This window comes from Mesomycoplasma molare, from assembly GCF_024918955.1.
In the GTDB taxonomy this organism is placed as follows: domain Bacteria; phylum Bacillota_I; class Bacilli_A; order Mycoplasmatales; family Metamycoplasmataceae; genus Mesomycoplasma_A; species Mesomycoplasma_A molare.
The window spans coordinates 230,687-288,357 of sequence record NZ_CP103423.1; the positions used below are offsets into that span (position 1 = coordinate 230,687).

Consider the following 57,671-nt stretch of genomic DNA (forward strand, 5'->3'; position numbering starts at 1 on the left):
AATAAACGATTGCGATATTTGCAACAACCTTACAACAATAGAGTATGCAAAAGAAAATAATAAATTAGATGTTGCTTATTCTACAATTTCTTCAAATTATTCTGAAAACAATAAAAAAGAAGAAGTTTTAAATTCCGTAGAGTGCGAAGAATGTATTAAAATGAATTCAGAAGATAATGAAGAAGAATGTGTTGGATGTAAAGATAAATTTTATTATCAAGAAAATAAAGTTTCAGGTGAACAAACAACAAATCTTCATCCAAATTGTGTAGAATGTCAAAAAATAGAAGAAGAAATTTTAAAATGAAACTTAGAACTAGCTAAAGAAACAAATAGCGATGTTGCATTTAGCCTTTCTTCTTTATCTTCAGCTCATTATTATGAAAATGATGGTGAAAGTAGTGATTTAACAAATAAAGAAGATTCATTAAAAGAAAAAGAAACAAAATCCTATTCATCATCTACTAATAATACTAATTATGAAGGTCAAAACTTTGTTATAGATTCTTTAAATGAAAATACAAATGTTATTTCAGGTAAAGTTTTATCTTATAATTCAAATAAACCAATTAAATCTAGTGAATATATTTTAGTGAAAAAAGATACTAAAGAAGTAATGGATGTTGAAATTATTGATATTTCTGAAATTGAAGGAGAAAATTCTAATATTGTATTTTCATCAGCTTCACAAGATTCAAAAAATATTAAAGAAAGTCTTCTTACAAGAACAAATTTAGTTTTATGAATTATATTTTGATTCTCAATCGTATTTATAATAATTACATTATTAATATTTCTTGGTTTTATAAAGTAGATATTAATATTTAAAAACGTATCTATTAAAAAGGTACGTTTTTTATTAATAATATGTTTATATTAATAATATTAATATTTATTTTAATATTAATTTTAACAATTTTAATTGGAACCAAAGAAATTATTAATTTAATAAGGGAATTTAAAATAAAAAAATCAAAATTTAGAGAACTAGCAGATTCTAACAAGAATAGAGTAATTATTGAATTAAAAAATGCAGTTGATGAACTATCGAAAACTAAAACTGGAGCAATTATAACAATAGAAAATCACGATAATATAGAAAATCTTAGAACAGATGGGATAAAAATAGATTCTAATATTTCTTCTTCTTTGATTCTATCCATTTTTAATAAACATTCTCCATTACACGATGGAGCAGTAATAATAAGAGGAAATAAAATAATTTACGCTTCGACTTATTATAAAATAACTTCTAAATCCATAAATAATAAATTTGGATCAAGACATAGAGCTGCAATGGGGATAAGTGAACAGTCAGATTCTACTACTATTGTAGTATCTGAAGAAACTGGTGGTATAATCATCGCGAAAAATGGAAAATTCGAATATGTATTAATTGATGATTTTAGAAAAGTATTAGAAACAAAATTAAAAAATTAGGAGGTTAAAATGTCTATAAAATCAGCTATAGAAAAAAAAGACATTAATTGAATTAGAAATTATTCTAAAAACACTCCTATTGTTCAAATGGCGGAAGAAGTAGAAAAACTAGAAAAATTTGATAGAGTCATTTTTTTTAGATTGTTAAATACAGAAATATCTGAAGAAATTTTTTCGCATTTAAGCATTGATATTCAGGAAGATCTAATCCATAATTTTTCTCAAGAAATGGTTAGTGAAATTGTTGATGAACTTTATACTGACGAAATAGCTGATTTAATTGAAGAAGTACCTCAAAATTTGTCACAAAAAATTTTAAAAAACATTGATCCAGAAACTAGAAAAGCACTAAATAGAATCTTAAGATATACAGAAGAGCAAATTGGTTCGGTTATGTCTGTTGATATAATTTCACTAAAAGAAAATTGAACCGCTCAACAAGCTATAGAATATATTAGGAATAAAAAGAATGATGTTGAATTAACACATTATTACTACATAGTCAATAAAAATCAAAAATTGGTTGGTGCTTTGACTTTAGAAGATATTGTCTTTTCAAAGTCTTCTTATCAACTTAAAGATATAATGTTTGCAGTGCCTTACGTTTATACAACAGATTCTAAAGAAAATGTTGCTAATATATTTGCTGAACACGATATGTCTGTAATACCGGTTATGAATTCTTCAAACAAGTTAGTAGGAATGGTTACTTCTGATGATATTATTGATATTTTTCAAGAAGAAGCTACAGAAGATATTTATAGAATGGCTGGTATTAGTTCTAAAAACATCGAAGAAGAGTATTTGAAAACAAAAATACTTACAATAGTGAAATCCAGAATATTTTGACTAATAATCTTGATGCTAGGTTCTACATTATCACAAATTGTTATTCAACTATTTACAGATTCTTTAGAAAAAAATATTACTTTAAAATCTTTAGGTCTTGGAATATTTGTTTCGACAATAGTATCTATAATTCCTGTTATTTCAGGCTCTGCAGGAAATGCAGGTTCTCAATCAGCGACAACTATAACTAGATCGCTTTCTTTAGGGGAAATAGAAAAAAAAGGATTTTTAAGAAAAGTATTCTTTAAAGAACTTAATGTAGGGATAATTATAGGAATAATTTTGATGTTAATTAATTTTGCAAGATTAATTATTTATTTTATGGCCACAAGGGATATTTTTAGCACCGAATTATTATCTATATCCAATAACCAAACTACAAAATTACCTAAATATGCTTATATATTAATAATATCTGCAGCTGCCTCTTTATCAATGTTTTTAGTGATAGTTTTTTCTAAAATTTTAGGCTCTGTCATTCCTCTTTTAGCAGCTAGAATGGGAAAAGATCCAGCTGTTATGTCGGCTCCGATATTAGCTACTTTGACAGATGCAACTTCAACTTTTATATTTTTCGGAATAACAATATTGATATTTTTATTAATTTAAAAAAGGGGGATATATGGATGGAATAACATTAAGCGTCATAGCCGGAATATTATTAACTTTAATTATAGCTGTAATTATATTCCAAGTTATAGCAGAGAAGAAAAAAAGAAATAAAATAAAAAAAGAAAAAGAAAAATTGGTTCAATTAGAGAGAGAATTATTAATAACAATAGTTTATAAAATGAATGCAATTATTGAAATAAATCAAAAAAATTTAGACTCATTTATTGTATCAATAGGTAAAATAAAAATGAAAGATTTAAAAAATTTTGCCCATGATCAACTAGAACTAATAATTAGAGAAGACTCCTATAAAAAAGTATTTATTGATAATCCTTTTGATAAAAATGAGTCTGTACATTTTAATATTAATAAGCTTTTAGAAGCTCCATCTAATTTATGAAATAAAAGAAACATAGAACAATTAGAATATTTTAAAAATTTAGAAAATATTTATTTAGAATCTAATAAAGAAAAATATTTACTAAATAAGGAACAATTTAAAAAAGAAGTGTTAAATGAAAAATAAAAATTTACCAAATTATTTAACAATTATAAGAATAATTTTATTAGTACCTTTTCTGATTTTATTAACTATTTTTTTTAATTTATCTAACGGAGATTTTAGTGTAAAAAATAAAAATTATTTTTTACTATTAATAGCAACATTCATTTTTTTAGTTGCTATGATTACGGATTTTTTAGATGGTTATTTAGCAAGGAAATATAATAATGTAACTAATTTTGGAAAATTATTTGATCCCATTGCTGATAAAGTAATTACATCAACTGCTATAATTTTTTTAACTTTATTTAATTTTACATCTGTATGAGTGGTGGTAATCTTTATAGTAAGAGATGTTGTTGTTGATGGATGCAGAAATTTAGCTGCAAAAAATAATCTTAAAATTCACGCTTCAATATGAGGAAAGCTAAAAACTCTTACACAAAGTTTTGCTATACCAATTTTGTTTTTTTTAGGTCCTATTTTTTATAATTCACAAAATTGAAATTGAATATTTTGGTTATTAAATACGCCTCTATTAATTTCTCTGTTTTTATCAATATATTCTGGTTTTTTATACTTTTGAGATATAAAAAAACTAATAAAATTAAAGTAATTTTTTATTCGTAATTTTTACGAATTTTTTTATTTTATTATAATTAATTATTATATAATTTAAATATAAAATTAATATATATTGCTAAGGAGAAAAAAATGACACCACATATTAATGCTAAACCAGGTAGTATAGCTAAAACAGTTTTAATGCCAGGTGATCCTTTAAGAGCAAAATTTATTGCAGAAACATTTTTAACAAATGTAGAGTTGGTAAATACTGTAAGAAATATGTTTATGTACACAGGGTTATATAAGGGAAAACCAATTACAATTGCAGCTTCAGGAATGGGAGTTCCTTCTATAGGTATTTATTCATATGAATTATACAAATTTTATGATGTAGAAAGAATAGTAAGAATAGGATCTGCAGGTTCTTACAAAGAAGACTTAAAATTATACGATGTTTTATTAGTTGATAGTGCATATTCTGATTCCCACTCTTATTCACAGTTAGTTTTAGGAGAAAATACACACGTTTTAGAACCATCTAAAAAATTAAATGCACAATTATTAGAAAATGCATTAAAACTAGGAATTGATTTACATTTAGGAAGAGTTCATTCATCTGATGTTTTTTATGCTTCAAGACCTTTAAGTAAAACTATTGAAATTACACAAGCAGATGCAGTCGAAATGGAATCATTCGCTTTATTTGCAAATGCTAAAAAGCTAAACAAGGAAGCAGCTTGCTTATTGACAATATCAGATAATTTAATAACAAAAGAAGAAACATCATCTGAAGAAAGAGAAACCAAATTCTTAAAAATGATGGAAATTGCTTTAGAACTAGCATAATAAATATTTGACTAACTTATAAAGTTGGTCTTTTTTAAAATAAAAAAAGGAAAAATATGAGAATAGTAGATTTAATTATAAAAAAAAGAGAAGGAATCGAGCTTTCTGATAAAGAAATCGAATTCATTATTTCTAATTATGTATCTGGTGAAATTAAAGATTATCAAATGGCATCTTTCTTAACTACTGTAGTTTTTAAAGGTATGACACCAAAAGAAATTGGTAAATTTACTTTTGAAATGATGAAATCAGGAAAAATAATAGATTTATCAGCGATAAATGGGATAAAAGTTGATAAACACTCTACAGGAGGAGTAGGAGATAAAACTACATTAGTAGTGGGACCTATAATTGCTTCACTAGGTGTCCCTGTTGCTAAAATGTCAGGAAGAGGGTTAGGACATACAGGAGGGACTATAGATAAATTAGAATCTATACCAGGTTTTAGTGTTGAATTAACAGATGAGCAATTCATTAGTCAAGTAAATAAAATTAAAATTGCTGTGATTGGGCAAAGTGATAATTTAGTTCCAGCAGATAAAAAATTATATGCTTTAAGAGATGTAACTGGAAATGTTTCTTCTATTCCTTTAATTGCTTCATCGATCATGTCTAAAAAATTAGCGACAGGTTCAGATGCTATTTTACTAGATGTAAAAGTTGGTAATGGAGCTTTTATGACTACTATAGAAGAAGCAAAAAAACTTTCAGAACAAATGATTACTATTGGAAAACAATTAAATAAAGATGTTAGAGTAGAAATGACCAATATGTCAAGACCTATGGGTAAAGCTATAGGTAATAAAAACGAAGTTTTAGAAGCTATAGAAACTTTAAAAGGTAACGGTTCAAAAGATTTTATTGAATTGTGTTATTCAGCAAGTGCTACTATTTTAAAACAAGCTAAAGTTACTGATGATGAAAAAGAAGCTTACAAAATGATTGATGAAGTTATCAAAAACGGAAAAGCACTAGAAAAATTCTACGAGTTTATTAAATATCAAGGCGGAGATGTTGAAAAACTAAAAGCAAAAGATTTTTGAAATCCTTCATTTAAATTAGAAGTATTTGCTAAAAAAGATGGTGTTATGGAAATAACATCAGCTTTAGATTTTGGTATAGTAGCATCTAAATTAGGTGCAGGAAGAATTTCTAAAGAAGATTCAATAGATTTTGAAGCAGGTATTCAAATTAATAAAAAAACAAATGATAAAGTTAAAAAAGGTGATTTACTATTCACTTTATTCTCATCTAAAGCTATTTCAAATGAATTAGTAGAAGAGTTAGAAAAAGCTTATACAATAAACGAAAAAGAAGTAGAAAACAAAATAATATTAGGAAAAATGGAGTAAAAAAATGAATTGAGCAAAATTAATAGATCATACTTATTTAAAACCAGAAGGTACATCAAAAGAAATTAATAAATTAATTCAAGAAGCTAAAGAATACGGTTTTAAGACAGTATGCGTTAACTCATCTTGAGTTAAATACGTTAAAGAAAGACTAGAAGGTAGCGAAGTAGGAATCACTTCAGTAATTGGATTTCCTTTAGGGGCGATGATAACACAAGCAAAGGCACAAGAAGCTAAATTAGCAATAAGTCATGGCGCAGATGAAATAGATATGGTTCTTAATATTGGTAAACTAAAAGAACAAGAATATGATTTTGTTTTAAATGATATAAAAGCAGTTAAAAAAGAAATTGGATCAAAAATTTTAAAAGTTATCGTTGAAACCGCTTTATTGACAAATGAAGAAATTAAAAAAGCTACAGAAATAGTTCTAAAATCAGGAGCTGAATTTGTTAAAACTTCAACAGGTTTTTCATATAGAGGAGCTTCACAAGAAGATATTAAAATAATGAAGGAAGTTGTTGGTGATAAAATTGAAATTAAAGCAGCTGGTGGTGTAAAGAGCTTAGAAGATTTAAAAATAATGTACGAACTCGGAGCAACAAGATTTGGTACTTCTTCTGGTGTACAAATAATGCAAGGAAATAAGTTAGATAAAAATTCTGGATATTAATATAGTAAAAAAGGGGAACATATAGATGGTAAACGTATTAAATCATCCTTTAATAACAACAAAATTAACAATAATGCGTGATGAAAATACTTCTCATCACTTATTTAGAGAATTATTAAAAGAAATTTCTGCACTTATGGTTTATGAAATTTTGAGAGATTATAAAACTATAGAATATAGCGTTAAAACTCCAACAGGTTCAATTGCTATAGGTGAAAAAATGGACAAGGAAATTGTTATAGTTCCTATTCTTAGAGCTGGTTTAGGAATGGTAGAAGGAATATTGTCATTAATACCTACTTCTAGAGTTGGTCATATTGGAGTTTATAGAGATGAAAAAACATTTAAAGCACATGAATATTTTTACAAGATTCCAAATGTTTCAAAAGAATCTTTAATATTGTTAGTGGATCCTATGTTAGCAACAGGTACTTCGGCTAAAGATTCCATTGAAAGACTAAAAAAAGATGGATTTACAAATATAAATTTGGTTTGTTTAGTAGGTGTTGAAAAAGGTATTCAAACAATAAGAAATGAACACCCAGATGTTAAAATTTTCTTAGCTGCTAAAGATCTATATTTAAATGAGAAAAAATATATAGTACCAGGTTTAGGAGACGCTGGAGATAGGATTTTTGGAACAAAATAACTATGAAAAAATTCGCTTCAATTGATATAGGCGGAACTAATGTTCGTTTTGCTTTAGTTGAAAATTCAAAAATAAAAAAGAAAATAAGGTTTAAAACTGAACAAATTAACTGAACTAAAACTTTAAATAAAATAGTTTCACTTATAAATAAATACGAAATTACTCATGTTGCTTTATGTATTCCTGGTCCTGCAAATTATGAAGAAGGTAAAATATTAAGTAGCCCAAATTTAAAAGGTTGAAAAAATAAAGATATTAAAACTTTTTTATTAGATAAAACAAATATAGAAAAAATAGTGTTTGAAAATGATGCTAATGTAATGGCGTTAGCAAATCATCATTACTATAAACAAACCCCAAAAGATGTTACACAATTTTTTACCATTTCCACAGGATTTGGAGCAGGACTAATTATCAATAATAAAGTATTTACAGGTTCTAATCATTTAGGGCAAGAAATAGCTCGAATTCCTTTAGGTGAAAAAATGGACGATAATTTTCATCTTTCTAAATTTTCGGCAGAATTATTTGTTTCAGGAACAGGAATAGCTTTAAGAGCTTCCAAAATAAAAAAAGTAAATATGGATTCAAAATTTATCTTTGAAAATTTTGAAAGTGATCCAGAATTAAAAAAAATAATAAATGAATCTATTTTGGTGCTAGCTAAAACTATCGCAACATCGATAGGAATGCTTAATCCTAATTTAATGGTATTTGGTGGTTCAGTTTCTAATAATAACAGCTTTTTTGTAAAAGAAGCAATAAAATTAGCTAAGGAATTCTGTGATTATAATCAATATAAACAAGTTAAATTTAGATTTGACCGACTTAAAGATAATTCAGCTTTAATAGGATTAAATTATTTAATTAACAATGAAAATAAATAATTCATATAAAAATAACACTGTATATAATTTAGTACTAAGTGCTATTTTTTCATCTCTTTCTTTAATTGCTCTATTTATAAGTCAATACTTAATTTGACCTGGTGAATTTGGTTTAAAAATAGACTTATCTCTTATTTTTATTTTTCCAGTTTTTTTTGTTATAAATTTTAAATACGGTTTTATAACAATATTTTTACGATTTATTCTAGGACCTTTTTTGCAAGGTAATATTGATTTAACAAACTATTTAGGTCATTTTATTTTATTTTTGTCTAATTTAATTTATATACTATCTTTCTTTTTATTTTGTAAAGTTTTTAAAAATAAAAAACTAACCCCTTTTGTTTTAACAATAATAGTTACAACTACAATTTTAAGTTTACTAAATTTTTCTTTATTTATTCCTTTATATTTTTATTTATTTAAAGTTATTTCTCACTTTTCTATCCAGGAATTAATAGAAAAATTTTATGGAAACAATATTTGAAAATATTTAATATTTGTTTTAATTACATTCGGGACATTTAATTTAACAAATTATTCATTGTCTTCCGTTTTCATAATTTTGCTTTTATTCATTTTAAAAAAAGTAAAGTCAAAAAATACCAAATAAAAATTAGCACTTTTTATGTTAGAGTGCTAATTTTTATTATATAATTTAAAATAATATATAATTTTGAAATATTAAAAGGGAGGGAAAGTGAAAAATAAAAAAATTAAAAGTGCACCTTTTATTAATTTAGAATTTCAAGTTGTTTTGCCTAAACAAATACCTGATGAAATAAAAATAAATAGTAAACAACTAGAAATAATTAAACAACAATACGAAAGTGAAGGTAAATTTAAGAAATTTAACTTAATTTTTACATATTTTCAAAATGGTATCCAAAATGAAGATAGTATTAAAAAATCTAATTTTTATCAAAAATATGCTACTTTAGTTGAAGTTGTTAGCTATAAAGAAGGAAGATCTCCTAAACTTATATTTACTGCTGGAAAAGTTGTTAAATTAATTGATTTTAATAAAGAAAAAAATGTAGAATCATTAAATTTTTCAGGATATAGTGAAATTTTTTATGAAGCAGTAGAAGAAATTAATAAAGTAAGCGAAGAAACGATAATTGAAATTTTTAAAAAATTAGAAGGATTAATTAAAAAACACAGTTTTTTAGAAGAATTAAATAATATTATTGATTTTGTTTCTAAACAAATAAAAACAGATGATAAACCTTGAGAATTGGTGAGTATTTTTGCAGAACATTTAAATATTCCTTATAGTGAAAGAGTAAAACTTTTAGCTATGGAAGATTCTGGAGATAGATTAAATTACCTAGTGCAATATTTAATGGTTTTAGTAAACGAGAAAAAACTAGTTGAAAATATTGAAATTGAAATGAAAAAAACTCTTGATAAACAACAAAAAGAGTTTCTTTTAAGAGAAAGAATAAGAGCCATTAGACAACAATTAGGCGAAGAAGATGAACAAGAAACCAAAAACGAAAAAGAATTGTACAAAAACGATGATGAAAATAAGTTTCCTGTTGAAGTAAGACAAATTATTAAAAATGAAACAAGAAAATTAAAAGGAATGATGTCTAGCTCTCCTGAAGCTAATGTTTCAAAAAATTATTTAGATTTAATTTATAACCTTCCTTGAAGAAAAGTTATGATAGATGATTTAAATATTCAAAAAGCAGAAAAAGAATTGTCTAAAAAACATTATGGTCTAAAAGATGTTAAAGAGAGAATCTTAGAATTTTTAGCCGTTTTAACAAATATAAAAGAAAAAAACAAAGAAAAAAATACAGTTTTAGTAAAAGAATTACCTACAGAAAATGAAGCTTTAGATTTAGGTTTATTTAGCAAAGATAAAAATAGAGAAATTAATAATATGCCTATATTAACACTTGTAGGGCCTCCTGGAACAGGTAAAACTACAATAGCTCAATCAATAGCGGATGCTTTAGGTAGAAAAATGATTAAAATTTCATTAGGTGGAGTTAGAGATGAGTCAGAAATAAGAGGTCATAGAAGAACTTATGTTGGAGCTATGCCTGGTAAAATTATTAATGCAATTAAAAAAGCAGGAATCTCTAATCCGGTTATTTTACTAGATGAAATTGATAAAATGTCTTCAGACTTTAGAGGAGATCCTGCCTCAGCTTTATTAGAAGTATTGGATCCTGAACAAAACAAATTTTTTCAAGACCATTACTTAGAAACTGAATATGATTTATCAAAAGTAATTTTTATAGCTACAGCAAATTATTTTGACGGAATTCCTGAAGCTTTAGCTGATAGAATGGAAATTATTGAACTTTCTTCATATACACTATTAGAAAAAAAAGAAATAGTAAAAAGCCATTTACTAGAAAAAGTTTTATCAGAAAATAAATTAGACTCTAAATACTTCAACATCGATGATGAAACTATAGAATTTATCATTCAAAATTACACAAGAGAAGCGGGAGTACGTGATTTAAAAAGAAACTTCGATAAAATAACTAGAAAAATAATAGTTAAATTATTAAAAGGTAAAATAGCAAAAGATCAAGACTTTGTTGTAACAAAAGAATTTGTAAGAAAAATGCTAGGTGTAGAAAAATTTACTGATGATATTAATGAAAAACAACCACAAATAGGTGCAGTAAATGGTCTAGCTTATACTTCTTATGGAGGATCTACTTTATCTATAGAAGTTAATACAGCTCCTTCTACAAAAGCAGAAATTAAATTAACTGGGCAATTAAAAGATGTAATGAGAGAATCAGCTGAAATAGCAATAAGTTACGTTAGATCTAATGCAGCGCAATTTGGAATTGATTTTGATTTTGAAACAAATCAAATTCATATTCATGTTCCAGAGGGAGCGGTGCCAAAAGATGGACCTTCTGCGGGTGTTACTTTTACCACCGCCATTATTTCTGCATTATTAAAAAAACCTGTTTCATCTAAAATTGGTATGACAGGAGAAATAACTTTAAGAGGAAAAGTATTAGCTATTGGTGGATTAAAAGAAAAATCTCTAGCAGCTTATAAATTCGGAATAAAAACAATATTCATCCCTAAAGAAAACGAAAAGAATTTACAAGATATAGCACAAGAAGTAAAAGATAATATAGAATTTAAACCCGTATCAAATTACATAGAAATTTTTGATTATATATTTAAAAAATAAAAATAAGGCTATCTATAAAAGATGGCTTTTATTTTTGAACAAAAAATTTATTTTTCTATAAAAAAGTTATTTTTTTTGATTTTTTTAAAAAAAATGTAAAATTTTATTAATTATGAAAAAACTAGATAAAATTACACCTTGAAAAGAAGATTTTGCTCAGTGATATGTAGATGTCATTAAAAATGGTCAATTAATTGAATATGGACCAGTTAAAGGTACAATTATATTTAAACCTAATTCATATGCTATTTGAGAAAATATTCAAACCGAGTTAAATAGAAAATTTAAACAAAAAGGAATACAAAATGTTTATTTACCTATGTTAATTCCTGATTTTTTTATTAATACAGAAAAAGAACATGTAGCAGGTTTCGCTCCTGAATTAGTTACCGTAACACATATAGGTGATAAAAAGTTACATAACAATCTTTATATTAGACCTACAAGTGAAGTTCTGTTTGCTGATTTATTTAAAAAGAACATTGAATCTTATAAAGATTTACCTTTAATTTATAATCAATGAACTTCAGTTATGAGATGAGAAAAAACCACTAATCCTTTTTTAAGAAACAGTGAATTCTTATGACAAGAAGGACACACTATTCATTCTGAAGCAACAGAAGCTAGAAAATTAACAAGAGATATGATTAAACTTTACGAAAAGTTTTTACGTAAATATTTAGCTATACCGACTATAATCGGAAAAAAAACTCCTAGAGAAAAATTCGCAGGAGCTTGTTCTACCTACACAATCGAGGCTATGATGAAAGACGGAAAAGCTCTTCAATCTGGTACTTCTCATTATTTAGCGCAAAACTTTTCAAGAGCATTTAAAATTACCTTTACAAATAAGAAAAATGAGGATGAATTTGCGTACCAAACTTCCTGAGGTTTATCAACTAGACTGTTAGGAGCTTTAATAATGACGCACGGAGATGATTCAGGTATTGTTATTCCACCAAAAATTGCTCCTATTCAAGTTGATATTTTAGAATTATTTCCTTCTAAAAATCCTAAAGTATCTAAAACAGTAGATCATTTAGAAAAATGATTATTAAAAAAACTAAGAGTAAGAGTAGATAGAAGTGATAATTTACCAGGATACAAAGCAGCAAATTCAGAAATTCAAGGTGTACCTATAAGAGTTGAAGTCGGACCTAAAGATGTTGAAGAAGGTGTTGTTACAGTAGTTAGAAGAGATACTTTCGAAAAAGAAAAAGTTAAAATTGAAATTGTTCGTGAGTGAATTGAAGAAAAATTAATTCAAATACAAGAACAAATGTATCAAAGAGCAAAAGAAAGACTCGAAGCTAATACTGTTATTGTTTCTAATTATGAAGATTTCAAAAAAGAAATCGCCAATAATAAATTTGTTATTATTCCTTTTAATGGAGATGAAAAAGAAGAGGAAAGAATACAAAAGGAAACAGGAGCTACAGCAAGATGTATTCCTTTTAAATACTTAAAACCAACCGATGAAGGAACATGTATATTTTCAAGAAAACCTTCTAAAAGATACGTTCTTTTTGCTAAGGCTTATTAATATAAATTAAGTTGCTTTAAGCAACTTTTTGTTTTTATTTAGGCTAATCTACTGAAAGATTTAATTTTTTGCACAAATTATCCTGAGTATACTAATAATGTTCAATGTTATAATTTATAAAAATAACTACTTTAATAAATAAAGCTATTTAATTAGGAGGATTATAGAATGTCGTACAAAAATAGTACAGAAAAAACAAGAGTACAAATACCTGCCATGATTCATTTATTAAGATTAGGGTATGCATATTTACCAATTTCAACAAACTCTTTAGATAAAAGAAACTTCGATAAAGAAACAAACATTGAAATTAACATTTTTAAAAGTCAATTTAAAAAATTAAATCCTAATTTTGATCAAGATATTGATAAAGTACTAAGAGAAATAAAATGAAGCCTAAATAATGATGATTTAGGAAAAGACTTTTATAATAACCTTGTATCTCAAAATGTTAAATTGATTGATTTTGAAAATATCAGTAATAACGTTTTTCATTTCTCTGCTGAACTAGAATTTTCTAATGGTGATGAGTCGTTTAGACCGGATATTACTATTTTTATTAATGGTTTACCGTTAGCGATTATTGAGGTTAAAATTCCTAATAATAAAGATGGACAACTAGCTGAAGAAAAAAGAATGAATGATATAAGACTTTCTAATAAAAAATTTAAAAGATTTTTTAACTTAATTCAATTAATGATGTTTTCAAATAATATGGATTACTCTGTTAAGGGTGATAAGTTAAGTGGATCATTTTATTCAACAGGATCAAATAACAAAGTTGTTTTCAATAGATTTAAAGAAGAACCTGTAAAGAATAATCCCAATTATTATTATGAAAATTTTGTATATGAAAATGTTGAGAAAGATATAGAAAAAAAGATTTTATCAGATTTTAATTCAGAAGATATTTTAGATTCAAATGAATATAAAACAAATAAAGATTATTTAACTTATACTAACAAATTTTTAACATCGTTATGTAGCAGGGAAAGAATTCTATTTTTAATTAAATACGGAATAGTATATCTTAATTCAGAAAGGGAAGAATACGGAAAAAGAGTAACGATTAATGAAAAACATATTGCAAGATATCAGCAAATATTCGCTTGTTTAGCTGTTAAGGAAAAACTCGAACAAGGAGTTAAATCCGGAATAATATGACATACTCAAGGAAGTGGAAAAACTGCTTTATCATATTATTTTGTCAAGTTTTTAACAAACTATTTTTCTAAAAAGAATAAGGTAGCAAAATTTTACTTTATTGTAGATAGAATCGATCTTTTAGAACAAGCAAAACAAGAATTTGAAACAAGAGGTCTAATTGTTAAAACTGCAGAAAATAAGAAAGAATTATTAGAACAATTTAATAGTTATAACGCTAACGAAGGTAATAGCGGTAAATTAGAAATTGTGGTTGTAAACATTCAAAGATTTAGTGAAAATGATAAACAAGATTTAGAAATATTGCCTTATTCTACAAATTTACAAAGAATTTTAATAATTGATGAAGCTCATAGAAGTTACAATATACAAGGAAGCTTCCTTGCTAACTTAATCAATATGGATAAAAACTCTATAAAACTTGCATTAACCGGTACTCCACTTTTGAAAGAAGAATGAACATCAATGCAAATATTTGGCGATTATATACATACTTATTATTATGATAAATCAATTAATGATGGTTATACTTTACAAATAATTAGAGAAGATATAGACACATATTATAAGAAAAATCTGCAAAATATAAGTAGTAATAACTTTTTGCATGCACAAAAAAATGAAGTAAAAAAGAGTTTTATAAAGGAAAATGATAACTATATAGAAGAACTTTTGAAATATATAATTGTAGATTTTTATAAATTTAGAAAATATTATAACGACACAACATTAGGAGCTATGATAATTTGTGATTCAAGTGTTCAAGCAAAGAAAATGAATGAAAAATTCGATGAAATTCAAAAGCAAATAAGTAAAGAAATAAAAGATGAAATTAATTTTAAAAAAGGATTAATTTTACATGATGTAGAAGATAAAGAAACTAGAAAAATGTTAGTTAATGATTTTAAAAAGAATTTTAAAATTGATATATTAATAGTTTTTAATATGTTGTTAACAGGTTTTGATGCTCCCAGATTAAAAAGATTGTATTTTGGAAGAAAATTAAAAGCACATAGTTTATTGCAAGCAATAACAAGAGTTAATAGACCATATAGAGAAATGAAATATGGTTATATTATAGATTTTGTTAATATAAAAGAAAATTTTGATGAAACAAATATGAAATATTTAAATGAGTTAAAAAGATTTAATACTGGAATAGCAGAAGAACATGGAGGTCAATTTAAAAATATCTTTTTAAATAGAGAAGAAATTGAAGAAAAAGTTAAAAGAGCACATAATATATTATTTAATTCCTACGCAGATAATTTAGAGCAATTTGAAAAATTTTTAGAAACAAGAAGTGATAAAAAAGAATTGTTTGAAATAAGAGAAATTTTACAAGATGTTCGCGGATATTATAATCTAGCTAAAAGTTTTGATAGCGAATTATTTAAAGAAGAGTTTAAAGAAATTAAAATAGAAGATATTTCTCAGTTAATATCTATGCTATCTAGAAGAATTTCTTTTATAAATTTTCAAGAAGAGCAAAATAAAAATCAAGAGATAAAACTTATAACAAATGAAATTTTATCTAATTTGAAATTTAATTTTATATTATCATCTAGAGAAGAACTTAAAATAGTTTCTAACAGAATTGATGAAAAAATTAAAGAAATAGAACGTATGTTTGCAAAACAGATTGATAAAAATGATCCAAAATTTATGAATATTCAAGAATTAATATTTAGTAAATTAAATGAATGTAATTATAAAGAAATTAAAAGTTCAAAAGAGTATGATGAAATATTAAAAGAGATAGATTTATATAAAAATAAATTAGAAAAAATACAAATAGAAGATGAAAATTTAGCAAAACATTATCGTAACAACTCTAAAATGCTATTTATGCATAAATGAATAAGAAATATAAATTCAAGTATAACAACAAATGATGTGTTGATATCAAAAATAGATGAAGAAATTAAAAATTCTTTACTTATATTAGAAAAAGAAATAGAAGAAAAAATAAATAAAAATGCTGATAATCTTAAAAAAGAAGATTTTTTTAAAAAATTTATAGAATTTGTAATAAGTAGAAACAAAATAAATGTATCAACAAAATATAAAGAAAGTTTTATAAAAGAATTAATAAATCAATATAAAGAACTTTAAGAAAGGAAGAATATTATGAATGTAATGGTAAAAGATAAAACGATAAAGTTAATTGATGAACTAAAAGCGGTTTGTCAAGTTTTTGGATTAGGGAATGATGGTAATGAATATAAGATCATTACACAAATATTTTTGTATAAATTTATAAATGACAAATTTGGATATGAAATAAAAAAAGTAAGTGAAAATATACGAAATGCCAAGAGATGGGATGAGATATATTTTAATATGAATAAAACCGATAGAGAAGAATTATTATTACAACTTGAACCTGAAATACCTAAACTTGAACCAGAACATCTCATTTCTACATTGTGAAATCAACAAGATAAAGATGATTTTTCAACTATATTTGATAATGCAATGATGGATATTTCAAGAAAAAATGAAGATATTTTTGTAACAAAAACATCTCAAGGGACAAAAATTCCTATTTTTGAAGAATTAACAATATATATAACCGATAGAAATGAACGATCAAATTTTGCTAAAGCATTAATAAGTCGATTACATAATTTTTCTTTTGAAGAAGTTTTTGAAGAAAAATATGATTTTTTTTCAACTATATTTGAATATTTGATAAAAGATTATAACACAAACGGAGGTGGTAAATATGCCGAATATTATACACCTCATTCAATAGCTTCTATAATGGCTAAACTTCTTGTTGGTAAAGAAAAAGAATTAAAAAGTGTCCGTATCTATGATCCATCAGCGGGTACAGGAACATTGCTTATGTCTTTAGCGAATGAAATAGGTAATGAAAATTGTAGTATATTCGCTCAAGACATTTCTCAACGTAGTAATAAGATGTTAAAATTAAATCTTATTTTAAATGGAGCAACTTTTTCGTTAGAAAACATTATTCAAGGAGATACTTTAACTTCTCCTAATGATTTATGATTTAATAAAACAGAATTAATAAAAGAATTTGATTTTGTAGTTTCAAATCCACCTTTTAAAATGGATTTTTCTGAGACGAGAGAAAAACTATCAAGTATGCCTACAAGATTTTGAGCAGGTGTACCTAAAATTCCTGCTAAGAAAAAAGAAAGCATGGCTATTTATACCTTATTTATTCAACATGTAATTAATTCTATTAAAAGTAATAGTGGTAAAGGTGCAATCGTTATTCCTACAGGTTTTATAACATCTAAGTCAGGAGTAGAAAGAAAAATTTTAGAAAAAATAGTTGATGATAAATTAGTTTATGGATGTATAAGTATGCCTTCCAATGTTTTTGCAAACACAGGAACAAATGTCTCTGTTTTGTTTTTTGATAAAAGAAAAATACATGATAAAGTCATTTTAATAGATGCTTCAAAACTAGGGGAAGAATATCAAGAAGGAAAAAATAAGAAAAAAAGATTAACTAATGATGATATTGATTTAATAATAAAAACTTTTAATGATAAGGAAGTTGTAGATAATTTTTCAGTTTTAGTAACATATGATGAAATTAAAGAAAAAAATTATTCTTTATCTGCTGGTCAATATTTTGAAATTAAAATAGATTATATAGATATGAGCGAAGAAGAATTTGAAAATAAGATGTCTGAATATAAAAATGAATTATTATCTCTTTTTGAAGAAGGAGATAAATTACAAAAAGAGATAATGGAGCAATTAGGGAAAATAAAATATGAAAAAAAATAAAATAGTAAAATTAAAAGATATTGCAAGATTTACAGCCGGACAATCTCCAGAATCTAAATACTATTCACAAAATAATTTATTTACCCCTTTTTTGCAAGGGAGTAAAACTTTTGGTAGATTGTATCCAAAAATATATACTTATACTTCTAAAATAACTAGAATCGCGAAAAAAGGCGATATTTTAATAAGCGTTAGAGCACCTATAGGAGATTTGAATATTGCAAAAAGTGATGTATGCATAGGTAGAGGACTAGGAGCCATTAGGGGTATTAATATTCCTAATAAATATATATATTTTATTTTAAAAAACAATATTAATAATTTAATTAAAAAAGGTTCGGGCACAACATTTTCTTCTATTTCTGTTGATGAAATTTTAAATATGGATTTATTAGTACCTTTAAAAAATTTAGAAGAAATTGGGGAGTTTTTATGAAAAATAGAAACTAAAATAGAAATAAATAATAAGATAAACGATAATTTAGAGAAACAAATGAGTTTTATTTACGATTTTCAAATAAGTAAAATGAATGGTAAATTTGTTCAATCTAAAGATATTTCATATATTACAAACGGAAAGCAAGACGCAAACTTTGCCAGCAAAAACGGAAAATACAACTTTTTTACATGCTCTACAGAAACTTTAAAATGTGATGATTTTGCATTTGATAATTCGGCTATTTTAATAGCTGGTAATGGTGACTTTAACGTAAAACATTATATTGGCAAATTTAATTCTTATCAAAGAACATACGTTTTAATACCTAATAATAATTTTTTTTCTATTCTTTATTTAGGGAGTTTAAATGCCACTCGTAAATTTAGATTAAATTCAAATGGATCAATTATAAAATTTATAACAAAAAAAGATGTTGAAAATATCCCTGTCTTTATTCCGAGAAATATAAAAATCCTAAACACATTAAATAATTTAATACATTTAAAAGAAAACAAAATAAATGAAATCGAAAATCTTAAAAGAATAAAAGATTTTTTACTTCCATTACTTATGAACGGACAAGCCGAGATAGATGATTAACAACTAAATTATCGTTTAACAAAATAAAAAAGCAAAAAATTAACTTCAATCAAGGGTGAATAAATATATTAAAAGAACTAGCCCTTGAATGTCGTTCTTTATCTTAGGAGGATGACATAATGTTAGAAAAAATAATAAAAAATATAATACAAAAAATGCAAAATACTTTGAATAATAAGCAATTAAAATATCTTTCAATCGTTTTAAGTAAAGAACTTAATGCGATGTTAAAAGATAATGAAAATAATAAAGCCAATAGGGATTTAGTAGAAATATTTATTAATTCTAAAAAATTAGAAGGATGTTCTGATAGTACAATCAAATATTATGTTTCTACAATTGAATCAATGTTGAAATTTATTAATAAAAAAATTAATGAAATAGATACAAATGATTTAAGAAATTATTTGTCAAATTATCAAGAAAAAAATAATTCTAGTAAAGTAACTGTAGATAATATAAGAAGAATATTATCTAGTTTCTTTTCTTGGTTAGAAGATGAAAATTATATTATTAAAAGCCCGGCTAGAAGAATAAAAAAAATTAAATCTCCCTCAACTATAAAAGAAACTTATTCTGATGAAGAATTAGAAATCATGCGGGATAATGTTGATAATTATAGAGATCTAGCTTTAATAGATATTTTAGCTTCTACAGGAATGAGAGTTGGAGAATTAGTAAAATTAAATATTGATGATATAGATTTTTATGAAAGAGAATGTTTAGTTATAGGAAAAGGAAATAAAGAAAGAATGGTTTATTTTGATGCTAAAACTAAAATACACTTAAAAAAATATCTTGATTCAAGAAACGATAATAACAATTCTTTATTTGTTTCTCTTAAATCCCCGCATAAAAGAATAGGAATAAACGGAATAGAAGCTAGACTTAGAAAAATTGGGCAGAAATTAAATATTAAAAAATTACACCCACATAAATTTAGAAGAACTCTTGCTACAATAGCAATAGATAAAGGTATGCCAATTGAGCAAGTTCAAAAATTATTAGGGCATGAGAAAATAGATACTACATTAAAATACGCCATGGTGAAACAAAACAACGTTAAAACTGCTCATCAAAAATATATTGGATAAGAGGTGATATAGTGAATAAATTCAAAAAGGTTAAAATTATTGATATAGTTGAATTTCAAAGAGGTGAAGATCTTCCGAAATATAATATGAGAAAAGGAAAATATCCCGTTGTAGGTTCTAACGGTATAATAGGTTATCATGATTCTTATACAACTAGTAAACCAAGTATTACTATTGGAAGAAGTGGTAATGTTGGAAAGCCATTTATATATGATGGGCGGTCATGGTCACATAATACTACTTTATTTATAAAAAAATTTAAAAATATAGAACCTTATTATATATATTATTTATTAAAAACTTTAAGATTAGAACAATATAGTAGCGGAAGCGCTGTTCCAACTTTGAATAGAAATCACATACACGAAAAAGAAGTTGTAATAGCGATGGATTTAGAATATCAAAAAAAAATATCTAATTTTCTAAAAACTATAGATTATAAAATAAAAATAAATAATAAGATAAACGATAATTTAGTTGTTAATCATCTATTTCAGCTTGTCCGTTCATAAGTAAGGGAAGTAAAAATTTTTGTAAATAAAGTAATTTTTGAGTAATTTTAATGTTTTGAGATATTTTATCCATTAAAGGTTTAATAATATCATTAAACTTGCGCAACTCTTCTTTTGTTGGGATGTAAATTTCTTTATTTTTCAACAAATCTTTTTGTAAATGCTTTAAACCGGTTCCTTGAAAATATTTTTGATTTATCTCACCTTTTATAGTTAGTAATAATAAATATAAATAATCTGTCATATTATTATTTGAATAAATGCATCAAGTATCTGTTGAATATGAAGATTTTCCAACATAAAATTTTACATCTGCATTACCTCCGGTACTAAGAAAACAATATCTACCATTTAAAAAATATTCTTTTCAATAAAAAATCGATGAACCACTTGTAAAAAATGGAAACATACCATTACAATTTTTGACTTCATTTACTTGTACTTTTGATTTACTTTCCTCTAAAATAATGTCTTTGAGGATACCATTAGAAGTTTTATTTAAAAAATACTGCATATATATATTATTTGCTATAAACAATAAATTATCGTTTATCTTATTAAATGTAGTTGGTAAATTACAGAATAACTTTTGGTGAATTAGTGAAATAAAAATCCAATACTTAATAATTGGATTTTTTCTTGTGTAAATTAATATTTCTATTCTTTGGAAGTATTATTTTTCTTTTTTTGCTCTTTTTTCTCTATTTTTGTTTGAACTTTAGTTAAAAAAGCACCTGCAATAACCCCGGATGGAATTGCGAATATAGCAATACCTATAATTGACATTATAACAACTAAACTTCTAGCAATATCAGAATGGGGAGTTATATCTCCATATCCAATAGTTGTGAGTGTTATAGTAGTAAAATATAAAGCTTTAGAAAAACTATTAACATAAGAACTTTGATCTTCTAAAGGAATATTGTGTATTTTTATATAATCTAATTCTGCATCTCAAATTACCAAGGAGAATAAAACAATTATAATTATTATAAAAATAAATATATTAGTTAAAATTGTTTTTTGAGTCTTAAATACAGAAAACAAAGAGGAAAAAGAACTAAAAATATTTAATAATAAAATAATTCTAATAATTCTTAAGAATTTAAAACTTTTTAAAGTAGTTATTCACTGAACGTGCATATTTTCTGAAGTTAATAAATTAAAAGAATACAATGAGGGAAGAATTGAGAGTATAAGATTAAATGATAATACAGAAAATAGGAATCTTATTCTAGAAAAACGTTTTTCTTTTTTATTTCTTATAGGTTGACTTCACATTCATAAAAAATAATCTATAAATAATATAAATAAGGTAATTATTTCACTTACTCCAACAAATTTTGATAAAAATTCATTTTTTTGACTTTGGATAAAAATGGCTAGAATAGTTGTACTAAGGATGGAAAAAATAGAAAAGAAAAAAATAATTGAAAAATAAGTTATTTTTAAATATTTTACTTTTTTAAAGTCATTTTCATTAATGTTTTTTAAATGTTCTCTAGTAGCAACAATATTATCTAAAATTGTCAAAAAATATTTATTAAATATAAAGCTTTTTTTAAAATTCATAATTTAAATTATACTAAAATGTAATAAAATATAACTAATAAATATGAAACAAATAAATATAGAATTAAATAATATAATTGATCTTAAGCGAGTAGTGGATTATATTTTTAAACAAGAGTGACAATTTTTATATCTTAATGGTGATTTAGGCGCTGGAAAAACAACATTAACTAAATTAATTGCAAAAGAATTAGGAATCAAAGAAAATGTTGTTTCTCCAACATTTAATAAAATGAAAATATATGATAATTTAGTTCATATAGATGCATATAATTTAAAAGGTGATTTAGAATCTTTCGAAGATTATTTCGAAGATAAAAAAGTAATTATTGAATGATCTAATAATTTAGTTTTAGATTATAAAAATGTTCTTTGCGTAGATATTAAGTTTGATGAAAATGGTAATAGAAATTACAAAATATGAAAGGAAAATTAATTTGAAAGTTTTTATTGATACAGCATTAGATGATTTAGTAATAGTGCTTTTTGATAATCAAGCAAAAAAAATAGATTATAAAATTATTAAGAATTTAAAACAAAAAAGTGAATTTCTGCCTATTTATTTTAATGATTTATTGAAAAGAAATAATGTTAATATTAAAGAAATTAATGAATATTATATAAATTTAGGACCAGGTACTTTTACAGGTTCTAGGATAGCTTTAGTATTTGCTAGAACAATTTGTCAAGTTTATGAAAAAGCAAGTCTTTATACAACTTCCACGTTTAATTTAGCATCAATAAATATAAACAAAGAAAAAAATATATTTATTGATGCTAGAGGAAACTCTTATTATAAAGCTAAAGTGAAAGAAGGTAAATTACTTTCAAATATAACTATAGTTACTGAAGGAGAAAATCAAAAAATAGATTATGATTTTTTTATAAACAATTTTGCTAATTTTTCTTTTATTTTTAAAGAAGAAAAAGATTTATTATCAGTACAACCCATTTATGTAAAAAAACCTCATATTGGTTAAAACGCTCTATAGAATACTAAAATAAAATAAAAAAAAATATTCGGATAAAAGCGAATATTTTTTAACGTCTTGATAATAGTATAACATCTATAAAAATTCTTATAAATGATAATAGTAAGTTTAATCCAAAAATAGCAGATCTTTTTAACATTATTTCTTTTATTTGATCTTCATCTCAATTTGTTGATACTATTCTAGAACTTTCAATTTGAATTAAGTTAAAATTTCAGCCAATTAAGATTAAAGAAACGGCAATTCCTATTATTGCAATTAAAGTAATTATTCAATCTTGAGTAATAAATCATAATACGATTGATAATATTAAAGAAGTTATTATTCCTACAAGAGCAAACGGCATAAGTTTAGAAAAATCTATAATTCTTAAATAACCTAGAGTTCCAAAAATCATAATAGAAATAACTGGTATTAAAAGAGCTAATGAAATGTTTGCTAAACCGTCAATTTTATTGTAACTTATTGTTTGTAAAATAATTAATGGTATTCATGTAGATTGAGTTATTACAACAGCGACAAAAGCTAAAATCAATAAACCTATGTTTTTATTTTCACTATTGTAAGAAATATATCTAATAAGCATAAAATTGATTAGTAATGCTAAAGCATTTCAAACTCAAAATACCCCATTAAAACTTAAAAGTCTTATATACAATTTTGTAATAGGTTCTACTTTCAAAACTGCAAATGTTAATAAAAATATTAATCCTAATCCGAATGATAATCACAACAATGAATAAAATAACATTTTATTTTTTAATTTTATTTGCACATCTGATAAGTGGTAATTAATTTCTCTTTGTTTAATAATCATAATTTTTTATTATAACACTTATTTTTTAAAGATAAAGTAATTACTTTCCCTATTTTTTTCTTTTTTTAAATAAAAACTTTTTTTATGAAATATTAAAATGATGAAAATTAAAAAACAAGAAGATATAAAAGATTGTGGGATTGTTGTATTACAATCAGTTTTTCATTTTTTCAATAAGTACTGACTTAGCATTTCGGAATTAAAAAGAGATGCCTTTTATAATGAAGATGGAATAGTTATTAAAAATTTACAGTCATTAGCTTTAAAGTGAGGAATAGAATTAGAGGCGTTTTATGGCGATATAATAGCTTTAAAAGAAATAAATGTTGAAAATCCGATTATTACTATAATAAAGGAAAACGACTTAAATCATTATGTTATTATAAAGAAAATAGATAAAAAATATATTTATATTTTAGATCCAATTTCCGGCTTGAGAAAACTAGAAATTGAATATTTCAAAAAAATATTTTCGAAAATTTTAATTACTACAAAAAAAGTATTTGACATAAACTTAAAAAAAATAGAAAATAAATCTCCATTTTTACATTTCATTTGAAAACCTGAAATAATTTGATTAATTATATTGATCTTAATTACCTCGATTTTAGGGTTTGCAACTTCTTTTTTTCTTAAAAATGTAATAAATAAAGCTATTTTATTTAAAAATATTGATGTTTTAATAAAAATAACGATAGTTTTTACGTGAATAATTTTATTCAAATTTTTTCAAAACATTATAAAAGAACTATATATCAAACAATTGCAAAATAAAATAGAACTAAAAGTATTACAAAATTTTATATTTGCATTAAAAGAAGGTCAAAATTCACAATTACTAAAATTGGAAGTTAGTGATTATATAAAAAGATTTAATCTTATTTCTAACTTCTCAAGTTTTATTGCAAAAGTAATTTTTGTATTTTTTTCAGAACTTTTAACTTTTATTCTTTCCTCAGTTATTTTGTTTGTTTTAAATTGGAAAATATTTTTAATTTGTTTGTTATTTTCTTCAATAACATTTTCCATGTCTTTTTGATACAGAAAACATTTATCTCAAAAGTACGAAAATTTATTAAAAATAGCGAATGACTTGAATTCTAATTTTTATAATATTTCTAAAAATTTAGAAAATTTAAAAAATAAAGATGCTTTTAAACTTTTAAATAAATTAACACTAGAAAGCTATAACAATCTTAAGCAAGAAGATATTAAATTATGAACTAAAAATTTTATTTTTAAAAATTTCCATTCCTTTGCAAGTGAATTACTTCCTATCTTTATAATTTTCTTTTCTGCCTTTCTAGTTATTAAAGATAAATTTGAACTAGGAGATATGATTTTATTTATAAGTTTTTTCTCTAGTTTTATTAATCCAATTAATTCATTGCTAGATTTAGTAATTTATTATCCTATTTTTTCAAATGAATATGATTTATTAAAATTTATTTTATTTATTCCTAAAGAGAAAAATGGAGATAAAAATATAAATAAAATAGAAACAATATTAATTGAAAATTTAGATCATAAACCCAACAATATAAAATCCATTTTAAAAATTGATCAACTAAAAATTAATAAAGATTTAATAATAAAAGGAACTAATGGTTCTGGCAAAAGTACTTTGTTAAAAGTGATAAACCAAACTATTGAAACTGATCCGAATATTAAAATAAATAATTTATCTATAGATTTTATTAACAAAGAAGTGTTAAGAGAAAAAATTATATATTTATCACCAGATAAAAATATGTTTAAGAGCGATGTTTTTACTTTTATAACTTTTGCTAATCCTGAAAAAGTGGATACTTTTTTAGAAAATATAATAAAGTTTAATTTAGAAAACTTATTAGAAAAATGAAATATAGATTTAAAAACTATAATAAAAGATAATTGAAGTAATTTTTCAGATGGACAAAGGCAAATAATATTTTTACTAAGACTATTATGTAAAAAATATGATGTCATTCTATTAGATGAAGCATTTGAAAATATATCGCAAGAAAATTTTGATATTATCAAAAAAATGATACTCAATTTTCAAAATCAAGCAATTTTCATCGAAGTTTCTCATTCTGGAAAATATATAAAAGAAAGTGAGATTTTAGAACTTGATAAAAAATAGAATACTAATTTCTATTTCTTGTGTTTTACTATTACTTTTTATAATTTCTTTATTTTTGATTAAAAATATAGATTTAAATGAAAAGATTAATGTAAAAATTCAGGTGGATGAAAAAAGAAATTTATATTTTAATGTAAATTCTAATATTTACTTTTTAATAAAAAAGAAAAATTGAGTTTTAGTTGATAAGTTATATAGTAAAAATGGCCAAAATATAATCTTAAAAATTAGAGAAATAAAAAACATTAAAAATGATCTCTTTAATGTTTCTTTAATTTATAATAATAATTTAAAAATAGTACCAAATAGCATTATAGAAGGTTATTTGATATTAAATAAAAAAGTTAATATTATTAATTTAATTATTTAATTCTTTCAAAAAGAATTTTGCCTTTTAAAGGAATGGTGGTATCGAAAATTTTTCAATTTCCGATTAAATCAAAATTTATTTCCTCAATATTTAATTGTTTTATAGCTAATTTAGTTTTGTTTTTTAATATTGAATTCATAAAGCAAGTAACAGCATATATTCCATTAAATAAAGTGTTTAAAACCACTTCTAATCTCTCTTTATTTTCTTTTAGAGTTCAAGGAAGAGTTAGGTCAATATAACCGTTAAGAGTTTTCGATAAATGAAATACTTCCTTATAAGCTTTATCAATTTTAAATTCATCCATAAATTTATTATAGTTTTCTTTAGTTTCAAGAATATTTTTAAAAATATCTCTTTCTAGATCTGTTAATTCATTTTCTTTGTATTTTACAGGTTGATCAAAAGTTTGATTAAACATTGCGATAGTTCTAGAAAGTAAGTTTCCAAAATTGTTTGATAAATGAGAGTTATAAACTAATTTAAAATGTTCTTCATCAAAATTAGCATCTTGACCCATTATTATTTGTGTAGATAAATAATATTTAACAGGTTCAGGTCCATAGGTTTCAATTAAGTAAATAGGATCGACCACATTGTTTAAACTTTTAGACATTTTTATTCCTTTAGAATCCCTTATTAATCCGTGACTTAAAATTGTAGAAGGTAATTTTATATCTAAAGATTTAAGCATAATTGGTCAATAAATACAGTGAAATCTAGTTATTTCTTTTCCAACAATATGAACAATTTCTTGACCATTTTCTCAATATTTTTTATAATCTTGGTCATTTTCTAACGAATAATTTAAAGCACTAATGTAGTTGAAAAGAGCATCTAATCATACATAAACAACGTGTTTTGGATTTTGTCTTATTTTAATTCCTAAATCAAAGGAAATTCTTGTAATCGAAAGATCTTCCAAACCTTTATCTAAAAAATTGTTTTCTAGTTCTTTAATTATTTGCTTAGGAAATATAAAGTTTTCATTATTTTTTCAATAAGAAAGTAATCAATCTTGAAATAAACTCATTTTAAAGAAATAAGATTCTTCTTCTACCTCTATCAGCTCATCTTCACTAATGGGGTGATAATATTTACCATTTTTTTCTTTTGCTTGTGTTGTTGTTAAAAATTCCTCGGCACTTACAGAATATAAACCTTTATAAGTTCCTTTATAAATAATTCCTTTTTCTAATAAAGAATCAAAAATGTTTAAAATAACTTCTTTATGTTCTTTATTTGTTGTTCTAGAAAAATAGTCATAATCAATTTCTGCAAGTTTTCATAATGATTTAAATTTTTCAACTTGCATATCAACATATTGTTGAGGAAGCATACCACTTTCTTTAGCTTTTTGCTGTATTTTTAAACCGTGTTCGTCTGCCCCTGTTAGCATTTTTACATCATATTTTCTATTTTTTTTATAGTTTGCAAAAACTCATGCTAAAGTTGTTGTATAAAGATGACCAATATGTAAATTACCTGAAGGATAATATATAGGTGTAGTTATAAAAAAAGTTTTTTTCATTGCTATTTCCTCTTATTTTTTTTTAGGTTTATATAAAGATTTAGTTTCTTCACGATATTCATGCCGATTCTTGTCTTCTAAGTGAAGATAAATATTTTTTTCAAAATGAGTTCCTCAACCTGATTGAAATCTTGACTCAATTAAAATAAATTTTGGATTTTCATTTTCTCTTGGAAAAACAAATTGAATTCTTTTCGGTTCAAAGTTATATTTTCTTAATAATTCACAACAATCTACCATTCTTTCTATGGGTAAAACAAAACTTAAATACCCTTTTTCTTTAATTATTTTAGAACTTCCGAAAATAATTTGTTCCAAATTTAAAGCTATTTCATGAGTTGCAATTAACATTTCTTTATTACTTGTTAATCTAGGTAAGTTTTTATCTGTTTTATAAAATGGAGGATTACATACTATAGCATCATATTTTTTGAGTTGTTTTTTATTGTGCTCTTTATAAAATAAATTAAAATCACCTAAAATAGGGTTAATTTGTATATTTTTGTTGTTGTGAGAAATATTTTTAATAGCCAATTCATATGCTTTTTCTTGTATTTCTAGAGCATCTATTTTTATATTTTCATCTCTATCTGAAATGAAAATTGATAAGGCAGCATTATTTGTTCCTATTTCTAAAATTCTTTTAGTTTTGCTATTTATTGTGATAAAGTTACCCAATAAAATAGTATCAACAGAATAATTAAACATACTTTTGTCTTGATAGATATATAGATTTGAATCATAACCAAGAGAATTTAAAACGATTTTTCTTTCTTTCATGTTTATAACTTGATTAATCTTGAATTATAGGAATATTTTCTTCCTTCTTTAGCAAGTAATTTTCCATTTATTTTTGTTGCGTCAGCACTAAAAGTGTTGTTTATAGTTAACATAAATTCTCCAACACCGTAAGAATCTACAGGAGTATTTAATTTTTCAAATTCTTTAATTTTTTCAGGAGTAAATCCAGAAGAAACAATTATTTTGACATGTTTTCCACCATTTTCATCCAATGCTTTTCTTAAATTTTTAATTTGATTAGGTGTAACTCCGAATTCATTTTCATTATTTGTAAACATTTTATCTCTAATAGCTTTAGATGTATCAACTCTAACTCCGTAAAGTTTTTCTTTGAATTCATTTAAAACAGCCAAAGAATCTTTTATAACATCATTATGAAAATCAACTAGAGCAATAAGTGGTTCATTTGGGAAAAGTTCAAGATAGAATTTCATAACTTTTACTAAATCACCTTCAAAATTTTGAATTAAAGCATGAGGTATGGAACCGAAAACAACTTCTTCTCTACCTCTTGCACCTGCGTTTGTTGAGTGGGATTTTATTCCAGCTAATTCAACAGCTATACCATCTCTTTCTTGGTTTGAATAGTGATCGGAGCGATCCCCCATAAATACTATTTCTTTATTCGGCGCAGCATCAATACATCTTTTTGCATTTGTAGCTATAGAAGTACTTCTAGCTAAAACTCCATCTATTATTCCTTCATAAATACCAAAATATTTATATTCTCCTTCAAGTTCTAAAACAACTTCTTTATTGTTTATTATTGATCCTTCTGGTAAATATTTAATAGAGTATTTTGAAGTATCAGTATTATTTTTCAATAATTCTAATGCTTCGTTCATTCCTCCAAGTATTGAATTATCATGTCTTTGAAAAAATTGTAAGGTAACAATAGAATTTGGATTAAATTTTTCAATTATTTCTTTAGCTTTAAAAAAGTAATTTGCTGCATAATAATCTAATTTTTTTTTCATTTTCCTCTTTTCTTATTAAGTTTCACTGAAAAATTAAGTATAACATTTAGTAATATCTATATTCAGACTTTACTGTCGGTCCAGGAATTCCACCTGCTCATGCTCTAAGAGTACGATGACTATTACATCCGGTTGGGAAACTAACCCAGTCAGGAAACTACAAACAAATGTTTGCTATAAAATTTTACTAAATATTTGTATAAAAAACTCCATTTTAATAAAAAATACCTAAATTTTTATTTTTTAAAGACAAAATAAAAAAATGCATATAGCATTTTTATTTGTATTGAATTGATTCGAAAGTTTTTTGATCAAAAGCTTTTAGAAATTCTACCATTAAATTTATTAAAGCTTCCATATCAAATAATGATGCAACGCCTAATGGAGAATGAAGGTATCTTTGCGGTATTGATAAACTGATTGTAGGAACTCCGCCTTTACCATATTGTAATTCCGCTGCATCAGTTCCACCACCTTGTGCAACATATTTATAAACAGGGATGTTGTGTTTTTTAGCAATATCTGTTAGGATTTTTACTAATTTTGGATCCATCATTGTTTCGTAATCTTGAATGTTTATAGCCACTCCTAAACCTAATTTTGGATCTCCTTTTATTGCTCCATCTGTATCATGAGAAGCACCTGTATCAATTGCAAAAGCTATATCTGGTTCTATTAAAGATACAGAAGTTTTAGCACCTCTAGTACCAACTTCTTCTTGAACTGTTCCAACAAAATATGGTCTATTTGGAAGTTTTTGATCTTTTAATCTATTAATAATTTGATCTAAAACAGTTACTCCTGCTCTATTATCCATAGATTTTCCCGCAACTAAATCAGAGTTGTAAAGTCTAAAAGTTTCACCATGCATTAAAATTCTATCACCAGGTTCAATTCCTTGTTCTTCTGCTTCTTTTTTATCTTTAAAACCGAAGTCAACAAATAAATCTTTTGTTGTCATTGCTTTGGAAATTTTTTCTCTTTCCATTATGTGAATTGAAGTGTGGCCAAAAATTCCGTAAAATTCTTTTCCACTTGAAGCAATTAATTTTGCTTTAGTTCCAACAACAACTGTTGGTCACAATCCTCCAATTGGTGAAACTTTAATTTGACCATTATCTAAAATATCTAAAACAGCATAACCTACTTCATCCATGTGTGCTGCTAACATAATTTTCGGACCGCTTGTGTGACCTTTTTTTGTCATTATTAATGAACCGAATCTATCTCTAGAATATTCTACATTAGCATCTTTTGTGTTGTTTTTTAATGCTTCAACAACATTATCTTCGTAACGAGAAACCCCTTCAATTTCCATATATTCTTTTAATCTAGAAAAAACTAATTCAGTATATTTTTTATCTCTTTCCATTTTTTATTTCCTTTATTTATATTGTATTTTATTATATTCTTTTTCGTTCATATTTTTTAAAAATTCTATTAATAATTCAGTAACGTTTTTTAAATCTTCTAGGTGACAAACACCTAAAGGAGAGTGAAGATATCTTTGAGGTATAGATATAGTTAAAGTTGCAACACCGCCTTTACCATATTGTAGTTCTGCTGCATCAGTTCCTCCGCCTTGAGCTAAAAATTTGTAGACTTTTATATTTTTTTCTTTAGCTAATTTGTATATATAATCAACAAGTTTTGGATCCATCATTGTTCCTCCATCTTGCACTCTTATAGCAACTCCATCACCAAGTTTTTGTCTTCCTTTTATAGCTCCATCTGTATCATGAGATGAAGTAGTATCAAGAGCTATGGCTATATCTGGGTTTATATATGAAACAGAGGTTTTAGCACCTCTAGTACCAACTTCTTCTTGAACTGTTCCAACAAAATATGGTCTATTTGGAAGTTTTTCATCTTTAAGACTGTTAATAATAAAATCTAAAACAGTTACTCCTGCTCTATTATCCATAGATTTTCCTACAACTAAATCGGAGTTGTAAAGTCTAAAAGTTTCACCGTGCATTAAAATTCTATCACCAGGTTCAATTCCTTGTTCTTCTGCTTCCTTTTTATCTTTAAAACCGAAGTCAACAAATAAATCTTTTGTTGTCATTGCTTTGGAAATTTTTTCTCTTTCCATTATGTGAATTGAAGTGTGACCAAAAATTCCGTAAAATTCTTTTCCACTTGAAGCAATTAATTTTGCTTTAGTTCCAACAACAACTGTTGGTCATATACCGCCAATTGCTGCTACTTTAATTTGACCATTATCTAAAATATCTAAAACAGCATAACCTACTTCATCCATGTGCGCACTTATCATAATTTTAGGTCCGTTGTTATGATCTTTTTTTGTTACAATTAATGAACCAAAATTATCATATTCATAGTTTAAATTTTTACTATTTGTATTCTTTATGATAGCTTTCGCTACATTATCTTCGTAACGAGAAACACCTTCAATTTCCATATATTCTTTTAATCTTTTGAATATATCTTCTTTATTAAAATTCATTTTATCCTTTCTATGTAATTTTGTTGTTTTTTGCGATTTTATCAATCAATTGATTAAAACTATCTATTTCTTTATTTTGTAAAAATCAAATATTGTCAAAAAGCAGTTCTTTAGCTTTGAAAATTAATAACTCACATAATTCTTTGTTATTTGAATATTTTTTATCTATATAATTGACTATTTTTGTTAAAAAACTAAAATAAAGATCATTATATTTTTGCATATCAAACTTCTTGATTTCATTTTCTATTTTTAGAAACAAAAATATTTTAGGTTTCTTTTGCATTATTTCGCAAAAAATAAATTTTTTATCTTCTTCTTTTGTTTTACTATCATTAAAAAAGAATTCAATTTCTTTCTTAAATTTTATAAAATTTAAGTTTTCTAAAGCGCTACTAATTTTATCTAAATAGGAAATTTCGTTTGTTTTATAATAGAGATTTAAAAAATAAATAATTTTATCGAAATTGACATTACTTTTTTTCCGTTTTATTATCTTAAAATTTTTTTCTTCGTTTTCAGAAATCAAATCTTCTACTTTCGATTTTAGGAAAGATAATTTTTCTTCAAAAAACGAAGGCATTCAAATTTTATTAAGTTCTATATTTATATGCATCAACGATTCTTGATATTTTTTTTGCTCTATTAAATCTTCTATTTCTTCTATTATTTGAATATAAATATTATAATTTTTTGACATTTTATTCTTAATAATAATAAAAATATAGATGTAAAAAATCTATATTTTTATTATTTCTATTTTTTATTTCTAATTTCTTTAAGTCTTGCAGATTTACCTTTTCTATCTCTCATGTAGTAAAGTTTAGCTCTTCTAACTTTATTAGAACGAAGAACTTCTATTGAAGAAATGGTTGGTGAATTTACAGGGAATGTTCTTTCTACACCTATACCATATGACATTTTTCTAACTGTAAATGTTTCTCTTGTTCCTGAATTTTTCATAGCAATAACTAAACCTTCAAAAATTTGAATTCTTTCTTTATTACCTTCTTTAATTCTTACGTGAACTTTAACGTTATCCCCTTGTTTAAAACTAGGTAAATCATTTCTTAATTGAGAACTTTCTACAATTTGCATTAATTTATTTTGCATTTTTAATCCTTTCTAAAATATCAGGTCTATTTTTTTTAGTTTTTTCTAACTGTTTTTCTTTTTTTCATTCTTCTATTTTTTTATGGTGACCACTAAAAAGAACTTCAGGAACAAGCATTCCTTTATAATCTCTTGGTCTAGTGTATTGTGGATAATCTAATAAATCGTTTTCAAAAGAATCATTTAAATGCGATTCTTCTTTAATAACGCCTTTAACTAATCTAATAATTGAATCGGCTATTATCATTGCAGGTAATTCACCACCTGTTAAAACATAATCTCCAATAGAAATTTCTTCATCTATTAAATAATCAATTATTCTCTCATCAAATCCTTCATATCTACCGGCGATGATTGTTATTTCTTTTTCGTTTGATAACTCTCTAGCCTTTTTTTGTGTAAAAACACTACCTTGTGGAGACATTATTATTTTTTTACCACCAACTGTTTTTAATGCTAGATCAATTGGTTCAATTTGTAATAACATACCATGACCACCACCATAAATTTGATCATCTACTTTTTTGTGTTTATTTTTCGAAAAATCTCTGATATCAACAATATTGATTTCAATTATTCCCTTTTCTATCGCTTTAGCAATAATTGATTCTTGTTTGAAAATTTCAAAATAATTCGGAAATAAAGTTAAAAAATTTATTTTCATTTTAGATTATTTTTTTGATTCAGAAAATTCTTTTCAAATTGATTCTTTTTTTAATAATCTTTTAACTGTATCAGTAGGAACAGCACCGATATTTAATCATTTTAAAATTAATTCTTTTTCTAATTTTAGATCTTTTGAAGTTGGATTATAGTGTCCCAATACCTCTATAAATCTTCCATCTCTTGGAGCTCTTGCGTCTGCAGCAACAACTTTATAAATAGGGTTAAATTTATTCCCTAAACGTTTTAATCTAATTTTAACCATTTTATCCTTTCTTAAAATTGTATTTTCTATTTAAAATTTGTAGTTTTAATATAAATTACAAAATAATAAAATAAAGTATATCATTTTTTTTATTAATGTCAAGTAAAAATGCTTGACACTTATAATTTTTATTTAGAAAACAATTGAAAGTTTATTATTTATTATTTTTTGTCTCCTATATATCCATTGACAAATGATTCTAATACAACTTGCAATCTAGTTTTGTCTTTTTGGAATTTATCTTTAGAACTAAGTTTATTTAAATCGTATAAATAGAAGATTATATTATCGTTTTTAAAGTTATATTCACTAACTCCAAAAAATCCTCTGGTATCTTCACCACCAAAATATCAATCATTAAATTTTAAGTTTTTATTTGTATCTTCTTTTATTCCTAATTTTCCTTTGATAATTGAAGAAAAAATAGGATTTTGTTTATCTTCTTCTGAAATTGCTCCATCCTGAATAGCCTTATTTATTCCTCAATTTATAAGCGCTACAACATCATACCCAGCAAAGCCAGTGAATGAAGATCAATAAACAGTTGTATTAATTTCTTTTTGATGTCTTATTTTTCAATGCAATAGAGTGAATAATCTATATCCGGCTTTATAAGTCTCGGTATCTTTATAAAGTGTTGATTCAGTTATTTCATTGTTTTTTACTTTATTTACAAAATCTTTATAAATAGGTGTAAATATGTAAGAAACTATTTCTCCTAATTTATTAGCTAATTCAATAGTTCCAATATCTTTAGAATAGTAAATATTTCCAAAAAGAATTCCACTTTCTTGATCGGCATTTTCTAGTAAACTATAGATTCCTGTTTTGTTATTAATATCTGATGCTTCAAAAATTCTATTAACAAATTTTACAAAAACATTTGATTCTATAGAATTAATTAAAGATTTTAAAAAAGGTAATTTTGTAAATGCTTTTGAGAATAAAATTTCTAATTTATTTTCAACATCAGGAGTTTGATTTAATAATTCAAATAAAGCCGATTTAATCAATGACTTTGTTAAAATATTGATTAATTCAACAAAATTGCTATAGTTGTTTTCTTCTTTTTTAAGTTCAACAAAAATTTGATTTACTGCATTTAAAAATTCTTCTGAATTTAATACTGTTTTAAATAAAGGATCAATAATTTTCTTTAAAATTTCTTTGTCTTGTTGTTCGTCAAAGTTTATTTTTTTGCTTTTTAATGCAAATAATAAAAAGTCTATAATTTTATCATTATTATCTTTATATAAAGTTAGAATAAAGTCTTTTATTTTAAGTTTAATATTGGTATTTTCACTTTTATTTAACTCGTTTACTGAGTATTTTGTAAATTTTATAATAAGTTCTTTAAATGAAACTAAATTTTGAAATTGCTCAATGTTTTCTGTATAAGATTTTAAAAACAGATTTATAAATGGATCTAAATTTTCTTCTTCTAATAAAGTATTAATAGAAGAATTTATATTAAATTTTAAAAGAGAATTATTGTTTAAATTATTTACTTTTTCATTAATAAAATTTTCTAAATTTTTTCTTTGTGATAAAAGCATTTTCTTTATAAGAGAAACTGCAAGTATTTTAAAGTTACTAATTAATTCATTTTTAGTTTCTAAGTTTTTTTCGCTATTTATAAGATCATTTAAAGTCTTGGAAAAAATACCAAAAATAGAAGTTAAATTTTCTGTTGTAAAAAGTTCTTCTTTTATTTTTTTATAAATATTATCAAAACTTAGATTATTATTTTTTTCTAAGTCACTTAAGATGTTTTCTAATTTTGAATAAGTTTTATAGATAAGTTCAGATTTAACTAAATTAACTTGTAATTTCTTGATAAAGAAAGAATCATTATATTTTAAGAAATTTAAAAGTTTTTCTGAAGGATCTAAAAATGTAATAAATTCACTTGAAAAAATAGCGTTTATTACATTATCAACTATTCCTTCGTTCATGTTTGTAAGACCGATAATTCTTTTTCCATAATTATCTTTTGATCTTATTGATTCTTTTTCTTGCTCAAATGAGTATAGTGTATTTAAGTATTCTTTTGAAGAATTTCCAAAAATATCTTCTAATTTATCTGATGTTTCTATTTGATATTCAAAATCTAAATTATCACTTGAAACGAATTTATCATTAAAATCATATTTATAATAAGGTTCTTTAAAATCTTTATATTTATTAGTAATTTTTAAATATATATCCATAGCCATTTTTTTATAAGCTTTTGTGTTTGGGTGAATATCTAAAAATAAAGATATTAACTCATTTTTATTTAATTCTCAATATTCTTGGTTATAAGAATTTATATAATTTATATTATTTTTTCTTGCGATATTTTCAATTGTATTATTTATTGAAGACAAAATAAAATCACTTATTTTTTGGTTTTTTAATGTCTCGGAATTTATAAATTTTAAAGCCATATCGTCAATTAATTTTTTTAGTTTCAGTAAAGGCATCGGATATGAAATTAAGTTTATATTTGTTTTAGGTGCTATAACTTTTAAATTTGATAAAAAAAGATTTAATCTTTCTGTTATTTTTTCTTGACTTAACTTTAAAATTTTTTCTAGGTTGTTAGAAAAATAATTTAAAATATTTGAATTTTTATTTTCTAAATTAGAAATTATCTCCTTTATATTTAACTCCTTCAGAGATTCGAAAAAAGTATGGAAAAAATCGTTTGCTCCTAAAGTTATGGTAACAAAATTTGAATTTTTTAATTGATTTTTAATTTCTTTTCCTAATTCAAGATAATTTTCACCAAAAAAAGTTTTTAAATGTTTATCTTCTTTTCGAACTTCTTCTTCATTAAGAAAACCTAATAAAAGATTAAAATCTAATATTGTCGCCCCTGAAACTGCGTAATTTTTAAAATTTTCTATTCTATTATTGTCTTTGTTTAAAATTCTTGCTAAAAATGATGAAAAAGATAATCCTGTTATGGTATTTCCATTTTTTTCTCCCGGATAATCTTTATCTAAAGTTCCATCAAAACCTGCACTAATAGAATCACCTAAAGATATATAATTAATTTTTTGATTTAGGTCTATAAAATTATTTGATTTTTTTCTTAATTCTTTTTTATTTTGTAATTCTATATCATTATTTTTATTATTATTTATTTCGTAATCTTCTATTTCTTGATTTATATTTGAATTACAAGAAATAGAAGAAAATAAAGGCAAATTTATTATTGAAAAATAAAAAATTTTTTTTAAAATACTTATGTTTTTTTTCATTTTCACTTCCTTTTTTGCTACTTATTATAAAATAAAATTATTAAGAAAAAACATTTTTCAAAAATAAATTTTATTATTAAAATTTTATAAATTAGTTTATATGTAAAGAGGGGTTAAATATATGAAAAAAATAAAAAAGACTTTGTTTATAGTAGCTTCTTCATTAACTATGTTTAGTATAGTTTCTTGCGGAACATCATTACCTTCTCAAACTGGAGAAAATAGTCAACTAAGAAAAACGAATCAATTTATAAATTTTCAAGAGTATGGTATACCTAAAAAAGAAAATATAAAAATTAGAACATTGCTTTTTCCTGCTGCAAGGTCAGAAAACAAATTAGATTCAGAAGGATTTTTTAATTTTCGTCTTCATCATTCTCCCGTAAATGGAGTTACAGGAGAATGAACTGCCTTTGCAACAGAAGTAAAATCATTAAAAGATAATACGCTAGTAGAACCGATAATTGTAAAAAAAGCTATAACTAAGGCTGAAAGTAACGCAGAATTTCCTTTAAAATTTACATGAAATTTAGAAGCAGAAAAACTTGAAGAAGGAAAAATTTATACATTTATTTTTTGAAAAAATGATGGGACAGAAAAAATAGTTTTTCAAGATAAACATATAAAAGAAAGTAATGACACTTTCGAAGCAAAAAAATAATTTTATATAAATTTAAATGCTATTTTTTAGATTTTTAGTTTTTAAAAAGTGATTAAAATTATAAAAAAATAACTTTTTTAAATTTGAAATATTTATATTTTTGTAAAAAATTTATTTAATTTATAATTAAATATACTAAAAAAATATTTAAAATCTAATAGCATAAAGGAAACAAAAAATGAAGAAGAAAACTAAAATAAAATTATCAGCTAGCGCAGTAATGATTTTAAATTTAGGATCAGTAATTTCATGTTCAAATGAAAATAATTCAGATATTTCATTAAAGGATAAAAATTTAGATAAATTAATTCAATATTTTTCTGAAAATAATTTTGATTATTTTTCAAACTTGAAAGAAAATATTAGTAGTAGATCAAAAATAAATTTAAATGAAGATCAAGTAAATAACTTGATTTCATTTTTAAATCACTACAAAACTATTATTGACTTTAAAACGGAAGAACCTTATAAGGGTATTGAAATTTATTTTGATAATACCAATATAATTAATGAAAGATTAAAAAAATTTGACAAAATTATTAATATTAACGATGATTCATTTTTAAATGTAACTGAAGAATTATTAGAAGAAATTCAAGACACTATAATTAAATTGAAAGGTAGAAATAGTGAAATTATCGAAAATAATAATGCTTTAGATGGATTTATCAATAGAATACAGGAAATACAAATAGAAAATTCAAATATACTAAATTTAATTAATAAAAATATAATGCTCTTTTTTAATAATAAAAAAAATAGAAGTAGCTTTTTTGAGAAATTAGAGTCAATTATTGAAAAAAATAATTATTTAAATCAGATTATAGAAGTTTATAAAGATGCGGATAATGAAGAATTTAGAAGCTATTTAAAAATTTTAAAAGTATTTTTAAATAGTTTTGATGGACAAGTAGAACTTAATTCTATATTGAACCAATTTGAAGAAAAAACAAAGATATTAATAAAATTAATTTTAGATAATGATTTAAGGATCAATAATTTAAAAAAAGAAATAAAAAATTTAGAGGCAAAAATTTCTTTTTCTAAAGTTTTAACTAATTTAGAAAAAGAAAAATTAATATTAGAAACAAAAGAAATAATCATTTATGAAGATCTAGATAAAGTTAACAAAAAGTTTCAAAATTTAGAATTAGAATTAGATAAAAATAAGAATAATTTTATTAATAATATAAGCGAATTCCCAATTAGTCTAAATAATAAAAAGTATTTAGAAAATGTTGTTTTTTCTTTCGATGAATTTGAAAAATTTAAAAATTTTGAAATTAAATTCAAAAATTTTATTTGATAATTTTGATACTGATGAAGTTGATTATGAAATAATAGATTTAATGCTTGATGAAGAAAATAGAAATAATTTGATTGTAAAAGTTAAGGTATTTTTAAAATCTAATCCTGAAATTAACTATGAATTAATAAGTTCTAAACTTTTTAATAAAGATGTTAATCAAATTATTGATGATATAAGTTTTAATAATTTTGATCAATTTTTTTCAGTAGACTATGAAGAAATTAAAAAACTAACTTTAAATGAATTTCTTAATTTAGATATTTCTAAAAAATTAGAATATTTTAAAACAGAAAAAACATGAATATCTAATTTTTTTAAATTTGAAATTAAAAATGATTTTGAATATATAGACGATAGATTATTTGCTACCTTTAATATTTTATTTAATAAACAAGTTATAAAAAGTTGAAAAATTCCCACTATAAAAACTATAAATTTTTTAGAAAACAAAGAGGAAATAGAAAGATATAGAGATTCTTTAGATTTAGAAAAAATCATGCAAATAATAAGAGGTAATACTTCTAGTTTGATGACGAAAATAAAATTTAAAAAAGACGCAAAATGATCTCATATAAATTATCTCGCATCAGATGCTAAAAAAGCGTTTGAAGAAATTTATGAATTACCAAAATATGGTAAATATGAAATTTTTATTAAAGATATTAAAAATGTTAACAATTTCGATGGTCGAGCAGATCTTATCTTGTGATATAAAGAAAACGGAGTAGAAGCACCGATCAACAACCCTAGAGAAGTTTTCAACAATTTAAAAAGATTAGGGAGTTTTAAATTGTTGAATTTTGATGATTTAATTCCAGAAAATGGTAAGTTTTTTGAGGCAAATGATTTTGAAAATTCTATTGAATCACCTTCCCAAGCACATATAGATGCTATTAATTCTATTAATGAATCTAATTTCGCTTTAAGAATGTCATATGGAATATTTAGAGATGTAAATTATAGATCTATAAATGTTTTAGATATGATAGAACAACAAGCGTTTATAAAAATGGAGTATTTATTAGAAATTAAAAATGGTGAAAATAGAAAGGGTGAAAATTTTGAAAATGATGCATATGTTCCCTTATCAGCAAAAACTTATGATAAAGAGATTACAGTAAATACTACAAATTTATCAGATTTAAAAAATAATTATTTCATTTATTATTATGATGTAAAAGCCGTTGGAAAAAGAGGTATGTCTTTTAAATTAGGTTTTATAAATAAAAGAAGAAATGAAATAAGATATACAACCGATAAAGAATATACGTTAATAAATATAGTTAATGATTTTCAACAATCTCTTTATCCAGAAATTATGGTAAATAATATAAAATTAAGTGATTTAGAAATAAATTACGATCTTTTATCACAAAAAACTGCTTTGTACTATACGGAAAATATGAACGAACTTAATGAAGTTATAAAGTTAAGAAGCGAGAATGATCAAATAAGATATAAAAATTATTATTTACCAGTTAGATTGTTTAAAGTTGCAGAATTAAAGAAAATAACTAACGATGAAGCTTATATTAGGTTTTCTGTATTAGATAAAAATAATTCCGCAGTTTTGGGTAATACATGATATAAAATTAAAGGTTTTTTAACAAGTGAAATTGATAATAGTAAGCAAATTTTAAATTTTAGTGATGAAAATCTTAAAACTATTCAAGATTCTAAAAATTCTATAACTAGAGAAAGAGTTATAGAACCATTTTGAAAAGATCTAATATGATCATTGGATAAGAACATAAACACAGCTTATTGAACATTGAAGAAAAAATATTTAGAACAGACTTTTTTAAGAACAAATACAAAAAATAGAATTTTAAAATTTAATATTTTAGCCAATTCATTAGTAAACAATTCTTCTAAAGATAGTAGAGTTAGAAATTTTGACAATTCAATTAGCTTAGAGGTAAATTTTGATGATTTAATTAAAAAACAATCTATAGAATTTAGAAAAACTTCTTATGCTAATGACTTAAAAATAAATTATTTTATTAATTTATCTTGAAACGAAGAAAAAGGAATTGATTTTAAAATTTCTATGGAGGACAATGATAATAAAATAATTATTGATGAACCTGAAGCGCAAAGGTTTGAACAAGGAATAACTTTTGATAGAACAAGAGCTTTTATTATCTTGCCTGCTGCAGTAAAAACTGTTATAAGTTATACTAACGATGAAGAGTTAGAGGACTTTAAGCAAAATCAAAATAGATTTGATTATAATGAAGTAGAATACAATGAATACAATCAACCAATTTTATTTTCTAGTGATCTAGAATTTCAAAAAAATAGAGAAATATATCATCCTAATCAAAATGTCAAATTTAAGTTACATGAAGGATACAAATTAAATGTAGATTATTTACGTGTAAGACAATATAGAGGATGAGATATAGTTGAAACCGCATATTCTAGAGCCGCTTTGTATGATGGTAGTACTTTTTTTGGTACGATTGGTTTTTTAGGAAAAGTAAATAATAATCCAAATGATGCAACATTTTATGTTTTAACAAATCATCACGTGGAAGGTTCAGGATTATCTAATTTTAATGATGTTGTAGGAAATAATTTTTTAGCTGTTAGAAATGGTAGAAATTATGCTTTTGCCCCTGATAGAATAGGTAGTAATGTTAATAGATTCTACAATTTAAGGACTTCTGGAGCAACTTCTATTTTTAATAATCAAATTAAAATTATTTGAACAGGAAAAGAACAAATATCAAAAGATGGAAGAGTAACAAACAAAACACAAGATTTAACCATGTTTGTAATAGATTTAAATTCCAAGTTAAGAGAAGCTAGATCAGCTGGTAATATGCAAGTTGTTTGAAAAATAGAAAATTTAATGAAAAAATCTAATGTTAAAATGGATATAGATTATCGTTTTGGAGAAATGTCTGTTCCGAATATAAGAGAAATTTCTACAATGGGTTGACCAGGGACAAGATATTCTGGTTCTATAAATAGAAGGCCTGCTTTAGCTAGCGATACTACAATTAGAGTTAGTGTACAAAACAATTACGTACAAGTTTATAATGGGGGAGGAGCTTCTGGAAGTGGAATGTTTTTAAATGATGATAGTTATATTGCTACTTGGACAGCTGGTTCTGGAGGGCCTTGATCACAAGGATATAGATACGATGATAGGAGTTATAATTTCTTTGGAATAAATTGAGAAAATGAAAACCCATTAACATTAAAAAATTATCGTTCAGTTGCTTCTCAAATTTTTAAAGCTAATTTAAGATATCCTGAAAAATTTGATTTGCCTTGATTTTTAAAAGAAATTAATAATTAGGAGGAAAAATGTTTAAAAATAAAATCATAAAATTGCTTTCAGTAAGTTCATTTTTGAGCCTTTTTTCTATAATTTCTTGTTCAAATCAAACAGACAAGATAAATCAAAATTCAGAAATTATATATAAACAGAATGATGCTTTTTTAAATAAAACAAATCTAGAAACAAAAGAAAAAACAATAAATTTTTCTTTACATAAGAATGTAGATAATATTATTCCTATACTAAACGTTATAAAAATTTATAAAGGCGATAAAATAAAATTAGATGATTTACCTAAACAAATTAAGGTTTTAGATGAATTAAATGAAATAAAATGAATAAATGTATTTTGAGATTTTAGAGAGGATAAAATCTTTTATTCAGATGATGTTATAACCGGGCAAATCAGACATAATAAAAAAAACATAATCACAAAACTTTATGTATTAACTCAAAGTAGAAAAGATATACTAGAAAGTGACTTTTTAACAAAGGAAGAGAGAATGACAATTGATTTTGATAAAAGTACTCACGACGGTGGTAGAGATGCGTTATCAAAATTAATAGATAGATCTGGGGATTATGTTAATACAAATTCTAGATGAGATAATTGAAATTATTATGATCGTGCACAAAACACAAATTTTGTTTTTCATTGGGAAGAAAAAACAAATATTTCAAGAATAGAAATAAATTTTTGAAGATGAGCTTCTAGGGGAGAATCTACAGGGAGATTACCTAAAAATATTTATATTCAGCATTCTGAAGATGGAATGAATTGAACTAATGTAGAAAATCAAGATAAAATTTCTGCTCAAGATTTAGGTCCTATGTTATCTCATCCGCAGGCAAGATTAGCTAATACTTCTGATACAAAAAAGATAACTTTTGATACAGTTAAAACTAATTGGATCAGAATTCATTGAGAACCGGCTACGGATTCATCAAATAGAAATTTAATTATTGGAATTACTAATATCGCTTTTAAAGGTTTAGATAAGGAAGATAATTTAATTTTTAGTAGCGATAAATCTATAAAAAAGTTTAAATACGGCAATACTATTATAGAGAACTTTAGTAGTGAAATTAATATCGAAAGTAATAATTTAGATGATGAATTAGAAGTTTATTCCAATGCAACACTAGTTCAAAAAGAAATCATTTATAGTGATTTAAATAGAAAAAAATATAAAGTTTTATCTTATGACGATAAAGGCGAATACTTAATTTATGATGTGAATATTAAAAGAATAGGAGATTAAATGAAAAATAAAAATAAAAATTTTATAAGACATTTATTATTAACTAGTCCTATTGTTATAAGTCCTTTTTCATTTTTATCCATGTCAAATGAAGCAAATAATAGTGTTCAAAATATCGATTATCAATTCTTGACTCCTGTTAAAAACATTTCTTATGATAATAATTTTTTCATACTAAAAAATAAAATTAATTTAATTTTAAGTTCGCCATTGGAAGATAATCCTAATTTTATTTTATTAATTAAAACTTTAAAAGAACTTAAATATGAAATTTCTTTTTCAGAAACAACAAAAAGCGATTATACGAATATAGTAATTTCTTTTTTGGAAGATAAAAATTTAAGTGTAAATAATTTAATTACTAAATATGGTTTAGATTTTAACTATAATATCGCTAATTTTAATGAATATTTTATAGAACTGAAAAATAATTATTTGTTTTTAGAATCGAACGATAAAATTGGTTTAACAAATGGTTTAGCGACATTAAAAGAAATTATAAAAAATAGTGATAATAAAGTTTTACAAAATGCCAAAATTAATGATTATCAAAAAATAAAGAATAGATCTATATTTGATAGCTTAGATATTTCGTTAGAAAATAGAAAGAAAAATATTTCTAACGCAATAACAAATGGATTTAATAAATACATTTATTTTAATTCTCGAGATTTAAAAAATTCAAAAAATTGAAGAGATTTGTATGATGAATATGAATTAAATTTATTGAATAATCTTGCAAATTTTACTAAAGAAAAAGGTATGGAATTTATTTATACAATAGATTTTTTTACCCATTCTTCTATTTCTCAAGATAATTATTTTGAAAGCGATATAGATGTATTAAAGCAAAAATTATTACAATTAATAAACAATGGAATAAAGTCTTTTGCTTTCTCTTCTTTAGAAAGCTCTAATTTAAATAATACATTACAAGTAAATGTTATAAATTCTATTTCTGAATGGTTATCGAGTTTAAGAGATTCTCATAAAGTAAATGAAAAAATCTTTTATTTGGTAAAAGAACAAAATGTTTCTTTAATTCCAGATTATTTTTCTACTTTTAATAATAATATTGAAATTATTATGACAGGAGGAAAAAAATATAATAATCTTAATAGTGAATTTATTAGAACCTTTAATTCATCATTAAATAAAAAAGCAAATATTATTTTTAATTTCCCTAAACTAGTAGACGAAAATATTTTATCAATAGACTTATTATCTAATTTTGACTTTAATGATTTTCAACATAACGATTTAAATTCATTTATAGTGAGCTTATCAGAAAATTTAGAAATAAATAATGTATTTTTAAAAGAATTTAATATTTTATTTTCTTTACAAAATAGAGATGATCTAGAAAAACAAAAAAACATTTTATTGAAAAATATTTTAAATTTAAATTCAATAGAAAATCCATTATTAAAATCCTTTAATAATGTTTTGGATAATATTAACTATTCTGATAAAGAAGAAAGTGAAATCATAAATTTAAACGAGAGTAATTACTTATCTTCTTCATTAACCGAAATAGAAAATAAAATAAAAAATAACAATTATACAATTGATGAAATTCTTGATTTAAAAAAGAAAATATCAATATTACAAAATGATTCGGAGTTTATTTTAAATTATAAGAATAATTTTACACAAGAAATAAAACCTTGAGTTCAAAAAATATTTTTGATAAGTGAAATAATTAATATTCTTTTAGATGTGGCTGTTTATAAAAGAAATAATCTTTTATCCGAAACTAACAATAGTATTTTTTTAGCAGAAGAAAAACTAAGACATATAGAAAATATAGCTGATTTAAAAGAAAATAAAAAAATTAACGGTGGAGAAAAAGTTCTTTTACCTTTTATAAAATCAATATTGACATATTTCAAAAATAATATAGCAATTTCCGTAGAAAAAAATATTTTTGAAGTAGAACAAGAATTCATTAGTAGTAGAGGAAGAGAAGCTAATTCTTCTTTTGGTGTAAGTTCAGAACAAGTTTTATTAAAATCCAATAATTCAGTATCGGTTTTTAATGGTTATAATGAAAAAATAAGAAAAGATGAATATTTTGGTACTAGATTTTCAGAAGCCATTACTTTAAATAAGGTTTATATAAAAATGGGTGATGGTACAGATCATTTTTATAATTTTGTTGTTGAATACCAATTAGAAGATGATACCAATTGAAATCAAATAGGTTCAGCACATAGTGCACCTAGCGGAAACTTTAATCCTATTACATTAACAAATTTAAACTTAAAAAATGTAAAGGCCGTAAGAGTTAGAAATTTAGAAGAAAATAGTGATAATGGTTGAGTTAGAATTTTTAATTTCGTTGTAAATGACTTTGATAAAGAAAAAATTGTAGAAACATGATTTAATGATGCTGTTTTTAATGCTAATGATAGCTTAAATATTCAAAATAGAGCAGGAAATAGTAATAGTATTTTAGATGATGATATTCGTACTGAATGACAAATATCTTCTAGAAATACACATAGTTTTAATCAAGGTGCATCTGTTAGTATATCATTCCCTACTAGAAGAAATATAACAAGAGTTTTAGTAGAACAAGGTGCTTCCAAACATAGTGATGTCCTTAATAATTTTAAAGTAGAATATTATGATTATGGATCAAATGAGTGAAAAAGATTCGGCTCATATGATTTAGAAAATTTAAGATCACAGACTATATCAGGATTTGCTTATACAGATAAAATAAGAATAATAAATAATTCACAAAAAAACTCATGATGACGTTTAGGAACTTTTAAAGCAGGTGGATTTCAAGTTCATGAAAATCAGACCTTTGTATTAAAAAGTCCTAATTTAAGAATTGCACAAAATGGTGCGATAAATTCGGCTTCAAGAAATGATAGATTTGAATATATTGTCGATAAAAACGATGACACTTATGCATGAATGTCACAATTAAGTAATAACGGAAATATAGCTCAAAACAATTATTTAAACATTTTATTTAATGATTATAAAGAAATTACAAGTATTAGAATATTACAACAACAAAATGAAGTATTAAGATATTTTAAAATACAAAAAATAATTAATGATAATTATGTTGATATTAGTCCTGAAATTGATGTGAATAACAATTTAGAATTTATTTATGAAGTTCCTAAAAATACCGGGAAAATGAATGGTATACGAATCATATCTACAAGAAATTCCAATAGATGATGAGGGTTAAAATCTGTAGATATTAGTGATAAAAAAGCTAAAAATAAAGAAAATCTTTATCTATCTAGTGAAACAAAAAGTGAAGAATTTAGTACTTTAGAAGATGAGTTAGTGTTTAGTTTAACAAACCAAAACAATGAAATAAATAAGAATTACACTTTATCAGAAAACGAATATATAGGTATTAATTTAGGAAAAATTTTAAAAATAAAAGAAGTTACAACTAATATAACTAAAACTGATCAAATTAAATTTTTTAGTTCTATAAATGGTGTAGAATGAAAAGAAGTAGATGATATTAATTCGTTGGGAGAAGATTTTAAAGCTCAATATTTTATTGTAAAAAATATTTCAAGTCAAAATGTTAATATTGCTTTTACTAATTTAATAGTAAAAACTGAAGAGAATTTAGATTTTGGAAAATTAGATTCCACAAATTTTGCAAAAAATGAAAATTATGATTCTAAATTTGAATTTGACAATGATTTAAGTACTTCATCAACTTTTAGTCAAGTAGGAAAAAATAAATACGTTATCTATGATTTAATAAGAAAACAAACCATAAATTCAATTAAAATATATTCTTCAGAAGATTCTTATGATTTTCCAAGAGATATTGAAGTTCAAGTTTCAGAAGATAAAGACATATGACATAAAGCATTTACAATAAATGATAATAATTCAGGGAATAATTTAAGCAAACTAAAAGATACAACTTATGGATTTTTTAGTAGAGATAAAGTTAATTATAGATATTGAGGAAAAGAAAATTTAAATTTCAACAATATTAAATATATAAGGATATTAGTAAAAAACAATTATCCTTTAAATAGAAATTTATCTATCAACGAAATTATTATTAATGATCAAGAAAGCCCTTTAAAGGAAACAAATTTTAAATATGAAGGATCAGAATTAACTTCTTCAAATACAAATGGACCTGAAAAACTTTTAGATAAAAACTTAAAAACTACTTTTATACCTAATCAAAATAGTGGTATTCTTAAAATTAATATTGATAGCAAAGAATTTAAAGGAAAGAAAATTAGAATTTTTAGCTCTAAAGTTAATTTAAACACAAAGCTTAAGTTAAAAACTTTCAATAAAGAAAATTCAACTGAAAATGAAATTTTTATCGGTAATTTAAGTAAAAATTTAATCTTTTTTAATTTACCCAATAATCAAAATGAAGAACTATTACAACTAATAATAGAGTGAAAAAATGAAAAACCTATAATTAATGAAATTAGTTTAGAAAATATAGAAGGAAATAATGATGTTTCTAGAGAAGAAGTAAATTTATTGTTAGAAAATTTACCAAGTAATTTTGATAATTGAATTAATGAAGATAAAACCGCTTTTAATAAAATAAAATCTTCTATTTTATTAGCTTTAGAATCTGAATATCTTTCTCAAAAAAGTATTGAAGATTTTAAAAATGAAATTAATTTTATTATTCAAAATTCTAATGTAAAAGCAGATACTAATAATTTAAAAGAATTAATTCAAAATAAAGTTACTAATGAAAATGACATTTATACTTTAGATTCATATACTGATTATGATACTCAAATTAAAAATGCTAAGAAGTTTTTAAGCGATGAAGAAAATCTAACTCAAGAAAAAATAAATACTTTAACTGAAAAAATAAATACTTCTTTCGCTAAGTTAAAATTTTCTAGAAAACAAAAAGTCCTTTTAGATAAAAATATAAATTTATTTAACGAACTAAATAAAAATATCTATGAAGCAATCGGAATTAATGTTTTAAAAGTTCTAGTGGATGAAGGGAAGGAAAAATTAAATATTAGTGAAGATGCTTTATTGTTTTTAGATTTAAATAATTCTTTTAATTTCAAATATAACAATTTAAAATTAAATGAGTTAGGAATAAAATTAAAAGAACTTGAAAGTTTAGTTAAAAAAGCTAAAATCATTATTGAAGATAAAAAATGAGAAACTATAGACAATAATTTATCTTTAAAAATTTTTGAAATAGATGATTTTATAAGCAAAAATAATTTCAGCCAAAATAGCATTTTATCTTATAGTGAATCCTTAGAAAAAGAATTAAATAATTTTCAATCGATTAAATCAGCAAAAATTAATGAATTCAAAGAAAATATTATTAATAAATATATAACTATAAAGGATTTTTTAATTCCTGAAACCTATATAAATTATCAAAGAACTATCAAGGATGGAGAAAATAGTTTAAACTCAAATGAACTATCAGATAAAATCATAGTAAATAATATTAAGTTAATAAAAGAATCAGAGAAAAATATAGAAATAAATCGTGATTATCTTTTAGAACAATTACATAATATTGAAGATAAAAATATAGTTAATGTCTTCTTAAATAAACTAGAAATTGCAAAAGAAAACAAATTAGATTATTTAAATTTAATTTTAGAATTCCAAAAATTTAATACACCAGTAAATATTGCAAAAATTAGCACTTATAAAGAAGAATTAAATCAATTATTACAGAAAATAACAAATGAGATGTTAAAAGAAAAATTTATTAATGAAATTAATAATTCTTATAAAGAAGAAGATTTACAATTATTAAAAGTTGAAGTTGAAAAAGAAATTGAAAAAGAATCTTCAAATGAAGAAAAAATGAATAATAAAAATAATAATGTAGGAATTATTTTAGGTTCAACTTTTTCTATTCTAGCTTTATTAAGTGCAGGAATTTTTGTGCTTTATAAAAGATTTTTTAAAAAAACAAAAGATAAATAAAAAGAAATTTATAAAAAAATATACAATAAAATCTTGTATATTTTTTTATATTAATTCTTTTATGGTTTTTGAAATTGAATCAGAGTTATGGTTTCCAATAATTTTAAAAGCTACTTCTTTAGCTGAATCTGTTCCATTTTCCATTGCAAAACCTTTAGCAGCATTTTTAATCATTAAAATATCATTTCCTGAATCCCCGAATGTTATGAGATTATTAGTGGTAAGATTTAATTTTTTTAATATTAATTCTAACCCAAAAAATTTATCAGTATTTTTAGGATTTATATCTAAATAAACTCTATTTGTAACAATACAACTAGCGCTTTGATTTAAAATTTTTGTGTATTTTTCCGCTAATTTTTTGATGGTTTCTTGAGAATTTCTTAAAGCTAATTGTGTAATTTTCTCTTTTCTTATAAAAATAGCTTCTTTTAACTCTTCTTCGCTTTTAAAGAGTTGTTCATCATAGTCCATTTTTTCTTGTTGACTCAATCATGTAAAATCTTGATTTTTTTCTTTGAAAGGGTATACATTTTTTTCGGTACTCAATGTAAAAAAACTTTTACTTTCTTTAGCAGCATTTAAAAATAAATCTAATAAATCACTAGGCAAATGATCTTTAATAAATGTTTCTTTATTTTTCACATCGTAAATAGCTGTACCATTATTTGAAATTAAAAAATCAAAATCAGGAAATTGTTTTAAAAATATAGTAGTTGATGCAATAGCTCTTCCTGTTGCGATTGCTAAATAATGTCCGTGTTTTTTAGCAAGTTTAAGTGCATTAATGGTTTCAGGGTGAATTTTACCTTCACTTGTTAGTAAAGTTCCATCTAGATCAAAAGCAAACAATTTTTTCATAATTAATTTCCTCTATTTTTAAGGTGCGGAAATAATAATACTTCTCTAATTGATTCTTTTTGTGTTAATAACATAACTAATCTATCAATACCTATTCCACATCCACCAGCAGGAGGCATACCGTATTCTAAAGCTTCAACAAAATCCATATCTATTTCACTTGCTTCGTCGTTTCCTGACTCTTTTTCTTTCAATTGTGATTCAAATCTTTCTAGTTGATCAATAGGATCATTTAATTCACTAAACATATTTGCATATTCTTTTTTGTTTATAAATAATTCTGCTCTATCTGTGAATCTAGGATCTTTTTCGTTTTGTCTAGCTAAAGGAGAAATTTCTATAGGATGCCCATAAACGAATGTAGGTTGAATTAAAGTTTCTTCTACAAATAATTCAAATAATTCATTAATTAAATGACCACTAGTAAAATAAGGTTCGATTTTAATTTTATTTTTAATTGCAATTGCTTTAATTTCTTCAAAAGAAGCATTTTTTAAATCTACTCCAACGTGTTTAGAAGTTTCATCCACCATATCTATTTTTTTAAATGGAGCTTTCAAACTAATTAAATGACCACCGTATTGAATTTCTTCTTTCCCTAGTTTTTTTGCTAAAGAAGAAATTAAATCTTCAGTTCTCTTCATCATGATATTTAAATCTGAATATGCTTCATAAAATTCGATAGAGGTAAATTCAGGATTATGAGTTGTGTCAACTCCTTCATTTCTAAAAATTCTTCCAATTTCATATACTCTATCAAAACCACCAACTAAAAGTTTTTTTAGTGGTAGTTCTGTCGCTATTCTTAAATAAAAATCCATACTTAAAGCATTATGAAATGTTGTAAAAGGACGGGCGCTAGCTCCTCCTAAAATAGGGTGAAGAACAGGAGTATCTGCTTCTAAATATTTCAAATTATCAAAAAAACTTCTAACATAAGAAATGATTTTACTTCTTGTTCAAAATATTTCCTTAGCTTCTTCATTAATGATTAAATCGACATAACGACGACGATATTTTTCTTCAACGTCTGTTAAACCATGATATTTTTCAGGAAGTGGTTTTAAAGCTTTAGTTAATAACTTAATTTCTTTAGCGTTTAATGAAATTTCACCAGTATTTGTTTTCATTACAAAACCTTTTACTCATATAATATCACCAATATCAAAGGTTTCAACTAGCTTACTTAATTCAATATTTTCTTTTTTATTAAAGTAAATTTGTGTTTTTGCTTCCTGGTCTTTTAAAACAATGAAAGGACCTCTTTTTGTCATTATTCTTCCAACCACAGATGCAGTAAAGTTTTTGTTATGTAAATATTCCTTAGAATAGGAATGATATTTAACTAAAAGACTAACTGAATTATCTGAAATTTCACCGGCTTGAGAATAAGGATTTATATTCATTTCTTTATATGTTTCTAGTTTTTTTCTTCTTATAAGTTCTTGTTCATTAAAGTGTCTACTCATTTTTCTCCTTTTTATGTATAAATATAATAAATTATAATTTTCAATATTTCTACTAAAGTTCTAAAGTAATTTTTATTTCTTCTAATTTTCTTGTTTTTACAAAAGAATCTTTAAATATTTTTCTTGCTATTCATGCATCTTCTGTATCGTGATATTTGTCTTGAAAATAAATAACTTCTTTTATTCCGGATTGAACAATTGTTTTTGCGCAATTGGAACAAGGAAATAAAGATGTATAAAGAACAGCATTTTCTAATGTAGTAATAGAGTTTAGAATAGCGTTTATTTCTGCGTGTACAACATATGGATATTTAGTTTCTTTAGCACTTTCTCCTTCTCTTGATCATGGAAAATCATCATCATTTCCTGAAGGCATTCCGTTATATCCTAAACCAATAACTCTTTTTCTATTATTTATTATACAAGCTCCCACTTGTGTATTAGGGTCTTTAGAACGTAAGGCGCTCAACTTAGTTAATGCCATAAAATATTGATCTCAATCTATAATTTTTTTCATGTTTTTAATTATATAATAAAAAAATAAAAATATTAAGAACAGCTCACCATTCTTAATGATATTATTATATGAAATAATGCCTTCTGCATCGGAAATTTATCGTAAGAAACATTTAGTTTCGATAACCCTTCAATTTTGAAGAATTAACTATATATTACCATAAAATTATATTTTTTTAAAATATTTGCTAAAATTTAATAATTATGTTAGAGAAGAAGTGGGTAATATTTTTAAAAAATCATTTTCCAGAAAATAAAAAAAAATGATTAATGTATTTTAAATTTTCTCTTCCAATAATAATAACAGGATTCCTTTTTTCATTAAATGGATTTATTGATAATTTTATGGTTACTACAATACCGCATGGTGTTGATTCTTTATCCTATGCAAATTCATGAACAGGGATAGTTGGTGGTGTTATCACTGGTATATCTTTTGTTTGTTCGGGAATTATAGGTCAATATTGAGGTTCAAAAAATTATAATAAAACAAAAGAAGTAATGAGAGTTAGAGTACTTTTAACCTTTATATCAGTTACTATTTTTTCATTATTTTCTCTCTTTTTTTCTAAAAATATGATATCTGTTTTTTATCAGATAAAACAAGATGAAAAAACATTACAACAATCTATTGATTATTTAAGATTAATTGTAATTACATGAATAATTTTTGCTTGAACATCACCGATGAGTTCCTTATTGACTGAAACAGGTCATGGTAAAGAAGCCTTAATTTCATCAATTGGGTCCCTTTTAATAAACATTATTTTAAATATATTATTAATACACGTTTTTAATTTAGGAGTTAAAGGAGCAGCTTTTGCTTCTATTGCAGCAAGAATTTTTGGTATTTTTGGTGATACTTTTTTTGTTTATAAAAAAGTTAGAAAAGCTTTAATCAATCCTTTTAGTTTATTGGAAGTTTCAAAAGATACTTGAAAGAAAATTTTTATTAGAATACATAGTGTTATTTTAATTTCATCAAACACTATATTAATAATTTTAAGAAATATTTTATTTAATAAAATGTATCCTCAAGGAACTATAGGTAATGTAGATTGAGCCATTGGTGCTGCTGCTATATTAGGTTTAACCGGCGCAATAAGTGAAATGTTTTTGGCGGTTTTTGGAGCAATAACTTCTAATATTTCGGGTTTTGTCGGCAAATATTTAGGAAAAAAAGAATTTGAAATTGCTAAGAAAAATGCTAATGAGTTAAAAGGTTTTCATACAATAGTTGCCTTTATTTTATCCTTTCTACTTTTATTTTTTTCTTTATTAGTACCACATATTAATTATTTTGCAGCAGAAATTGCAACTAATTCTTCAACAAAAGAACAAGCTAAAATTTTATATCTTTCAGAACTTCAAAAAACTCTTTTAGTAATTGTTGTTTTTAATCCGATTTGGATTTGATTTTCTACTTCAAGTAGATTAATTGCTTCAGGAGGTAGAACTAACTTAGTTGCAATCTTAGAATTTTGTTTAGAATTTTCTGCTCTTTTATGATTAATTTTTATAACTTTTGTTATTAAACCACAAGATAAAAATATAAGTTTAAGTCAAACATATTGAATTTTTTTCTTGATTGATTTAGTAAAATTTTTAGTTTTTGAAATAGTTTATCTAAAAGTAGATTGAGCTAAACATATAGATGATCCATTAGTTAAAAGAAAGTTATTTGAAAAAAATGTCAACAACTTTAATTAAGGGTATTGTTATAGATTATAAAGAATACGAAAATAATGATGCTATTGTTAAAATATTAACTACTAAAAAAGTAATTAGTTTTTTAGCTAAGGGGGTTAGAAAACCTTTAAGTAAAAATAGAAATTCTTTACTTTTATTGACTATAGGTGAATATGAATTGTTTTTATCTAGATTGAATAACTCAATGTCTAAATTAAAAAAAGGGAACATTATAGAAAACTTCAATTTTTTAGATAAAAAAAATATATATGAAGAATTTTTAGAAATAATGCGCTATATAAAGATTTTAGAATATTCTAATAAAGAATTTTTTGATTTATTAGAATATAGTTTAAAAATAGCTAAAAATAACAATATTTTCTTTATAAAAACGTATATACTATTTAAAATATTAACTTTTTTAGGATATAAACAAACCGCAGATAAATGCATTGAGTGTTATAGTAATAAAAATCTTAATGATTTTAAAATATTTAGCGGCGGTATGACTTGTAAAATTCATACACAAAATGCCTCTTATAAAAGTATTGAAGACTTAAAAACGTTTTATTATTTATCTCATTCATTGGAAATTTATTTAAAATTTGCAAACGTAAAGTCTAATTACACAATTTACAAAGAAATTAAAGAATTTATTAATGAGAATATTATTTAAATTTATGGTAATATTTTTAAATATATGTTAAGAATAATTGCTGGTAAATTAAAAGGAAGAAAAATAGAAGAACCTGACTTAAATATAGTTAGACCTACAACAGATAGAGTAAGAGAATCCATTTTTTCTTCTATTCAATTTGAAATAGAAGGAACAAAAGTATTAGATTTATTTTCAGGTTCAGGTGCAATTTCATTTGAATTTATTTCAAGAGGAGCTAAAGAAGTTTTTTCTTCAGAAAAAAATAGAAAAGTCTTTAATCTTATAGAAAAAAACCAGAAAAAATTAAATATAGAAAATCTTTTTCTTTTTAATGTGGAAGCATTTCAAATGATAGAATTGTTTAAAGAAAAAAAGTTTGATTTTATATATTTAGATCCTCCGTATAACGAAGTTACTTTGTTGGAAGAAACTTGTAAAAAGATTTTAGAAAATGATATATTAGACGAGCATGGTACACTAATAGTAGAAACAAATACTGAAAAAATAAAATTTTCAGATGAATTTTTAATAGATAAGAAAAAGAAATATGGTAAAACTTTTGTATTTTTTATAAAAAAAAGATAAAAGGTGAAAAATGAAAAAAGATAAATTAGTAATTTTAGCAGGACCTTCAGGTGTAGGTAAAGGCACAATTGAAAAAATATTATTTGAAGATAATAGTGAAATGAAATTAAAACTTTCTTGTTCTGTAACTACAAGAAAACCAAGAGAAGGTGAAGTGGATGGGGTTCATTATTATTTTGTTTCTAAAGAAGAATTTGAAAAGAAAATAAAAAATAATGAGTTTATTGAATGAAATAGCCATTTTAATAATTTTTATGGAACACTTTATTCCGAAATTGAAAATATAAACAAGCAAGGGTTTTTGCCTTTATTAGAAATAGAAACTAATGGCGCATTAAATATAATGAAATATTATGAAGAAAAAAATGAAAGTTCTTGTTTAATTTCCATTTTTATTACTCCACCTTCTTTACAAGAGTTAAAAAATAGAATTAATAATAGAGCAACAGAAACTGAGAAAGAAATAAAAATTAGAATTGATAAAGCAAAAGAAGAGTTAAAAGAAAAAGATAAATTTTTATACTCAGTTATTAATGATGATGCGCATATAGCGGCTAACGAAATAAAAAAAATAATATTTAAAGAATTAAAAAATAATGATTAAAAAAATTAATAATGTAAGTTTTTTTTCTGTAAGTGAAAAAGGAAAAAGAGAAGAAAATCAAGATAATTATTGTATTCTATACAATGATAATTTTTTTCTATTTTTAGTAGCAGATGGTATGGGTGGTCATTTAGGTGGAAAAAAAGCTTCAGAAATAACTGTAGAAACTTTCCGTGAAAATTTTAGTTCCTTAAATCCTGCGATTGAAAATAATGAAAAAATTGATCAATGATTTATAAAAATTGTAAATTTATCAAAACAAAAAATGAAAGAATGAGCCGAAAATAATGACTTATCTTTTTTAGATATGGGAACAACTTTATCTGCCGTTATTTATGAAACAAAAACAAAAAATATTTATTCTATAAATATAGGTGATTCAAGATTTTATATTTATAAAAATCAATTAAAACAAATTACCAAGGATCAAAACCTTTTAAATTTTTATATGGAAAATGAAGGCTTTACTTTAGAGGAAGCAAGTATTATTCCTGGAGCTAAATCTTTAATCTCTTCATTAGGTCCCAAAAAACTAATGGAAATTGATTTTTTATCGAGTAATATGAATGAACTAATAGATAAAAAAGAAAATAATGAAGTATTTTTTCTTTTAACAACAGATGGTGTACACGATTTTTTATCCAAATCGATTATCGAAAATATATTGTTTTTAAAAAATCAAAATATAGAATATAAAGGGAAATTATTAATTCAGCAAGCTTTAGAAAATAATTCAAGCGACAATTTAACATTAATTTTAGTAGAGATAAAAGATGAATAATTTAGGATATAAAAAGAAACTTGAAGAAAAATACAAAATTTTAAATATGATAGGTGGTGGAGGTATGTCTACCATATACCTAGCAATAAACAAAGCAAACAAAACGAAATGTGCCATAAAATTTATGAATTCAAACTTAATGGACGAAAATAATATAAAAAGATTTGCTCAAGAAATAAGAATTCATAAAAAAATAAATTCACCTTATGTAATAAAATTATTAGATTACTGTTTTGATAGAGAAAATAGAGAATTTTGAATAGTGATGGAATTAATAGAGGGAACAATTCTTAAAAATGTAATTGAAAGGGTTGGTTCTCTTTCCAAGGAAGAAGTTGTTAATTATTCTAAACAAATAGTGCTAGGTTTAAAAGAAATTCATAATGCCGGAATTTATCATAGAGATATTA

General features: G+C 23.8%; 49 protein-coding genes (2 of these 49 running past the window's edge). 33 read left to right on the plus strand and 16 right to left on the minus strand.

All coding sequences use genetic code 4. The features are described from left to right. The 18 genes from NX772_RS01140 to NX772_RS01225 all read left to right on the plus strand — a co-directional run. Positions 1-814, plus strand: partial view of a hypothetical protein gene (locus NX772_RS01140; RefSeq protein WP_259429388.1) — the end only. Its footprint begins 815 nt before the window's first position; only the last 814 of its 1,629 coding nucleotides appear in the window; its start codon lies off the left edge, out of view; its stop codon occupies positions 812-814. A gap of 53 nt (positions 815-867) precedes the next feature. Continuing rightward, positions 868-1,440 carry a diadenylate cyclase gene (locus NX772_RS01145; RefSeq protein ID WP_211246861.1) on the plus strand — a complete coding sequence of 191 codons (573 nt, stop codon included), beginning with the start codon at positions 868-870 and terminating at the stop codon, positions 1,438-1,440. A gap of 9 nt (positions 1,441-1,449) precedes the next feature. Next, positions 1,450-2,898 (plus strand): magnesium transporter, encoded by a 1,449-nt coding sequence (mgtE, locus tag NX772_RS01150; RefSeq protein WP_027123233.1) that lies wholly within the window; start codon positions 1,450-1,452, stop codon positions 2,896-2,898. 13 nt (positions 2,899-2,911) lie between these two features. Then, positions 2,912-3,427 carry an MHJ_0274 family protein gene (locus tag NX772_RS01155; RefSeq protein WP_027123232.1) on the plus strand — a complete coding sequence of 172 codons (516 nt, stop codon included), beginning with the start codon at positions 2,912-2,914 and terminating at the stop codon, positions 3,425-3,427. Beyond that, entirely contained in the window at positions 3,417-4,019 is a 603-nt protein-coding gene (gene pgsA / locus NX772_RS01160) for a CDP-diacylglycerol--glycerol-3-phosphate 3-phosphatidyltransferase (RefSeq protein WP_027123231.1), read from the plus strand. Before NX772_RS01155 ends, pgsA begins: the two co-directional genes overlap by 11 nt. Positions 4,020-4,117: 98 nt before the next feature. After that, positions 4,118-4,816, plus strand: a complete 699-nt coding sequence (gene deoD, locus NX772_RS01165; RefSeq protein WP_027123230.1) for a purine-nucleoside phosphorylase — start codon at positions 4,118-4,120, stop codon at positions 4,814-4,816. Between the two features lie 56 nt (positions 4,817-4,872). Continuing rightward, positions 4,873-6,168: a pyrimidine-nucleoside phosphorylase gene (locus NX772_RS01170; RefSeq protein ID WP_027123229.1), complete on the plus strand. Its 1,296-nt coding sequence runs from the start codon at positions 4,873-4,875 to the stop codon at positions 6,166-6,168. Positions 6,169-6,172: 4 nt separating this feature from the next. Further along, positions 6,173-6,841, plus strand: coding sequence for a deoxyribose-phosphate aldolase (gene deoC, locus NX772_RS01175; protein WP_027123228.1), 669 nt, complete (start codon positions 6,173-6,175; stop codon positions 6,839-6,841). 25 nt (positions 6,842-6,866) lie between these two features. Further along, a complete protein-coding gene (gene upp / locus NX772_RS01180) occupies positions 6,867-7,490 on the plus strand; it encodes a uracil phosphoribosyltransferase (RefSeq protein WP_027123227.1) in 624 nt (207 codons plus the stop codon). Between the two features lie 2 nt (positions 7,491-7,492). After that, positions 7,493-8,377 carry an ROK family protein gene (locus tag NX772_RS01185; protein ID WP_027123226.1) on the plus strand — a complete coding sequence of 295 codons (885 nt, stop codon included), beginning with the start codon at positions 7,493-7,495 and terminating at the stop codon, positions 8,375-8,377. Beyond that, positions 8,364-8,990, plus strand: coding sequence for an MPN527 family putative ECF transporter permease subunit (locus NX772_RS01190; protein WP_051542138.1), 627 nt, complete (start codon positions 8,364-8,366; stop codon positions 8,988-8,990). Before NX772_RS01185 ends, NX772_RS01190 begins: the two co-directional genes overlap by 14 nt. Before the next feature lie 87 nt (positions 8,991-9,077). Then, positions 9,078-11,555 carry an endopeptidase La gene (gene lon / locus NX772_RS01195; protein ID WP_240532005.1) on the plus strand — a complete coding sequence of 826 codons (2,478 nt, stop codon included), beginning with the start codon at positions 9,078-9,080 and terminating at the stop codon, positions 11,553-11,555. Between the two features lie 112 nt (positions 11,556-11,667). Continuing rightward, positions 11,668-13,098, plus strand: a complete 1,431-nt coding sequence (gene proS / locus NX772_RS01200) for a proline--tRNA ligase (RefSeq protein ID WP_027123225.1) — start codon at positions 11,668-11,670, stop codon at positions 13,096-13,098. 168 nt (positions 13,099-13,266) lie between these two features. Next, positions 13,267-16,377, plus strand: coding sequence for an HsdR family type I site-specific deoxyribonuclease (locus tag NX772_RS01205; RefSeq protein ID WP_027123224.1), 3,111 nt, complete (start codon positions 13,267-13,269; stop codon positions 16,375-16,377). 15 nt (positions 16,378-16,392) lie between these two features. After that, entirely contained in the window at positions 16,393-18,033 is a 1,641-nt protein-coding gene (locus NX772_RS01210; protein ID WP_027123223.1) for an HsdM family class I SAM-dependent methyltransferase, read from the plus strand. Then, a complete protein-coding gene (locus NX772_RS01215) occupies positions 18,020-19,072 on the plus strand; it encodes a restriction endonuclease subunit S (protein ID WP_084477568.1) in 1,053 nt (350 codons plus the stop codon). Before NX772_RS01210 ends, NX772_RS01215 begins: the two co-directional genes overlap by 14 nt. 116 nt (positions 19,073-19,188) lie before the next feature. Further along, complete coding sequence (gene xerA, locus NX772_RS01220; RefSeq protein WP_456297482.1) at positions 19,189-20,166, plus strand: site-specific tyrosine recombinase/integron integrase; 978 nt, start codon at positions 19,189-19,191, stop codon at positions 20,164-20,166. Between the two features lie 11 nt (positions 20,167-20,177). Next, positions 20,178-20,678, plus strand: a complete 501-nt coding sequence (locus NX772_RS01225) for a restriction endonuclease subunit S (RefSeq protein WP_036450078.1) — start codon at positions 20,178-20,180, stop codon at positions 20,676-20,678. Here the strand turns inward: NX772_RS01225 and NX772_RS01230 are convergent. Together NX772_RS01230 and NX772_RS01235 are read right to left on the minus strand one after the other, a co-directional pair. Continuing rightward, positions 20,647-21,192 carry a restriction endonuclease subunit S gene (locus NX772_RS01230; RefSeq protein ID WP_051542135.1) on the minus strand — a complete coding sequence of 182 codons (546 nt, stop codon included), beginning with the start codon at positions 21,190-21,192 and terminating at the stop codon, positions 20,647-20,649. The genes NX772_RS01225 and NX772_RS01230 overlap by 32 nt on opposite strands. A 143-nt stretch (positions 21,193-21,335) precedes the next feature. Beyond that, positions 21,336-22,250, minus strand: coding sequence for a potassium channel family protein (locus NX772_RS01235; protein ID WP_027123220.1), 915 nt, complete (start codon positions 22,248-22,250; stop codon positions 21,336-21,338). A 43-nt stretch (positions 22,251-22,293) separates the two neighbouring features. On the opposite strand from NX772_RS01235, the gene tsaE reads away from it, so the two are divergent. Continuing rightward, positions 22,294-22,686, plus strand: a complete 393-nt coding sequence (gene tsaE / locus NX772_RS01240) for a tRNA (adenosine(37)-N6)-threonylcarbamoyltransferase complex ATPase subunit type 1 TsaE (RefSeq protein ID WP_027123219.1) — start codon at positions 22,294-22,296, stop codon at positions 22,684-22,686. Between the two features lies 1 nt (position 22,687). Then, positions 22,688-23,230, plus strand: a complete 543-nt coding sequence (locus NX772_RS01245; protein ID WP_027123218.1) for a hypothetical protein — start codon at positions 22,688-22,690, stop codon at positions 23,228-23,230. A gap of 61 nt (positions 23,231-23,291) precedes the next feature. Here NX772_RS01245 and NX772_RS01250 read toward each other — a convergent pair whose 3' ends face one another. Next, positions 23,292-24,059 (minus strand): MAG0110 family membrane protein, encoded by a 768-nt coding sequence (locus tag NX772_RS01250; RefSeq protein WP_027123217.1) that lies wholly within the window; start codon positions 24,057-24,059, stop codon positions 23,292-23,294. Positions 24,060-24,156: 97 nt separating this feature from the next. Here NX772_RS01250 and NX772_RS01255 point away from each other — a divergent pair, with 97 nt between their 5' ends. Together NX772_RS01255 and NX772_RS01260 are read left to right on the plus strand one after the other, a co-directional pair. Then, positions 24,157-26,184, plus strand: a complete 2,028-nt coding sequence (locus tag NX772_RS01255) for an Mbov_0121 family peptidase domain-containing ABC transporter (protein ID WP_084477566.1) — start codon at positions 24,157-24,159, stop codon at positions 26,182-26,184. Further along, complete coding sequence (locus tag NX772_RS01260) at positions 26,171-26,554, plus strand: MAG1140 family protein (RefSeq protein ID WP_027123215.1); 384 nt, start codon at positions 26,171-26,173, stop codon at positions 26,552-26,554. Before NX772_RS01255 ends, NX772_RS01260 begins: the two co-directional genes overlap by 14 nt. Here NX772_RS01260 and metG read toward each other — a convergent pair. From metG to NX772_RS01310, 10 genes are all read right to left on the minus strand, one after another. Continuing rightward, the gene (gene metG / locus NX772_RS01265) at positions 26,547-28,085 is read right to left on the minus strand and encodes a methionine--tRNA ligase (protein WP_259429389.1); all 1,539 of its coding nucleotides are present in this window, start codon (positions 28,083-28,085) and stop codon (positions 26,547-26,549) included. The genes NX772_RS01260 and metG overlap by 8 nt on opposite strands. Positions 28,086-28,097: 12 nt before the next feature. Further along, the gene (locus tag NX772_RS01270) at positions 28,098-28,865 is read right to left on the minus strand and encodes a tRNA1(Val) (adenine(37)-N6)-methyltransferase (RefSeq protein ID WP_036450075.1); all 768 of its coding nucleotides are present in this window, start codon (positions 28,863-28,865) and stop codon (positions 28,098-28,100) included. Positions 28,866-28,867: 2 nt separating this feature from the next. Continuing rightward, a complete protein-coding gene (locus tag NX772_RS01275; RefSeq protein WP_027123212.1) occupies positions 28,868-29,863 on the minus strand; it encodes a nicotinate phosphoribosyltransferase in 996 nt (331 codons plus the stop codon). A 277-nt stretch (positions 29,864-30,140) separates the two neighbouring features. Further along, complete coding sequence (locus NX772_RS01280; RefSeq protein ID WP_027123211.1) at positions 30,141-31,235, minus strand: M42 family metallopeptidase; 1,095 nt, start codon at positions 31,233-31,235, stop codon at positions 30,141-30,143. 12 nt (positions 31,236-31,247) lie between these two features. Continuing rightward, positions 31,248-32,333: a M42 family metallopeptidase gene (locus NX772_RS01285; protein WP_027123210.1), complete on the minus strand. Its 1,086-nt coding sequence runs from the start codon at positions 32,331-32,333 to the stop codon at positions 31,248-31,250. A 10-nt stretch (positions 32,334-32,343) separates the two neighbouring features. Next, positions 32,344-33,033 (minus strand): hypothetical protein, encoded by a 690-nt coding sequence (locus tag NX772_RS01290; RefSeq protein WP_027123209.1) that lies wholly within the window; start codon positions 33,031-33,033, stop codon positions 32,344-32,346. Between the two features lie 56 nt (positions 33,034-33,089). Next, positions 33,090-33,446: a 50S ribosomal protein L19 gene (gene rplS / locus NX772_RS01295; protein WP_027123208.1), complete on the minus strand. Its 357-nt coding sequence runs from the start codon at positions 33,444-33,446 to the stop codon at positions 33,090-33,092. Continuing rightward, positions 33,436-34,110 (minus strand): tRNA (guanosine(37)-N1)-methyltransferase TrmD, encoded by a 675-nt coding sequence (gene trmD / locus NX772_RS01300; RefSeq protein ID WP_027123207.1) that lies wholly within the window; start codon positions 34,108-34,110, stop codon positions 33,436-33,438. Before trmD ends, rplS begins: the two co-directional genes overlap by 11 nt. Positions 34,111-34,116: 6 nt before the next feature. Then, entirely contained in the window at positions 34,117-34,374 is a 258-nt protein-coding gene (gene rpsP / locus NX772_RS01305) for a 30S ribosomal protein S16 (protein ID WP_027123206.1), read from the minus strand. A 161-nt stretch (positions 34,375-34,535) separates the two neighbouring features. Further along, positions 34,536-37,622, minus strand: a complete 3,087-nt coding sequence (locus NX772_RS01310; RefSeq protein WP_027123205.1) for an SGNH/GDSL hydrolase family protein — start codon at positions 37,620-37,622, stop codon at positions 34,536-34,538. Positions 37,623-37,743: 121 nt separating this feature from the next. On the opposite strand from NX772_RS01310, the gene NX772_RS01315 reads away from it, so the two are divergent. The 5 genes from NX772_RS01315 (at position 37,744) to NX772_RS01335 (ending at position 50,098) form a co-directional block, all read left to right on the plus strand. Next, positions 37,744-38,283, plus strand: coding sequence for a hypothetical protein (locus NX772_RS01315; RefSeq protein WP_027123204.1), 540 nt, complete (start codon positions 37,744-37,746; stop codon positions 38,281-38,283). A gap of 178 nt (positions 38,284-38,461) precedes the next feature. Continuing rightward, a complete protein-coding gene (locus NX772_RS01320; RefSeq protein WP_259429390.1) occupies positions 38,462-39,592 on the plus strand; it encodes a peptide chain release factor 1 in 1,131 nt (376 codons plus the stop codon). After that, the gene (locus tag NX772_RS01325) at positions 39,561-42,902 is read left to right on the plus strand and encodes an MGA_1079 family surface serine endopeptidase (RefSeq protein ID WP_259429391.1); all 3,342 of its coding nucleotides are present in this window, start codon (positions 39,561-39,563) and stop codon (positions 42,900-42,902) included. The genes NX772_RS01320 and NX772_RS01325 overlap by 32 nt, the downstream gene beginning before the upstream one ends. Positions 42,903-42,910: 8 nt before the next feature. After that, entirely contained in the window at positions 42,911-44,146 is a 1,236-nt protein-coding gene (locus NX772_RS01330) for a hypothetical protein (protein ID WP_036450071.1), read from the plus strand. After that, complete coding sequence (locus NX772_RS01335; RefSeq protein ID WP_027123201.1) at positions 44,147-50,098, plus strand: beta-N-acetylglucosaminidase domain-containing protein; 5,952 nt, start codon at positions 44,147-44,149, stop codon at positions 50,096-50,098. Positions 50,099-50,143: 45 nt separating this feature from the next. Here NX772_RS01335 and NX772_RS01340 read toward each other — a convergent pair whose 3' ends face one another. From NX772_RS01340 to NX772_RS01350, 3 genes are read right to left on the minus strand one after another with little or no spacing between them, the layout of a single operon-like run. Continuing rightward, entirely contained in the window at positions 50,144-50,959 is an 816-nt protein-coding gene (locus NX772_RS01340) for a Cof-type HAD-IIB family hydrolase (RefSeq protein WP_027123200.1), read from the minus strand. 2 nt (positions 50,960-50,961) lie between these two features. Beyond that, positions 50,962-52,428 (minus strand): lysine--tRNA ligase, encoded by a 1,467-nt coding sequence (gene lysS / locus NX772_RS01345; RefSeq protein WP_027123199.1) that lies wholly within the window; start codon positions 52,426-52,428, stop codon positions 50,962-50,964. 52 nt (positions 52,429-52,480) lie between these two features. Beyond that, entirely contained in the window at positions 52,481-52,945 is a 465-nt protein-coding gene (locus NX772_RS01350; protein WP_211246860.1) for a deoxycytidylate deaminase, read from the minus strand. Positions 52,946-53,148: 203 nt separating this feature from the next. On the opposite strand from NX772_RS01350, the gene NX772_RS01355 reads away from it, so the two are divergent. The 6 genes in view from NX772_RS01355 to NX772_RS01380 are tightly spaced (at most 24 nt apart) and all read left to right on the plus strand, a layout consistent with a single transcriptional unit that may run on beyond the window. Further along, entirely contained in the window at positions 53,149-54,654 is a 1,506-nt protein-coding gene (locus tag NX772_RS01355) for an MATE family efflux transporter (RefSeq protein ID WP_027123197.1), read from the plus strand. Continuing rightward, positions 54,635-55,309 carry a DNA repair protein RecO gene (gene recO / locus NX772_RS01360; protein ID WP_240532006.1) on the plus strand — a complete coding sequence of 225 codons (675 nt, stop codon included), beginning with the start codon at positions 54,635-54,637 and terminating at the stop codon, positions 55,307-55,309. The genes NX772_RS01355 and recO overlap by 20 nt, the downstream gene beginning before the upstream one ends. A 24-nt stretch (positions 55,310-55,333) precedes the next feature. Continuing rightward, a complete protein-coding gene (gene rsmD / locus NX772_RS01365; protein ID WP_027123196.1) occupies positions 55,334-55,876 on the plus strand; it encodes a 16S rRNA (guanine(966)-N(2))-methyltransferase RsmD in 543 nt (180 codons plus the stop codon). Between the two features lie 10 nt (positions 55,877-55,886). Next, positions 55,887-56,480: a guanylate kinase gene (gene gmk, locus NX772_RS01370; RefSeq protein WP_027123195.1), complete on the plus strand. Its 594-nt coding sequence runs from the start codon at positions 55,887-55,889 to the stop codon at positions 56,478-56,480. Then, positions 56,473-57,261, plus strand: a complete 789-nt coding sequence (locus NX772_RS01375) for a PP2C family protein-serine/threonine phosphatase (protein WP_027123194.1) — start codon at positions 56,473-56,475, stop codon at positions 57,259-57,261. The genes gmk and NX772_RS01375 overlap by 8 nt, the downstream gene beginning before the upstream one ends. Beyond that, positions 57,254-57,671 carry the 5' portion of a serine/threonine-protein kinase gene (locus tag NX772_RS01380; protein WP_027123193.1) on the plus strand. Its footprint extends 575 nt past the window's final position, so the window shows 418 of its 993 coding nt (coding positions 1-418); the start codon lies at positions 57,254-57,256; the stop codon falls past the right edge of the window. Before NX772_RS01375 ends, NX772_RS01380 begins: the two co-directional genes overlap by 8 nt.